The organism is Caulobacter sp. BK020 (genome assembly GCF_004342605.1).
Classification (GTDB): domain Bacteria; phylum Pseudomonadota; class Alphaproteobacteria; order Caulobacterales; family Caulobacteraceae; genus Caulobacter.
The window spans coordinates 114412-164867 of record NZ_SLZL01000011.1 but is presented as its reverse complement, the minus strand read 5'-3'; the positions used below and the strand labels follow the sequence as shown (position 1 = coordinate 164867).

The following is a 50456-nucleotide window of genomic DNA, read 5'->3' as shown; positions in this document are numbered from 1 at the left end:
AAAGCTCCTGGTCGCTCTCAACGCCGCCTTCAGAGACAAAGCCAGCTTCCTGTCCCAGCCCCTCCTCATCGTGGAAAAACACAGTTGCTGAGGTGTGAGGCGAAGCCGAGCCTCGAAGGACGCAGGGGATCAAACCAGCGCCGCCCGATGGGCCTCCAGGAAGGCGGCGACCGAGACCGGCGCCTGGCCGGTCAGCGTCTCGACCACGTCGGTGACGATGGCGTGCTGGCCCTCGGCGGCCGCGACGTCGAAATCGACCAGCACCGCGACGAGCGAGGGCGGCAGGCCCGCGCCCGCCAGGCCCTGGCACAGGGCGTCGGCTGGCAGGGCGTGGTGCGTCACCGGCTTGCCCGAAAGCTTCGCATAGAGGGCGGCCACCTCGTCCTGGGTGACGGCGGCGGGCCCGGAAACGTCGAGGATCCGGCGGCCTTCGCCCTGGCGCAGCGCGGCGGCGTCGGTGCGGGCGCAATCCTCGCGGCTGACATAGGCCCGGCCGGCGCCGGCGGTGGCCGAATAGAGCGCACCGCTGGCCACGGCCTGGCCAGCGCCCATCAGCAGGATTTCCGCATAGATGTTGTGGCGCAGGATGGTCCAGCCTGGGATGGCGCTGGCGGCCACGGCCTGCTCGGTCCAGAAGTGGTCGTCGATCACCCCGCCGCCCTCCTGGGGCCGCGCGCCCGGCGCGGAGGTGTAGACCAGGTGGTTGACGCCGGCGTCCTGCGCCGCCGCGATCGCCGCGCGGTGCTGGGCGATGCGGCGGCCGGGGACGTCCAGGCTGTCGGTGCTGACCAGCAGCAGGCGGTCGACGCCGGCGAAGGCGGCGGCCAGCGAGGCCGGGTCGTTGAAATCGACGCGGCGGGTCTCCACGCCCCGGGCCGCGAGATCCGCCAGTTTGGACGGGTCGCGGCTGGCGGCGATCAGGTTCGGGGTTCCGGTCTCGAGCAGCAGCTCGACCACGCGGCGACCCAGCTGGCCGCCGGCGCCGGTGACCAGCAGACGGGGAGGGGTGGCGCTCATCGGATTGTCCTTTTGCAGTGGTCTCGAAATGAGACCACGTGTAGATGTGAGACCGTGGCCTCGCCGTAAAGACGGCAGTTTCGCGGGAGATAGGCAGCTTGAGGGAACTACCCAAGACGGCGAACCGGTCGGCCGGCGAAGTCCTGTCGGCCTCGTTCCAGGCCTGGGTCGGCAAGGAACTGAGCGTCCACGCCTGCCCGGTGCGCGACGTCATCGATCACCTGGGCGACAAGTGGAGCACCCTGCTGCTGATCGCCCTGGCGGGCGGGCCGCTGCGGTTCGGGGCCTTGCGTCGCGCCGTGCCCGACATCTCCCAGCGCATGCTGACCCAGACACTGCGCGACCTGCAGCGCGACGGCCTGATCGAGCGCCAGGTGTTTCCGACCAAGCCGCCCAGCGTCGAATACAGCCTCTCGCCCCTGGGAACCTCGCTGCTTGAGCCCCTGGCCCAGCTGGTCGGCTGGGCCGAGCGCCATCACGGCGAGATCCGCCAGGCCCGGGCGCGCTACGACGCGGAGGACTCGGCGGCCTGATCCGCGGCCCTGCTCGGGAAAGACGGCGTTGGGATCGGTGGCGACACAGGCTAACCACCGCCCAAAGCCATCTTTCGGAGCCTTCATGACCCTCACCATCCACCAGGCCAGCGTCCCCGTCTTCGTCCAGGGGCTGAAAGGCCTGAAGGGCGTGCTGGCCAAGGCCGCCGCCCATGTCGAGACCCGCAAGCTGGACCCCGAGGCCCTGCTGAAGGCCCGGCTGTTCCCCGACATGTTCCCGCTGCTGCGCCAGGTGCAGATCGCCACCGACTTCGCCAAGGGCTGCGCCGCGCGCCTGGCCGGCGAGGAGGTTCCGGCCTGGGACGATGTCGAGACGAGCTTCGACGACCTGATCGCCCGCGTCGAACGCGCCATCGCCTATGTGGAAAGCCTGGATCCCGCCCGCTTCGAAGGGGCCGAGGACCGCGACGTCACCCTGACCCGGCGCGGCGAGACCAGCGTGGTCAAGGGCCTGGCCTATCTGCAGACCCAGGCCCAGCCGAACTTCTTTTTCCACCTGACCACCGCCTACGCGATCCTGCGCAAGAACGGCGTCGAGATCGGCAAGCGCGACTATCTGGGCGTGGCCTGAGCCTGAAAACTCGGCCGCCCCGGCGGAAGCTCAAGGCTTCCGCCGGAACGCCCAGACCAAGGTCGCCAGGGCGGTGAACACCCCCGCGACCGCCGACAGAATGATCGGCAACTGGCTCAAAAGCTCCTTGTCCATGACCGCACCCACTGACCCGCCAACAGCGGCGGGCTACGCGCCAGAATGACTCCCGGCCACGTCGAGTCCGGACGTAGTTCGTGTTTTGTTCTATGACCAACATCTCTGCGAAGAGGATCCGTCGATCCGGTCTTCCTTCTCCCCTTGCGGGAGAAGGTGGCCTCGCGGAGCGAGGTCGGATGAGGGGTCGCGTCCTGTCCGCCGCTCGCGGTTGATCGGGTCTTCAAACCCCTCATCCGTCGGCTTCGCCGCCACCTTCTCCCGAAAGGGGAGAAGGAACGTGACTTGCGACGCCAAACCGCATCGCCACGCCATCAGCGTAAACGGCTCTTAACCCTCTTGCGGCAAAACATCCGGGTCTACGAGTGCAAGGTGACTTCTGATGGCGCGAGCGGCGCGGCGATCGAGCGTTGAACTGGTCTGGGACGCGGTGCGCTATGGCTGGGCCCAACCCTGGTCGGCCCGGTTCCGGGGCGGGGTGATCTGCGTGATCGGGGCGGGCCTCCTGTTGTCGGTCGCCACCTACAACGCCGCCGATCCCAGCCTCAACGCCGCCACCGGCCTGCCGGCCACCAACGCCCTGGGCGGGGCCGGCGCGGCCCTGGCGGACATCGTCATGCAGTCGATGGGCCTGGCCGGCTGGATGGCCGCGGCCCTGATGCTGGTATTCGGCCTGTCGCGCGTCACCCAGCCCGATCCGGCCGCCCACCGCCGCGACCTGCGGATCCGCGCCCTGGTCGGCGGCCTGGGCCTGCTGGCCCTGGCCGGCCTGCTGGCCGCGCCGCCGCGCCCCGCCGCCTGGCCGCTGGCCAAGGGCCTGGGCGGGTTCTGGGGCGACGGGGTTCTGAACCTGCTGGCCGGCGTGCTGGCCTTCGCCCGCCTGCCCGGCGCCCACCTGATCGCCGCCCTGCTGCTGGCAATCGGCGCGGCCGTGGCCCTGGGCTACGCGATCGGCGTCCGCCGCATCGATCCCGAGGCGGTCGGCGACCTGGTCCACGGCCTGATGCAGCCGCGCCAGCGCGCGCCCGAGCCGGCGCCGGTCGCCGAGCCCGCCGCCCGCCCGAAGGCTCCGCGCAAGGCCGCCGCGCCCGTCATCGAGATCGAGCCCTCCGAGGGCGCCGGGGCCGCGCCCCGCAAGACGGCCGCCAAGCCGGCCAAGGCCCCGCCGCCGCCTTCGTCGGCTCATGGCGAGGACGACGACGCCTTCGAGCCCAGCTTCGAGGTCCGCCCCCTGGCCATCGCCCAGCCCAAGGTCCCGGCCAAGTCCAACACCCGCGAGCAGCGCGAGCAGCAGAAGGCCTTCGACTTCGAGGACGAAGGCGGCTTCCAGCTGCCCGAGCTGGCCATGCTGGCCAAGCCCAAGCCGCGGTCGGCCGAATTCGACGAGGAGGCCCTGCGCCAGAACGCCCGCCTGCTGGAAAGCGTGCTGGCCGAGTTCGGCGTGCGCGGCCAGATCGACCAGATCCGCCCCGGCCCGGTGGTCACCATGTACGAGCTGGTGCCGGCCGCCGGCACCAAGACCGCCCGGGTCGTGGCTCTGGCCGACGACATCGCCCGCTCGATGAGCGTGATCTCCTGCCGGGTGGCCGTGGCCCAGGGCCGCAACGCCATCGGTATCGAGATGCCCAATTCGCGGCGCGAGACGGTCTATCTGCGCGACCTCCTGTCATCGTCCGACTACGACAAGGCCAGCCACATCCTGCCCATGGCCCTGGGCGAGACCATCGGCGGCGACACCTACATCGCCGACCTGGCCAAGATGCCCCACCTGCTGATCGCCGGCACCACCGGCTCGGGCAAGTCGGTCGGCGTCAACGCCATGATCCTGTCGATCCTCTACAAGCTGCCGCCCGAGAAGTGCCGCTTCATCATGATCGACCCGAAGATGCTGGAGCTTTCCGTCTATGACGGCATCCCGCACCTGCTGGCCCCGGTGGTCACCGATCCCAAGAAGGCGGTCGTCGCCCTGAAGTGGACCGTGCGCGAGATGGAGGACCGCTATCGGCGGATGTCGAAGATCGGCGTGCGCAACATCGGCGGCTTCAACGAGAAGGCCGTCGAGGCCCAGGAGAAGGGCGAGCACTTCGAGCGCACCGTTCAGACCGGCTTCGACGACGCCGGCCGGCCGATCTACGAGACCGAGAAGATCCGCCCCGAGCCGATGCCCTATCTGGTGGTGGTGATCGACGAGGTCGCCGACCTGATGATGGTGGCCGGCAAGGACATCGAAGGCGCCGTCCAGCGCCTGGCCCAGATGGCCCGCGCCGCCGGCATCCACCTGATCATGGCCACCCAGCGCCCGTCGGTCGACGTGATCACCGGCACGATCAAGGCCAACTTCCCGACCCGGATCAGCTTCCAGGTCACCAGCAAGATCGACGCCCGCACCATCTTGGGCGAGCAGGGGGCCGAGCAGCTGCTGGGCCAGGGCGACATGCTGTACATGGCCGGCGGCGGCCGCATCACCCGCCTGCACGGCCCGTTCGTCAGCGACGGCGAGGTCGAGGCGGTGGCCAAGTTCCTGCGCGACCAGGGCATCCCCAACTACCTGGAGGAAGTCACGGCCGGCGGCGACGAGGAGCAGGAGGAGGCCATCGAGGGCGCCTTCGCCGGCGAGGGCGGCGGCAACGACCTCTACGACCACGCCGTGGCCGTGGTCACCCGCGACCGCAAGGCCTCGACCAGCTACATCCAGCGCCGCCTGCAGATCGGCTACAACCGCGCCGCCTCGCTGATGGAGCGGATGGAGAAGGAGGGCGTGGTCGGCGCCGCCAACCACGCCGGCAAGCGCGAGATCCTGGCCCCGCCACCGCCGCCGATGTAGGCGCTTGCTGCTGCTGGGGATAGGCGCAGGCCGCCTGTCCCCGACCGCAACCTCGGCCGTCCGGCCGCGTTTCTCTCCGCTCCAACCTGAACGGCGCTTCATCGGAGCGCCGGAAAATGGTCCCGCGGCGGCCTTTCGCTCGTCGCACGGGCAGGGCAAAGGTTGGGCCTAGCTTGGGAGATCGCATGACCGACGCCACCTCGACCCGCCGTCTCGTCCTGGCCGCCGGCCTGGCCGCCGCCGTGGGCGGTCCGGTCCTCGCCGCGCCGAAGCCGCCGGCCCCCGTGCTGACGGCCGAGGAACAGGCCCTGGTCGACAAGGCCACGGCCTATATCCAGACCCTGGGCTCGGCCAAGGGGCGCTTCGTCCAGACCGACGCGCGCGGAACCCAGACCCAGGGGACCTTCTACCTTCAGCGCCCCGGCAAGGCCCGTTTCGCCTATGACGGCCCGGCCGGCCTGCTGGTGGTCAGCAACGGCAGCAGCGTCAACATCTTCGACAGCCGCCTGAAGACCTTCGAGAGCTATCCGCTGAGCCGCACGCCGCTGAACCTGCTGCTGGCGCGCGAGGTGCGGCTGGACCGCGGGGTGGTCATCACCGGGGTGCGCAAGCTGGCGGACGGCTTCACGATCACCGCCGTCGACGCCAAGCGCCAGACCCTGGGCCGCATCGCCCTGAATTTCAGCAACGCCCCGGCCCTGACCGGCTGGACCGTCACCGACGTCAAGGGCGGGGAGACCCGCGTGCGGCTGGTCGACTTCGAGAACACCGCCGGCCTCGACCCGAAGTTGTTCGTCCTTACCGATCCGCGCCGCCGGGTCGGCAAGCCCTAGTTGCACAAGGCGGCGCCGACGCAGGCCGAATGCGACAATTTCACAACATGCAAGTTGTTAACGCGATTGTACTTGACTTAGATTCTCGCCGTGGCAGATTTAACACGCATGGCGAGGAGCGCCCGACCCGCTCTTCGCAACCGTGCCGGACCTATCCCCTCCCGGCGGCGGCATGAGAGACCCGACTTTCGCCCAGGCGCTCCTAGCGTCTGGGCGTTTTTCGTTGGCCCAGGCCTCCCCACGCTCTAGAGGAGCCGCATGCGCCTCCGTATCGCCACCTGGAACGTCAATTCCGTCCGCCTGCGCGCCGAACAGGCCGCCCGTTTCGTCGACGAGCAGGCCCCCGATGTGCTGTGCATGCAGGAGATCAAGTGCCAGGAGGGCGAATTCCCCCGCGAGGCCTTCGTCGCCATGGGCCTGCCGCACATCAAGATCATGGGCCAGAAGGGCTGGCACGGGGTGGCCATCGCCTCGCGCCTGCCGCTGGACGACGCCCCGGCCCTCAACGCCTGCCGCGAGGGCCACGCCCGCTGCGTGTCGGCCAAGGTCGCCGGTGTCGAGATCCACAACTTCTATATCCCGGCCGGCGGCGACGTGCCCGATCGCGCGGTGAACCCCAAGTTCGACCACAAGCTGGACTTCTACGAGACCCTGACCGCCGAGATGAGAAAGCGCGACCCCAAGGCGCCGCTGATCCTGACCGGCGACCTGAACGTCGCCCCGGGCGAGAACGACGTCTGGAGCCATCGGCAGATGTCCAAGATCGTCAGCCACACGCCGATTGAGCTGGAAGCCTTCGCCGGTCTGATGGGCGCGATGGACTTTCTGGACCTGCCGCGCCTGGCTGTGCCCGAGCCGGAAAAGCTGTTTTCCTGGTGGAGCTACCGCGCCGCCGACTTCCGCAAGTCCAACCGCGGCCTGCGTCTGGACCACATCCTGGCCAGCCCCGGCCTGCGCGACGCGGCCATCATCGACGGCAAGGTGTCGTCCAAGGTCCACGACACGGTGCGCGAATGGGAACGCCCCAGCGACCACGCCCCGGTGACGGCGGACTTGCGGGTTTAGCGCCGGCGGGGCTTGGGCCGCGCCGCGCGGTTTCGCAACGATCGCCCCGGCGAACCCGTCAGGCCGCCAGGATCGCCCCTTGCCGACGAAGGTGCTCTCGGAACCGCTCGGCGTAGTCCTTCGCCACGGCGGCGATGACGCTGGGCCTGGCCGCCAACTTCGCCCGCCAGGCCGAGACGCGCGGAAGGTCCTCGAAGATCGGCCGCGACACCTTGGGGTCAAGGATGTCGAAGTACCGGAAGAGCGGTGCGAACACCGCATCGACCATCGAGAAGGCGGCCCCCCGGAAGTAGGGCCCCGACTCCATCACCGACTCCAGGCGCTGGAGTTTGCCCCGGAACGCCCGCTGCCTTGCATCGGCGGTCGGCTGATCGGCGGCGTTGAGGAACTGCCAGGCGTCGGCCAAGGCTTGCGTGGCGAACTCGATCCAGGCCCGCTGCTGCGCGCGCGCCAGCGCATCGTCCGGATACAGGGCCGCGCCGCCCTGCGTCTCCTCGAGATATTCGCAGATCGCCGTGCTTTCGAAGAGTATGGCGGCCTCCCCGTCGGCCTGGCGGACCTTGAGCAGCGGAACCTTGCCGGTCGGCGACAGCGCCAGGAACCAGTCGGGCTTGGCCGAAAGGTCGATGTCGATCCGGTCGAACGGAACCGCCTTTTCCAAAAGGACGATCGCGGCGCGCTGGACGAACGGGCAAAGCGGGTGGCTGACGAGCGTCAGGCTGGTCTCAGGCATGATGATCTCTCGGTGTGTCGGCAGGGCGGCGGGCGTGGGGCGATGCAGGGATCAGACCGCCTGGCCGCCCGACACGTCGAAGGTCGCGCCGTTCGCCCAGCCCATCTCGTCGGACAGGATGGCCGCGACGGCGCCGCCGATGTCGTCGGCCTGACCGACACGGCCCAGCGCGATGGTCTGGGCGACGAAGGCGTTCACATGCTCATCGTCGCGGACCACGCCGCCGCCGAAGTCGGTCTCGATGGCGCCCGGCGAGATCGTATTGACGCGGATCTGACGCGCGCCCAGCTCGACCGCCATGAACTTGGTCATCGTCTGGATGGCCGCCTTCGCCGCCGCGTAGAGGCCGTAGCCCGCCATGGTGACGCGGACGAAGCCCGACGAGACGTTCAGGATGCGACCGCCGTCCTCGATCAGCGGCAGCAGCTTCTGCGTCAGGAAGATCGGACCGCGCAGATGGGTGTCGATGATCGAGTCGAATTGCGCTTCGGTCGTGTCGGTCAGGAGCGCATGCAGGCCATGGCCGGCGTTGTTGACCAGATAGTCGAACCGCTCACGGCCGAACTGCGTCCTCAGGGTGTCGGCGACCGTCTCGGCGAAGGCCGGAAAGCCCGCCGAAGCACTGACGTCGAGCGCGATCATCGCGCTCTTGCCGCCTAGCGCCTCGATCTCCTGGCGCAGCGTCTCGGCCTCGGCCGCACCGCTGCGATAGGTCCCGATGACGCCGACGCCGCGCTTGGCCAGGTGAAGCGCCATGCTACGGCCAAGGCCACGGCTGGCGCCGGTGATGATTGCGATCTTGTTGGTCATGTCTGTCCCTGCGGGATGGCTTGGTTTGCAACGGAGCCGCAATGGCGGGTCTTCCGATGAGACCGAGGTAGGTCGGGTCCGCGCCGCGCACCCGCCCGATACGCTCAGCTTCTTGCCCGATTGTCTCAGTCTGTTTGGGGGACCGGGAAAATGTGCGATACGGGGGAATGACCAGTCCGTTCTTGCCCCACCTTGATCTGGCTCGACGCCACGCCGGGGTGGGGCTGACCAACACGCCTATCCCGCGCCTTGAAATCACCGTCGGCCGAGGCGGTGCGGATCGGGCCCCGTGCCTCTATCGCTCCATGGTCTGCTTCATCCTGCAGGGGTCCAAGCACGTCGCGATCAACGACCAACGCCTCAGCTACGACTCGTCCCAGTATCTCATCAGCGCCCTTGATCTGCCCGGCACTGGACAGATCGTGGACGAAGATGACCGTCGGCCCTACGTCGCCGTGTCGCTGGTCCTGGACCCGGCTCTGCTGGCCGAGGTCGCGTCGACCCTGCCGCCTGCGCGCGATCCCGAGCCGCAAGGCGTCGGCGTCGTGATCAATCCGGTGACGCCGCCGTTGCGCGACACGCTCCTGCGATTGCTGTCCCTGCTCGATCATCCAGAGGATATCCCGGTTCTGGCGCCCATGGCGGAACGGGAATTGCTTTATCGTCTCCTGCAAGGACCCCAGGGCCGGCTGCTCCGTCAGATTGCTCGGCCCGAGGGCGCACTGGCCCAGATTCGTCGCGCCGTCGGCTGGATCAGGGACAACTGCAACAAGCGCCTGCGCATCGAGGCGTTGTGCGACGCCAGCGGCATGAGCCGCGCCAGCTTTCACCGGCATTTTCTGGCGCTGACCGGTCTCAGCCCGATTCAGTATCAGAAGCAGCTGCGGCTTCAGGAGGCGCGACAGCTGCTGCTTGCCGGCGACCACAACGCATCCAATGTCGCCTTCGCCGTCGGCTACGAGAGCGCCTCGCAGTTCAGTCGCGAATACGCCCGCCAGTTCGGCGCGCCGCCGATGCGCGACGTTCGGAACATCTGGCGGGCGATCGATAGCTCCGCGCCGGGTTGAGGAAAGCTCGCGCACCCGATTGCGAGGACGCGCACTCGCGGCAAGGCGTGGGATCGTTTGCAGGGCGTCTCGCGTGAGTGCGTGTCCCCTCCTTGATCCGCTGAGTTCGGCCTTGAACCCCATTCAGGACGAACGATCCAGCGCCGTGGACGACGTGGGGGACACGCACTCACCCCGATCGCTGGGGATCATCGGCTTCGGCCTTGCCGTGAGTGCGCGTCCCCGGCGTTTATCCTCGGCCTATCCGGGGTGAACCCCAGCAAAATCAACGCCCTGAACTTTCTCGACCCCAATCCATCCTCACCCCTCCAGACCGCCCTTATCCTGATCCTACCTCGTCGCAGGGAAAGGGCGCATGGCCAGCGACCGATGCGGCGGCGGGGGGCGATCGAGCGGGGTCCTTTTCCGGCTTCGGCTGGAGAGAGACTTAAACAGAGGGCGAGGGACGTAAGCTCGCCCATCGGGATCTTCATGCTGGGAAGGTCCCGCCCGTCGTGGGGTTCGCTCCGGTCCTCTTAAAACGGCTCACTCCCGCCTCTGATACATGCGGTGCACAGATCCAGAGGAACCACCGGGTGGGGTGAAGGGCGGAAAAGGCCCGCGCGCCCCGGCCTTGCGGATAACGGTCGCGCGGAGCGCCTGGCTTCGTCGAAACGGTAACTACTCAAACAACTCCGGACGATGTCCGGGCGCTCCGCGACCCTTTCCATCCACTCAGCGAGTGATCGCGTGAGAATGAGAAGCCGTGCCGGTGATCACCTGCCCCCGTGGGGAGCACCCGAGAGGAGCAGAGCTCTACCCCTCGACCCCGACCCCGACGCCGAACTGGATCCAGACGGCCTTGTCCTTGAGGTTCTTGCGCACGAACGCCGCATGGATCTCGCGCTCTTCCTCGGTCGAGCGCGGGGCCAGCGGCCGGGGCCTCGTGCCGTACGATCCGGCGCGGGCGGCCGAGACGGCGGTGGCGGCGACCACCTGGGTCAGCTCCAGCGCCCGTTCCTTGCCGCCTTGCAGCTCGAGATAGACCTCGGCCAGCAGGTGGGCGTCGATCAGGGCCCCGTGCTTGTCGCGGCTATCCAGGCTGATCTTGAAGCGTTTGCACAGCGCGTCGAGCGAGTTGTACATGCCCGGGAAGCGCTTCTTGGCCATGGCCAGGGTGTCGACCCAGCGGCTCTCGGGCACCGGCGCGCGGCCGCACTTCTCCAGCTCGAAATTGACGAACTGCCGGTCGAACGCGGCGTTGTGGGCGATCACCGGGCTGTCGCCGACGAACTCCAGAAAGCGATCGGCGATCTCGTGGAACTTGGGCTTGCCGGTCAGGAAAGCCGACGACAGGCCGTGCACCTTCTCGGCCTCGGCCGGCATGTCGCGCAGGGGATCGCAATATTCGTGGAACGACCGGCCCGTGGGCATGAAGTCGACCACCTCGATGCAGCCGATTTCGACCAGGCGATCGCCGGTCTTGGGGTCGAAGCCGGTGGTTTCGGTATCGAGGATGATTTCCCGCGCCATCGCGGTTTAATGGGCCTGTTCGCCGCCGCCTTCAAGCGGGGCCGAGGCGCGCAGGCGAGCCAGGATGTCGCGGACCTGGTCGCGGGCGGCGTCCAGGCCCTGGCCGGTGTCGACCACGAAATCGGCCCGGGCCCGCTTTTCGGCGTCCGGCGTCTGGCGGGCGAGAATGGCCTCGAACTTGGCCGGATCCATGCCAGGCCGCGCCAGCACCCGCTGGCGCTGGATGTCGGCGGGCGCGGAAACCACCACCACCTTGTCGACCTTCGTCTCCCCGCCGGTCTCGTAGAGCAGGGGGATGTCGAGCACGACGATCTCGGCGCCCTGGGCCTGGGCGTCCTCGAAGAAGCCGATGCGGTGGGCTCCGACCAGCGGATGGACGATCGATTCCAGCACCGCCAGGGCTTCGGAATCGCCCATCACCGCCGCGCTGAGCCGGGCGCGGTCGATGGCGCCGTCGACCACCACGCCGGGAAAGGCCGCCTCGACCGGCGCGACCGCCGCCCCGCCGCTGGCGTAAAGCGCATGGACGGCGGCGTCGGAATCGTAGACCGGCACGCCCTCGGCGACGAACATCTGGGCCGTTGTCGACTTGCCCATGCCGATCGAGCCGGTCAGGCCGACGACGATCACGAGGCCGCCTCGCCCAGCTGGGCCAGGGCCAGGGCGCGGACGTCGACCCCGGCTGGCGGCGCGACGCCGAAGAAGGCCTCGAAGCTGGGAACCGCCTGGCGCAGCAGCATTTCCAGCCCGTCCACCGTCCGGCGACCCGTCGCCTCGGCGCGCCGCAGGAACTGGGTGCGCAGCGGCTTGTACACCATGTCGACCACCACCGCCGTCGGCGGGGTCAGCTCCAGCCGCGCCGCCGGGCCCGGACCGCCGCCCAGGCCGAGCGAGGTGGCGTTGATCACCAGGCCGGCCTCCCCGAGCAAAGCGTCGAGCTGGTCGTCCGAGGCGGCCTCGACCACGCCGCCGATCGAAGTGGCGATGGTCTGGGCCCGGGCGAAGGTGCGGTTGACGATGCTGACACGCGGGGCTCCGGCCAGGGCCAGGGCGGCGGCCGCGCCCCGGGCCGCGCCGCCCGCGCCCAGGATCACCACCGGCGAGGCCGACAGGTCGAAACCCGGGGCCTGGACGGCGATGGCGTCCAGCAGGCCGGGGCCGTCGGTGTTGTCGGCGGTGATCGCGCCGTCGGCCTCGAACACCAGCAGGTTGGCGGCGCCAGCCAGCCTGGCCAGGTCGCTGCAGCGGTCGGCGCAGGCCAGGGCCTGCTCCTTGAACGGGATGGTGACGTTGAGGCCGCGGATCGCACCGCCGCGCAGGCCGTCGACGAAGGTCTCGAAGCGATCCTCGGCCGGGGCGAACGGCACGTATGCGGCGTTCAGCCCGGCCGCGGCGATCCAGGCGTTGTGGATCACCGGACTCATCGAATGGCGGATCGGCTGGCCGCAGACGCCGGCGACGACGGCCGCGCCGGTGACCTTGCCAGAAGCGACGCTCATGCCTGGAGGGCTCCATGCAGACGAAGGAAATCAAGCAGGCCGACGATCGGCAGGCCCAGGATGGCGAAATAGTCGCCGTCGATGCGGTCGAACATCTGCACGCCCTCGCCCTCGAGGAAGTAGCAGCCGACGGAGGACAGGATGTCGGAGGCGTTGCGGGCCAGATAGCTTTCGAGCCAGGCGTCGCTGAATGGGCGGACCGACAGCCTGGTGGTCTCGACCACGCGCCAGATCGGTTGGCCGTCGCGGGCCACGACCACGGCCGAGTGCAGTTTGTGGACCTTGCCGCGCAGCTGAAGCAACCGCTCACGGGCGCCCTCGACGGTGCCGACCTTGTCGAACAGGGCGCCGTCCAGCTCCAGCGTCTGGTCCGAACCGATCACCAGGCCAGGGCGCTTGGTCGAGACCTTGAACGCCTTCAGCTCGGCCAGGGCGTCGGCCACTTCGCGCGGCGCGGCGCCCTCGGCCAGCAGGCCGGCCTTGGCGGCGTCCTCGTCGACGCCCGAGCCGACCGCCTCGAAGGCGACGCCGGCGTTGCGCAGGATCGCCTGGCGGGCCGCGCTCTTGGACGCCAGAGTGACGAGGGGAGGCGATGAGCCGGTCATCCCAGCACCTCGACCTGGCCGCGGCCGCCGGACAGCAGGTTGATGATCGCCGCCGCGGTCTCCTCGACCGAGCGGCGGGTAACGTCGATGATCGGCCAGCCCTGGCGCTCGAACAGCCGGCGGGCGGCGATGATCTCCTGCCGGACCGCGTCGGTGTCGATATAGTCGCTCTCGCGGTTCTCCTTCAGCGACAGCAGGCGGTTGCGGCGGATCTGGATCAGCCGCTCGGGCGAGGTCATCAGGCCGACGATCAGGGTGTTCTTCAGGGTGAACAGCTCGTCGGGCGGCGGCCGTCCGGGCACCAGCGGCACATTGGCGGCCCGCACGCCGCGGTGGGCCAGGTAGATGCAGGTCGGGGTCTTGGAGGTGCGCGACACGCCCACCAGGATCACATCGGCCTGGGTCAGATCCTGGCCGCCCTGGCCATCGTCGTGGGCGATGGCGTAGTCCAGCGCCTCGATGCGGTCGAAATAGTCGTTGTTCAGCGCGTGCTGGGCGCCGACCCGGGTGGAGATCCGCGCGCCCAGATAGCGCGACATGGCGCTGACCACCGGGTCCAGGGCGGCGATGCACGGCATCTCCAGCCGCCGGCAGCCTTCCTCCAGCGCCGCGCGCAGATTGGCGTCGATGATCGTGTGCATGACCACGCCCGGCGCGCCGGCGATCTCCTCCAGCGCCCGGTCGAGCTGGCGGGTGGACCGCACCAGGGCGTAGATATGCTCGATCGGCAGGATGTCGGTGAACCGGGCGCAGACGGCCCGGGCCATGGCGTTCAGGGTCTCGCCCGTCGAGTCCGACACCAGGTGGATATGGAAGTAGGTGGCGAACCGCGGCGCGGTCCTTTCGCCCTCAGGCGCGGCAGCTTCCTGTGGATCATCCGTTAACGGTTGCTTAACCACTGGCCTGGCCCCTGGGGATGAGCGGGGGTGAATCCCGGCTCGTTACGGTGCGTCGAACTGCCCCTGTGTTAAACGGTCGCGTTGATCGCGGACAATCCCCAGTCTCGGATCGTCTTCACAGCCCGTGAGAATCCGATTCCCCCAAACCGGGGATGAGCGAACGCTCATGGTTACGGCGCCGTTCACCATCTTAACGTTTCGTTAGGAATTTCGAAGCGCTAGCAGCCTATCCCCAAAGTTCACAGGCCCGCGCACACATGTGGGTCGAGCTTGGATGGTTTTGTGACGGGCAGGTGACAGGCAGCGTCGCGAACGGGTTTTCCCCGTTAGGCACTTGCTCACCATCTCCTACAATCTTCCTTAAAATCTTCTTAAAGAAAGAAGGAAGAAGGGAAGAAGGCCTCCGGGGAGATACGGGCTTGAGCCCACGGGCCTGACGGGATTTAAGGCCTGACATGACGACGTCCCAAATGCCCAAGCTCCTTTCTGTTCTCGATGGCGCGAGGACCGAGCGTCCGCCCGTGTGGTTCATGCGGCAGGCGGGGCGCTACCTGCCGGAATATCGGGCCGTCCGGGCCACCGAGCCGACCTTCATCGACTTCTGCCTGAATCCGGAAAAGGCCGCCGAGGTGACCCTGCAGCCGATGCGACGGTTTCCTTATGACGCGGCCATTGTGTTCGCCGACATCCTGCTGATCCCTCAGGCCCTCGGCCAAAAGGTCTGGTTCGAGGCGGGCGAGGGACCCAAGCTAGGCGAGCTGCCGTCCATCGAGTCCATGCGGGAGCTGACGGATCAGGCCGGCCAGGCGCTGGGCGCGGTCGGCGAGACGCTCAGCCGCGTGCGTTCAGCCCTGGAGCCCGAGCGGACCTTGATCGGCTTCGCCGGCGCCCCCTGGACCGTGGCGACCTACATGATCGAGGGCGGCTCCAGCGACCGTTCCGGCGCGCGGACCTTCGCCTACCAGCACGCCGACCAGCTGGACGCCCTGATCCAGGTGCTGGTCGACGCCACCATCGACTACCTGGCCATGCAGGTCACCTCGGGCGCCCAGGTGCTGAAGCTGTTCGAGAGCTGGGCCGAGGGCCTGTCCGAGCCGCTGTTCGACCGGCTGGTGACCAAGCCGCACACGGCCATTGTCGAGGGCTTGCGGGCTCGGGGCGTGACGACGCCGGTGATCGGCTTCCCACGCGGGGCTGGAACCCTGGTCGAGACCTATGCCAGGACCGCGCCGGTCCAGGGGGTGGCGCTGGACACCCAGGCCTCCGCGGCCTTGGGCCAAACGATCCAGAAGACCAAGGCCATCCAGGGCGCGCTGGATCCGCTGCTGTTGCGGGCCGGCGGCGACGCCCTGCTGGTCCGGGTCGACCAGCTTCTGGAACAGTGGGGCCAGGGTCCCTACATCTTCAACCTGGGTCACGGCATCCTGCCCGACACGCCGATCGCCCATGTCGAGGCGGTGCTGGCCCGGGTCACCGGAAAGTGACCAGCCTGACGGACAAGAGGCGCAAGGTCGCTGTCGTCCTGTTCAACCTCGGCGGGCCCGACGGGCCGGACGCCGTGCGGCCGTTCCTGTTCAACCTGTTCCGCGATCCGGCGATCATCGGCCTTCCGGCGGTGGCGCGCTATCCGATCGCCGCCCTCATCGCCGGGACTCGCGCCAAGCTGGCCAGGCAGAACTACGCCCTGATGGGCGGCGGCTCGCCCCTGCTGCCGGAGACTGAGAAGCAGGCGAGGGCGCTCGAGGCGGATCTCGCCGTCCGGTTTCCCGACTCCGCCGTGCGCTGCTTCATCGCCATGCGCTACTGGAAGCCGTTGACCGAAGAGACCGCCGGGGCCGTCAAGGCCTTCGCGCCGGACGAGGTGGTGCTGTTGCCGCTCTATCCGCAATATTCGTCGACCACGACCGGCTCGTCGCTGAAGGCCTGGACGCGAGGCTATCGCAACGGTCCGGGCCGGGTCTCGACAGTCTGCTGCTATCCGGTGGACGAGGATCTGGTTCAGGCGCATGCCGACCTGATCCAGGCCGCCTACGACAAGGCCGGACGCCCTGGTCCGGCGCGCCTGCTGTTCTCGGCCCACGGCCTGCCGGAAAAGGTGATCCTGGCCGGCGATCCCTACCAAAGCCAGGTCGAGGCCACGGCCGCGGCGGTGGCCGCTAGGCTGGGTGAAGGCTGGGACTGGCGGGTGACCTACCAGAGCCGGGTCGGACCGATGAAATGGATCGGCCCGTCGACCGAGGACGAGATCCGCGCCGCCAGCCAGCAGGGCCTGGCCCTGCTGGTGACGCCGATCGCCTTCGTCTCCGAGCACATCGAGACCCTGGTCGAGCTGGACCACGAGTATCGGGAAGTCGCGGTCAAGGCGGGATGCCCGGCCTATGTCCGCGTCCCCGCTTTGGGCGTCGCCCCCGATTTCATCCGAGGCCTGGGCCGCGCCGTCGAGGCGGCTATCGGCGCGCCCGACCGGATCGTCACGACCTGCGCCTGGCGCTGCGGTGGCGATCGCACCCAATGTCCAAACACCCAGGGAGCGTGCGCATGATGGATTTCCTGGCCGGTCATTTCGACCTGATCCGCGGCCTGCACATCATCTTCGTCATGGCTTGGATCGCCGGGATGCTGATCCTGCCGCGCCTGTTCATCTATCACATGAAGGCCGAGCCGGGGTCAGAGATGGACGCGACGTTCAAGCTGGCCGAACTGCGAACCCTGAGGATCATCATCAATCCCGCCATGATCCTGGCCCTGCTGATGGGCTTGCTGCTGGCGATGATCGACACCCAGCGGCTGGGACCGGACTTCTACCTGAAGCCCTGGGCGCTGACCAAGATCGCCGCCCTGCTGTTCCTGTTCGGCTGGCATGGCTTCGTCTCCAAGGCCCGCCGCCAGTTCGCCGCGGGGACCAACACCCGCTCGGAGAAATTCTGGCGGATGACCAATGAGCTGCCCTTCCTGGCGGCCATCGTTATCGTGCTGTCGGTGACGACCAAGTTCCTGGGACACTGAGCCGGCTCGGCTTGACCCGCGGAGCCGCTTGTGGTTCCCATCCGGGAGATAGGTCGCTTGGCGGCCTGTTCCCGCCTCCTACGGACCGGCGCTCGTCCTGACGCGCCCCCGGAGCTCTGGCTTCGAAGGTCTGTCCCCCGATCGATACGCGCCGTCGTCATGGCGCGACCCGCTCGCCGCTTCGTCGCGACGAGTCCGTTCTAGAACCAAGGCCCGGCTCGCGCCTTCGCGGGCCGAGCGACGTTGAGTGTCACCATGACCGACCAAACCGAAAACCAACCTGGCCTAGAGCTGGAACCCGTCGTCGACACGACGGTCGAGCCGGCCGCCGAAACCCCATCCGCCGACGATGCCGGCGACGACGATTCCGAGATCAGCGCCGCCGTGGCCGCCATGGGCCTGACGCGGATGTCGCTGCAGGAGCTGAAGGAAAAGTCGCCCGCCGACCTGCTGGCCTTCGCCGAGACCTTCGAGGTCGAGAACGCCAACTCCATGCGCAAGCAGGACATGATGTTCGCGATCCTGAAGACCCTCGCCGAGGAAGGCGTGGAGATCTTCGGCTCGGGCACCATGGAAGTGGTGCAGGACGGCTTCGGCTTCCTGCGCTCGCCGGAAGCCAACTATCTTCCGGGTCCGGATGATATCTACGTGTCGCCGTCGCAGATTCGCAAGTTCGGCCTGCGCACCGGCGACAGCGTCGAGGGCGCCATCCGTTCGCCGCGGGAAGGCGAACGCTACTTCGCCCTGACCAGTGTCTCGAAGATCAATTTCGAGAGCCCGGACAACGTCCGCCACAAGGTCCACTTCGACAACCTGACGCCGCTCTATCCCGAGGAGCGGCTGCACATGGAACTGCCCGACCCGACCATCAAGGATCGTTCGGGCCGGGTGATCGACATCGTCGCCCCGCTGGGCAAGGGTCAGCGTTGCCTGATCGTCGCCCCGCCGCGGGTGGGCAAGACCGTGATGCTGCAGAACATCGCCAAGTCGATCGAGACCAACCACCCCGAATGCTACCTGATCGTCCTGCTGATCGATGAGCGTCCGGAAGAAGTCACCGACATGCAGCGCACGGTGAAGGGCGAGGTCATCGCCTCGACCTTCGACGAGCCGGCGACCCGCCACGTGCAGGTGGCCGAGATGGTCATCGAGAAGGCCAAGCGCCTTGTCGAGCACAAGCGCGACGTCGTCATCCTGCTGGACTCGGTCACCCGCCTGGGCCGCGCCTACAACACCACCGTCCCGTCATCGGGCAAGGTGCTGACCGGCGGTGTCGACGCCAACGCCCTGCAGCGTCCCAAGCGCTTCTTCGGCGCGGCGCGCAACGTGGAGGAGGGCGGCTCGCTGTCGATCATCGCCACCGCCCTGATCGACACCGGCAGCCGGATGGACGAAGTGATCTTCGAAGAGTTCAAGGGCACCGGCAACTCGGAGATCGTCCTGGACCGCAAGGTCGCCGACAAGCGCATCTTCCCGGCCATCGACGTGCTGAAGTCCGGCACCCGCAAGGAAGAGCTGATCACCCCGCGCGACCAGCTGCAGAAGACCTACGTCCTGCGCCGCATTCTCAACCCGATGGGCGCCTCGGACGCCATCGAGTTCCTGCTGGAGAAGATGCGCCAGTCGAAGACCAACGGCGATTTCTTCCAGTCGATGAACACTTAAGCTTGATGTTTCACGTGAAACACGAAGGGCGGCCGGTGCGGATCGGCCGCCCTTTTTTGTGATCCTCCCTCTCTGGGAGAGGGTGTCGGCGCAGCCGACGGAGGGGGCCTCCCGGCCCGTCTACGGGATCAACAGTGTCGCCCCCGTCGTCCGCCGCCCCTCCAGCGCCTCGTGCGCCGCCCGGGCCTCGGCCAACGGGAAGGTCTGCCCGACCTCGATCTTGATCGCCCCCGACTCCAGAACCGCGAACAGCGCCGCCGCGCTTTCGTCCAGTTCGGCGGTCGTGCCGATATAGTCGAACAGGCGCGGCCGGGTCAGGAACAGCGACCTGGCGCTCAGATCCAGCGGCGCGATCGGCGGAACAGGGCCCGAAGCGTTGCCGAACGTCGCCAAGACGCCACGCCGTCCCAGGCTCTTGAGGCTGGCCTCGAAGGTATCCTTGCCGACCCCGTCATAGACCACGGCCACGCCCTGGCCGCCGGTGATCTCGGCCACCCGGGCCGCGACGTCCTCCTCGCCATAGAGGATGACCTGGTGGGCGCCGTGCTGGCGGGCGAGGGCGGCCTTGGCCTCCGACCCGACCGTGGCGATCACGGTCGCACCCAGGGTCTTGGCCCATTGGACCAGGATCGATCCGACGCCGCCGGCCGCCGCATGGATCAGCACGGTCTGACCCGGCTCGACCTTGTGACAGCGGCGGACCAGGAACTCGGCGGTCATGCCCTTGAGCAGCACCGCCGCGGCGGTCTCAAGGCTGACCTGGTCGGGAACCTTCACGGCTCGGTCGGCCGGGACCACGGCCGCTTCGGCATAGGCGCCGAGCGTGCCGTTATAGGCGACGCGGTCCCCTGTCTGGAATCGGGTGACGCCGTCGCCCAACGCTTCGACCATGCCCGCGGCTTCCAGCCCCAGGACGGCCGGCATCTTCAGCGGGTAGAGGCCGGTGCGGTGGTAGGTGTCAATGAAGTTCAGGCCGACGGCCTGGTGGCGGACCAGGATCTGGCCCGGGCCCGGCCTAGGGACGGGAAGGTCGATGGCCTCGAGCACCTCGGGGCTCCCGGCGCGTACGGCTTGTATGGCCAGCATGGCGGTCAGCCCAGGTTGGACTTGAAGAAGGCCAGGCTGCGGGCGTTGGCCTTACCGGCGTCGGCCGCGTCGTAATGCGCGCCGCCCACCCGGGCGAAGGCGTGGTCGCGGCCAGGATAGGTGTGGACCTCGATCTGAGGGTGCTCCTTAAGCGCGTCGAGGATGACCTTCTGGGCTTCCTTGGGGACGAACTGGTCTTCCTCGGCGATGTGCATCAGCAGCGGCCGGGCCAGTTTCTCGGCCTCGGCCACATGCTTCTCGGTTCCGACACCGTAGTAGGAGATGCTGGCGTCGGCGTCCGTGCGAGTGGCGGTCAGAAAGGCCAGCAGGCCGCCCAGGCAGTAGCCGACCGCGCCGACCTTGCCGTTGACGCCGGGCAGCTCGCGAACGGCGGCGATGGTCGCCGCGATGTCCGAGACGCCGGCGTCGACATCGAAGGCGTTATAGAGTTCGAAGGCCTTCTTCCATTCGGCGTCGCTCTGGTCGGTGATGTCGATCCCGGGCTCGATACGCCAGAACAGGTCGGGGCAAACGGCGATGAAGCCCTGGGCGGCCAGGTCATCGCAGATGTCGCGCATCACCTTGTTGACGCCGAAAATCTCCTGGATCACGACGACGGCGGGCGCCGGGGTCGAGGACGGGCGGGCCACATAGGCGGAGAAGGCGCCGTCGGGAGTGGTGATCGTGAGGGTCTCGGACATGGGGCTCTCCGTGTCGCTGGCGGGATCGTTCAGCGTCGATGGGACTTTCGACCGAAGCGCTCTAACGTGCGCCGATGCGGTCAGGGCATAACAATATCGTGCCCCCGTGACAGGGAACCCCAGATCATGAAGATGACCATCGAGATTGACTGCACGCCGGTGGAGGCTCGCGCCTTCCTGGGCCTGCCGGATGTGAGCGCTCTGAATGAGCATCTGGTCAAGGAGATGCAGGACCGGATGTCCTCCAACATGGCCATGCTCGCGCCCGAGGAGCTGATGAAGAATTGGATGGCGTTTGGAGCCGGGGCTCAGGATCAGTTCCGCAAGCTGATGACGGCGGCGGCCGGCGCGGCGGTCGGCGGCATGGGCGGCAAGACCGAATGAACGACACGATCTACGCCCCGGCCACCGGGGCGGGCAGGGCGGCCGTGGCGGTGGTGCGGGTCTCGGGACCTTGCGCCGCTGACGCCGTGCGGGCTCTGGCCGGCGATCTGCCCAAGCCGCGGCGCGCGGCTTTGCGTCGGCTGGTCCGAGACGAGGTAGCGCTCGACGAAGCCCTGGTGCTCTGGTTCCCGGGTCCGGCCAGCTATACCGGGGAAGACGCGGCCGAGTTTCACGTGCACGGCGGTAGGGCCGTGGTCGAGGGGGTGCTTGACGCCCTCGCGGCGAAAGGCCTGCGCCTGGCCGAGCCCGGGGAGTTCACGCGACGCGCCTTCGAGAACGGCAAGCTGGATCTGACCCAGGCCGAGGGCGTGGCCGATCTGATCGACGCCGAGACTGACGCCCAGCGCCGGCAAGCCCTCGGCCAGCTGGGCGGCGCGCTCAGCCAGCGCTACGACGCTTGGCGCGGCTTGCTGGTGCAGGCCCTGGCCATGCTGGAGGCGGCGGTCGACTTTCCCGACGAGGAGCTTCCAGAGGACGTTGCGGCTCGCGCCCGGCCGGGCCTAGAGGCCCTGGAGGCGGAGATCGCAGCCGCCCTGGTTGAAGCCTCACGCGGTCGAAGGGTGCGCGACGGCTTTCGCGTCGCCCTGATTGGCGCGCCGAACGCCGGCAAGAGCACGCTGTTGAACGCCCTGGCGGAGCGCGACGCGGCGATCGTGACGTCCACGCCAGGCACTACGCGCGACATTATCGAGGTCGCCCTGACTCTGGGGGGCTACAAAACGCTGCTGGCCGATACTGCGGGGCTGCGGGAAACCGAGGACGCCATCGAGGCCGAGGGCGTACGCCGCGCGCGCGCCTGGGCCGCCGAGGCGGACCTGCGGTTATGGGTGATCGACGCAGCGATGTTCCACGTGAAACAGGCGGACGAAGCATCGGCCATCCTTCCCGGCGACTGGGCGGTGATCAACAAGATCGACCTGGTCGATGCTTACCGTCTGGAAGAGCTGCGGGCGGAGTTCGGGGCGCGCGGCCTGAAGGTGATCGAGCTCGCCGCCCGCAAGCCCGGCGGCGCGGAGCCGGCGAGGAGGGCCTTGACCGCCCACGTGGTTGACGCGCTGTCGGGGGCGGAGTTCCCCGCCGCGACCCGCATTCGCCATGCGGAAAGCCTGAGCGAAGCACAGTCCTATCTGCAGCGCGCCCTGTCCGACGTGAGTCTTGAGGTTGAACTCGCGGCTGAGGACGTCCGGTTGGCCGCGCGTGCATTGTCGCGGATCACCGGGCGGATCGATCCGGAGGACGTGCTGGATCGTGTTTTTTCAAGCTTCTGCATCGGCAAATGATGTTCCACGTGAAACATCGTCTTGAATCATCCACAGGCTGATCACAGATGTCTCGGCGGTGTTTCACGTGAAACACTCGGGACCGACTCGCCGATCCGGGAGGTTCCACGTATAAGGTCGATCACGCCCCCGCCGCGACGGGGGCGTTCGCATTGAGGCGCGTCTTGTCCAATACCTGGGATGTCATTGTCATCGGCGGCGGCCATGCCGGCTGCGAGGCGGCGGCCGCGTCGGCCCGCGCCGGAGCGTGTACCCTGCTGCTGACCCACAAGCGCGAGACCGTCGGCGAGATGTCGTGCAACCCCGCCATTGGCGGCCTGGGCAAGGGTCACCTGGTCCGTGAAATCGACGCCCTGGACGGCCTGATGGGCCGGATCGGCGACAAGGCCGGCATCCAGTATCGCCTGCTGAACCGCTCGAAGGGCCCCGCCGTGCGCGGCCCGCGGTCGCAGATCGACCGCAAGCTCTATCGCCAGGCCATGCAGGCCGAACTGTTCGCCTATCCGAACCTCGACGTGATCGCCGCCGCGGCCGAGGACCTGATCGTCGAGGGCGGCGTCGTGGCCGGCGTGATCGACGGGGAGGGGGGCGCCTATCGGGCTTCACGCGTAGTCCTGACCACCGGCACGTTTCTGAAGGGCGTCATCCACCAGGGCGAGACCCGCATCCCAGCCGGCCGGGTCGGCGAGGCGCCGTCGATCGGCCTGTCGGACCGGCTCTACGCGTTGGGCTTCGACATGGGCCGCCTGAAGACTGGCACCCCGGCGCGGCTGGACGGGCGGACCATCGCCTGGGATCGCCTGGAGATGCAGGCCGCCGACGAGCAGCCCGAGCCGTTCTCGTTCCTGACGTCGCACGTGGACGTGCCGCAGATTCAATGCGGCATCACCTACACCACGGCGGAGACCCACAGGATCATCGCCGAGCGCCTGGGCGAGTCGGCGGTCTACGGTGGCCACGCCACGGGAATCGGCCCGCGCTACTGCCCCTCGATCGAGGACAAGGTCGTTCGCTTCGCCGACAAGACCAGCCATCAGGTGTTCCTGGAGCCGGAGGGCCTGGACGACCCCACCGTCTATCCGAACGGGGTCTCGACCTCGGTCTCGGCCGAAACCCAGCTGCTGTTCCTGCGCACCATGCCCGGCCTCGAGAACGTCGAGGTCATCCGGTACGGCTATGCGATCGAGTATGACTATGTCGACCCGCGCGAGCTCTACCCGACTCTGGAGGCCAAGCGCTTGCCGGGGCTCTACCTGGCCGGCCAGATCAATGGCACGACGGGATATGAGGAAGCCGGCGCCCAGGGCCTGATGGCGGGGCTCAATGCGGCCCTGGCCGCGCAGGGCAGGGAGCCCGCCGTGTTCGCCCGCGACGAGGCCTATATCGGGGTGATGATCGACGACCTGGTCACCCGGGGGGTCACCGAACCCTATCGCATGTTCACAAGCCGGGCCGAGTTCCGTTTGATCCTGCGGGCCGACAACGCCGACCAGCGCCTGACCGACAAGGGCCTGGCCCTGGGCGTCGTGGGTCCTGTCCGGGCCGAGGCCTGGGCGGCCAAGAAGGCCGAGCTGGACGCCGTGCGCGCCTTTGCGCGTTCGGTCACCCTCACCCCGGCCGAGGCCAACCGGGCCGGCTTCAAGGTCAATCACGACGGTCAGCGCCGCGACGTCCTGGCCATGCTCGCCTTGCCCGATGTCACCCTGGAGCGGCTGGCGTCGGTCTGGCCCGAGATTTCCACGTGGAGCGCGGTGGCCCGTGAGCAGATCGAGATCGAAGCGGCCTATGCCGGCTATCTCGATCGCCAGCGCAATGACGCCGAGGCCTTCCGCAAGGAAGAGGACCTACGCCTGCCGGCCGACCTGGACTACGGCCTGGTCGGCAGCCTGTCGAACGAGGTGCGCGAGAAGCTGACGCGGGTGAAGCCGCTGACCCTGGGCCAGGCGGCCCGGATCGAGGGCGTGACGCCCGGCGCCCTGACCGCGCTGCTGGCCCATGTCCGCCGGTCGAAGGCCGCCTGATGTCCGCGCTAAAGTCCTTGGGCGCCGAGCCCCTGGTCATCGAGGAGCTGGATCCGGTGGACGCCGCCGCCTTCCAGCGGCTGACCTGTTGTTCGGATACGCAGCTGGCCGACCTGACGCGGTTCCAGGCCCTGCTGGCCGAGTGGAACGAAGTGATGAACCTGGTAGGGCCAGCGACGATCGCTACCTATTGGAACCGTCACGCCTGGGACAGCGCCCAGCTTCTGGCGCTTGCCCCTGAAGCCAAGGTCTGGGCCGACCTGGGCGCCGGCGCCGGCCTGCCGGGCATTGTGCTGGCGATCCTGCTTAAGGACACGCCCGGCGCCAAGGTTCATCTGGTCGAGAGCATGGCCAAGCGCTGCCGCTTCCTGCGCGTGGTGGCCGACGAGCTGGTCCTGCCGGTCGAGATCCACAACGCCCGCGCCGAGGACCTGGACCTGAAGGTCGACGTCGTCACCGCCCGGGCCTGCGCGCCGATGGTCAGACTGCTGGGCTATGCCCAGCCCTACCTGAAGCGTGGTGCGACCGCTTGGTTCCTGAAGGGACAAGATGTCGCGTCCGAACTGGCGGAAGCCGCCACATATTGGAAGTTCGAGTCCGACCTGCGGCCATCCCGGAGCGACCCGCGGGGCCAGATCGTGCAAGTGAAGGGGCTTAAGAGTGTCCGCAAAGTCTGACCAACCGCTGCGCGTTCTCGCCATCGCCAATCAGAAGGGCGGGGTAGGCAAGACCACGACGGCGATCAATCTGGGCACGGCCCTGGCCGCCTGCGGCGAGCGCGTGCTGCTGATCGACGCCGATCCGCAGGGCAACTGCTCGACGGGGCTGGGCATCACCCGCCTGCAGCGCCGTACTACCCTGTACGACGTCCTGATGGGCGAGGCACCGGTGGTCGACGCCGCGGTCAAAACCGAGCTGCCGGGGCTGGACGTGATCCCGGCCGACGCCGACCTGTCGGGCGTCGAGATCGAGCTGGGCCAGCAGGCGCGGCGTTCCTACCGCCTGCGCGACGCGCTGGAGCCGCTTCGCGCCAGCGGCCCCTACACCTATGTGCTGATCGACTGCCCGCCGTCGCTGAACGTGCTGACCGTCAACGCCATGACCGCGGCCGACGCGGTGTTCGTGCCGCTGCAGTGTGAGTTCTTCGCCCTGGAAGGCCTGACCCAGCTGATGCGGACCATCGAGCGGGTGCGCGGCAGCCTCAATCCCAAGCTCGAGATCCAGGGCGTGGTGCTGACGATGTACGATCGCCGCAACAGCCTGTCGGACCAGGTGGCGCGGGATGTCCGGGACCACTTCGGCGACAAGGTGTATGACGCGGTCATACCGCGCAACGTCCGGGTGTCGGAGGCGCCGTCGTTCGGTAAGCCCGTGCTGCTCTACGACCTCAAATGCGCGGGCAGCCAGGCCTATCTGCGGCTGGCGCGCGAGGTGATCAGCCGTGAGAAGTCGCGACTATCCCAGGCAGCGTGAGCGCGGCCTGAGGATAACCAGCCAAGTCATTGTCAAAGTTGAGTGTTGAGCGCGTGAAGGAGTCGGTCGTGGCAGGAGAGCCGGGGATGTCTGAAGGTCGTCGTGGGTTGGGTCGCGGCCTTTCCGCCTTGCTCGGCGAGGTCGATTCCGCTCCTGCCCAGGCGCCCGGCGACGCCAGCACCGGCTCGCGGGAAGCCCCAATCGAGCTGATCCGCCGTAATCCCGACCAGCCTCGCCGGTCGTTCCGCGAGGAGGACCTGGTAGAACTTTCCGACTCGATCCGGGAGAAGGGCGTCCTGCAGCCGATCCTGGTGCGACCGGCGCCGGGGGCCGCTGGCGAGTACCAGATCGTCGCTGGCGAGCGTCGCTGGCGCGCCGCCCAGCGCGCCGGCCTCAAGACCCTGCCGATCATGGTCCGCGAGCTGGACGACCTGGCGGTGCTGGAAATCGGCATCATCGAGAACGTCCAGCGCGCCGACCTGAACGCCATCGAAGAGGCGCTGAGCTACAAGGTGCTGATCGAGAAGTTCGGCCAGACCCAGGAGCTGATCGCCCAGACGGTGGGCAAGAGCCGCAGCCACGTGGCCAATACCCTGCGGCTGTTGGCCCTACCGGATTCGGTCCAGGGCTATGTGACTTCCGGTGAGATGACCGCCGGCCATGCCCGGGCGATCGCCACGGCGGCCGACCCGGCGGCGTTGGCGCGTGAAGTCATCGACAAGGGCCTGTCGGTCCGCGACACCGAGGCCCTGGCCCGCCGCACGCCGAACGCGGCCGGCGAGGTGCGGGCCAAGTCGAGCGGCGGCCGGCCGCCGAAATCCAAGGACACCGACACCCAATCCCTCGAAGCCGACCTGTCGTCGCTGCTGGGTCTGGACGTCGAGATCGACGACCGCGGCGGAGCCGGCGCCCTGACCATCCGCTACGCCACGCTCGAACAGCTGGACGACCTCTGCAACCGACTGACCCGCGGGGCGTGAGGCTTCGCAGGAGGGTCCTCTGTGGCGCGCGGAGGAGGGCCTGGCCGTAGTCCTGCCGGCCGAATTCGCGACGGGACGCGGTCTGGGTCGGCGAAATCTAGGTTAAGCCTCTGACCTAGAAGAAGAAACTTCGTTTTTGGGTCGTAATTCGGACGGTCTTGGCGGCCTTGATTTCCACAGCCTATCGCCGGCGCGGCCCAGATATTTTTTGACAAAGGAGCCGACTCAAGGCCCGCGGTGGCCAGTAGAGCTGGGGCGCTTCGATGAGAGGCGCCCTAGGTTTGCGGGGCCAAGCCCAACCACCGACGGACCGTCCGCAGGATCGAGAAGCCCGTCGGCCTGGCCGTCGGCCGGCTCGCGATCGCGACCGGCGGACCGGAGTTCGATCCGGCGCGGACCCCCGGAATCGCCGTGGCGTCGACGACGGATCGACCGAACGACCCGGCGGCCTCGAAGGCGCCCTTCACCCGGAACGCCCGGTGACCGGGCCAATCATCGCCGTCGCGTGGGACGAAGGGGCCGCCCGGTTTCTCGAAAAGCTGAAGGTCGCTCTGCGGCGCCTCGCACTCCGAACAATGATTCGCCCAGTAGGCGCTCCGGGTCGCCTGGCTGAAGGCGCGCCGATAGCGTGGGGTCCGCATGATCGCCTGGGCCGCGATCGAGGAGGGAAGGGTGTCGATGTGGAAGGCGAAGCGCCAGCCCTCGCCGCCGCCCCAATGGCCCTGGCCGTCGGGGTCGTCCTCCCAGACGCTGAAGTCCTCGAAGCCGGGGGCCATCAGGAAGCCGGCGACGACCGTGTCCTTCTCGCAACGCCAGCACCGATGGGGCGCGGTGACCACATAGGTCTCAAGGGACCGGAGGTTCAGTCCCGGAACGCCGGGATCCTGCTCCGGAAACCAGCGCCGGAAGGGCAGGAGGTCCATGCCGTCTGGAACATACCAGCAGCGTCGCGAAGGCTCCCAGCGCGCGCCCAGGGCCTCGGCCTGGTTCCTCTCAGCGTAGGGCACGTTAAGGTCCATGACGCCTCGTACTGGGTCTCCAACGCCTAGGATAGACCAAGCGCGGGGATTCCAAAGCTTGGCCGCGCGCTACAGCCCCAGCCGCCGCGCCTTGCCGGCGATCTGCAGGGCCAGGCGTTCGGAAATCAACTGGTCGGGCGAGCCGGAGGTCTTGCACGCCTTGTCGGCCGCCAGGATCTCGGCCTGGACCAGCAGCAGCTGATCCAGGGTCCAGGCCCGGGCCTGGCGCAGGAACTCGCGCTCGCTCTTCCAGAACACGCCAGAAGCCTTGGCCGCGGCCGCCAGGTCGACACCGTTCTTGTGCAGGGTCAGGGTGCGGCGCAGGCGGCCCAGGTGGTAGCCCATGGCCCGCACGGCGGCGGGGCCGCCCTCTCCCTCGGCGGCGGCGCGGCGCAGCCCGGCCTGGGCGGGGCCGACCCGGCCGCCAAACGCGTCGACGGCGGCGTCGCCCAGCGAGGCCTCGGGCTCGACGCCCAGGAAGTCGGTCAGGTCGGCCGGCGTGGCCACCACGCCGCTGCCAGGGCCCAGATAGAGGGCCAGGCGCTCGACCTCGGCCCGGGCCACGCCGCGCTCCTTGGGCAGGCGCGAGACGAACAGGTCCAGGGCCTCGCCGTTCAGGCTGACCTTGTCCTTGGCCAGGGTCTCCCGCGCCAGACGCGCCAGGTCGCCGGCCTCATCCTCGTAGCAGGGGATCACCGCCGCGCCGACGGCCTTTTCGGCGACCTTGCGCAGGGTGGAGTCGCGGCCCAGGGCGCCTGCCTCGATCAGAAAGAAGGCGTCGGGGTTCAGCTGGCCCTCGACGTGCCGGGCCAAGGCCTCGGCGGCCTGCTTGTCGGGTCCGCTCTTTTCGCCGGTCAGGCGCAGGCGCACCAGGCGACGGCCGCCCATCATCGACAAGGCCGACAGCTCGTCCTCGAGCTTCCCCGCCTGGCTATCCAGGTCGCTTTCGGTCAGCTGGGCGGTGTCGAACGGGTCGTCCGGACGCTCGAACAACCGCTTGGCCAGCTGGTCGGCGCGGTCGCGGACCACGCCGCGGTCGCGGCCATAGATGACCACGGCGCGAACGTCGGCGGCCGGATCCCGCAGGAAGCGTTCGACGTCCGGCCGTTTCGACAGGATCATGCCGGGACCTTAAGCCTTGGCCTTGCCCGCCAGCCAGGTGGCCAGGTCCAGCTGAATCCGGCGGGCCAGTTCGGTGGCGGCGCGTTCCTGGCTGTCCTGCTGGGCGGCGATCGAGGCATAGGGCTGGTCGGCCGAATCATAGGTCACCGCCGCACTGGTCGTGCCCGCCCGCACCTGCTGCCCGGTCTTGGCGTCCAGCAGCCGCCATTTGGCCGTCAGGCTCAGCTCGTAGCGGTTGGCGACATTGTCGACGCGGACGCCGCGCGCATAACGCTTTTCCTCGATCGTGTAGACTAGGCGGTGCGACGGCAGCAGGTTGACGTTTCGCGCGAAGGCGTCGTCAAGCTTCTCGCGCAGCAGGTAGCCGGCGCGACCGTCGGCCGCGACCACCTCGATGGCGCTGAGCCCCTTGGTGACCGACTGGGCGCCGTATAGGGGCGTGAAACCGCAGGACGACAGGGCGAGGGTCGCCACGGCCAGGAAGGCGGCGGGAACAGTCTTGGAGAGCGGAAAGCGCTTCATGGATCAGCCGGCCACGATGTTGACGATACGGTCTTTCACCACGATCACCTTGCGAACGGTCAAGCCCTCAAGGTGGGCCATGACGGCGGCGTCCGCCAGAGCGATTTTCTCGACCTCGGCCTCGGCCGTGCCGGCTTTGACCTTGATCTCGCCGCGGCGCTTGCCATTGATCTGGATCGGCAGCACGCGCTCGTCATCGGCGGCCAGGGCGGGGTCGGCCTTGGGCCAGGGCGCATCGACGACCATGCCGGCCTTGCCCAGATGGGCCCAGGCTTCCTCGGCCAGGTGAGGGGTGAAGGGCGAGATCAGGCGCGCCAGGATCTCCAGGGCCTCGGCGCGGGCCGCCAGGACGCCTTGCGACGCGCCTTCGGCCGGCGCGGCCTTCAGCATGTTCAGGAACTCGTACAGGCGCGCCACGCCGCTGTTGAAGCGGAAACCTTCAATCGAGTCGGTGACGAAGCCGATCAGCCGGTGAGCGCCCTTGCGCAGGGCCAGGGCCGCCGCATCGGCGTCGTCATGGACGAAGTCGCCGGCCGGCTGGCTCTCGAACTCGTTCCAGACCCGGTGGGTGAAGCGCCAGGAGCCCTCGACGCCGCTGTTGGTCCACTGCACGTCACGTTCGGGCGGGCTGTCGCTCATCACGAACAGCCGCGCGGCGTCGACGCCATAGGCTTCGAAGATGTCCTCGGGGGCGACGACGTTCTTCTTGGATTTCGACATCTTCTCGATGTCGCCGATGATGATCGGCTCGCCGGTGGCGGCGTGCTTGGCCGAGCGGGCGTTACCCTCCACCGAGACGACCACGTCCGAGGGTTCGACCCATTCGCCAGCGGCGTTCTTGTAGGCCTCGTGGGTGACCATGCCCTGGGTGAACAGGCCGGCGAACGGCTCCTCCACCGAGACCAGGCCCTCGTCCTTCAGGGCGCGGGTGATGAAGCGGGCGTACAGCAGGTGCAGAACCGCGTGCTCGACGCCGCCGATATACTGGTCGACCGGCATCCAGTGGTCGGCGGCGGTCTTGCTGATCGGCTCGGCGGCGGTCGGGTCGGTGAAGCGGGCGAAGTACCAGGAGCTGTCGACAAAGGTGTCCAGCGTGTCGGTCTCGCGCTCGGCCTTGCCGCCGCAGCTGGGGCAGGTGGTGTGGCGCCACGTCGGATGGCGCAGCAGTGGGTTGCCCGGCTTGTCGAAAGCTACGTCGTCCGGCAGCACAACGGGCAGCTGGTCCTCCGGCACGCCCACGGGGCCGCAGGCCTCGCAATGGATGACCGGGATCGGGCAGCCCCAGTAGCGCTGGCGCGAGACGCCCCAGTCGCGCAGGCGATAGACGGTGGCCCCCTGGCCCTGGCCCATGGCCTCGATGCGGTGCACCGCCTCGGTCTTGGCCGCCTCGATGTCCAGCCCGTCCAGGAACTGGGAATTGAAGATGGCGCCGGGGCCGACATAGGCCTCCTTACCAACCTGGTAGGTCGCGGCGTCCTCGCCCGGCGGCAGGACCACCGGCTTGACCGGCAGGTCGTACTTGCGGGCGAAGTCCAGGTCGCGCTGGTCGTGGGCCGGGCAGGCGAAGATCGCGCCCGTGCCGTAGTCCATCAGGATGAAGTTGGCGATCCAGACTGGCAGGGTCTGGGTCGGGTCCAGCGGATGGACCACGCGCAGGCCGGTGTCGCGGCCCAGCTTCTCGGCGCCCTCGATGTCGGCTTCCGAGGTGCCGCCCTTGCGGCATTCGGCGACGAAGGCGGCCACGGCCGGGTCGGCCGCCCCCAGCTGCTCGGCCAGCGGATGCTCCGGGGCGATCCCCACGAAGCTTGCGCCGAACAGGGTGTCGGGACGGGTGGTGTAGACCTCCAGGCCGCCCTCATGGCCGGCCGGAGCCGAACCGTCGAACTTGAACGTGAACCGCAAGCCCTTGGACCGGCCGATCCAGTTCTCCTGCATGATCCGGACCTTCTCGGGCCAGCGATCCAGGGTCTTCAGGCCATCGATCAGGGCGTCGGCATAGTCGGTGATGCGCAGGAACCACTGGGTCAGCTTGCGCTTCTCCACGGTCGCGCCCGAGCGCCAGCCCTTGCCGTCGATCACCTGCTCGTTGGCCAGGACGGTCATGTCGACCGGGTCCCAGTTGACCGAGGCTTCCTTGCGATAGACCAGGCCGCGCTTCAGCAGCCGCAGGAACCAGGCCTGCTGCTTGCCGTAATAGTCCGGGTCGCAGGTGGCGAATTCTCGCGACCAGTCGACCGACAGGCCCAGGGCCTTCAGCTGCTCGCGCATGGCGGCGATGTTGTCGTAGGTCCAGCCCTTGGGGTGGACGCCGCGCTCCATGGCGGCGTTCTCGGCCGGCATGCCGAAGGCGTCCCAGCCCATCGGATGCAGGACATTGAAGCCCTGGGCGCGCTTGTAGCGGGCCACCACGTCACCCATGGCGTAGTTGCGCACATGGCCCATGTGAATGCGCCCCGACGGGTAGGGGAACATCTCGAGCACATAGTACTTCGGGCGCGCGTCGGGGGTGATCGGCGTCAGGAAGGTGTTGGCGTTCGCCCAGGCGGCGCGCCACTTCGGCTCGGTGTCTTTGGGGTTGTAGCGGGCCATGAAACCAGACTGTTGGGAACGGAAACGCACGCCTCGGGCGCGGTCCGCGGAAGTCTTAAGCGGTTTCGGCCCTGGCGCGCTTCTCTAAAGTACGAACGGGAGCCATTTGTCGCGCGGACAAATGGGCTCCCGCGAAGAACCCGGGTTAAGACCCTAGTTCTTGATGTTGGAAAGTCGAAGCTGACGGGCGCGGGTCAGGATGGCGTTCTCGATGTCGGTCGCCGTCTGGTCTGTGGCCGCCGTGTCCGTCCAGCCGCCGCCGGCGTCCTTGACCTGCTTGAAGATCGTGACGTTCAGTCCGTCGGCGCGCAGGCGGGTGTCCAGGATGTAGACGGTCGCCTTGAAGCGCTCGTCCGGCTTTTCCGGATTGGTGTACCAGTCGGTGACGATCACGCCGCCGTAGGGGTCGGCCGAGGCCAGGGGCATGAAGGCCAGGGTGTCGAGGCTGGCGCGCCACAGGAAGCCGTTGACGCCGATCGCGCCGGCCTGGGGCGCCGACTTGCCGCCGCCGCGCCCCTTGAACAGGTTGAAACCCGGTTCGTTGTCCTGGGTGGTGAACTGGCCGCCGCCCTTGTTGCCGCCACAGGCCGACACACCGGTCAGAACGGTCAGCGCCAGAACGCCAGCGGCGACGCCGCGCAACACCGACCCACGCTCAAACGCCATAGTACCTCGCTCCAATGTCTCGCCGACGCGTTCGCGCATCCTTGACGCGCATCTGTGGCGCGCCCCCGCAGCCGGAAGCCGGTCTATAGCATGGCCGCGCTGCGTCAAAACAGGAATCGCGTGGCAGGACCGCCACAGGCGCCGCTTGAATCGACTCCTGCGACGTCTTGCGTAATCCAAGCGCGGTTGACCGCGTTGTATCGAAACCTTTAATCGATATTGAGGGACCCCGCTCCTATATAGGGTTTGACTCTATCGAGGTTCGGGTTGGGGATTGGGTTCGAGTAACATGTTCGCCGCACGGTATGTCATGGCAGGGGCCGCCACGCTGATCCTCCTGGGATCGGCCTCGGGCGTCTATGCCCAGAGCAAGCCGCGTACGACCACGCCTGACTTCGCCGTCAAGAGCGACTTCAGCAACCCTGCCCCGATCGCGCCGTTCAATCCGCAGCAAGGCCCGAAGAAGTCCCTGAAGTGGGACGACAAGAAGGGCAAGTGGGGCCTCAAGCTCGATCTCGACCAGCCCGTGGGCCGCGAGATGGAGGCGCGAGACGTCCAGGCCGGCGCCTATTACAGCGTCACCCCGTCGATCCGCGTCGGCGGCGCGGTGGCCCTGGGCGAGCAGAACCCCGCCCTGGCCGCCCGCAAGAACGAGATCCAGGAACCCGCCCCGCGGGTGAAGCTGGAAACCGCGTTCAAGTTCTAGGCCGCGCTCAGCGCCTCCACCGCGGCGATCCCGACAATCCCTATGTCCAGCAGCCCGGCGACGGTGCCCGCCCGCACGCCGCCCAGCGCATAAACTGGCCCCTCCACGGTTTCCACGATCCATTTCAGACCCTCCAGACCCAGCGGCGCGCCCGCCGAGGAGCTGCGGCTGGGAAAGATCGGCGAGACGATCACGGCGTCCGCGCCAGCAGCCGCGCCGGTGCGGGCCGCGTCGAGGCCGTGAGCGGCGACCGTGATCAGCCAGTCCGGATGGGACTCGCGCAGATCGGGCAGGGCCGAGGCCAGCCGCTCGGGCAGGTGAAGACCGTCGGCCTCCACCGCCAGGGCCAGGACCGGGTCGGCGCCGACCAGCAGCGGCAAACCCCTGCGCCGGGTGATCTCGCGCAGTCGACGACCCTGGATGGCGGCGTCCGGCGCCCCGAACGCCCGGAACACCACGGCCGCGCCGGCGGGAAGGCGCTCGGCGGCCCGTTCGGGATCGGGCGTCCGCGCGGGATCGGTGAAGAACAGCAGGTTCGGCAGCGGCTTTCCGCGCACCAGCCATGGGCGAAGGCGCGCCGCCGTTCTAGACAGGGCGTCCATCTCGTCGATCGCGTGTTCGAAACCCATGCTCCCGGAAGTCCTCTCCGCCTACGCCTCTATCCAGCGCCGCATCCAGGCCGCCGCCCTGGCCGCCGGCCGGCCGGCCGACGCGGTCGCCCTGGTGGCGGTGTCCAAGCTGCAGCCCTGGGACCATATCGCGCCTGTTCTCGACGCGGGCCAGCGGGTGTTTGGCGAAAATCGCGTTCAGGAAGCCTTGGGCCGCTGGAGCGAACGCCGGTCCGAAGTCGAACTGCGTTTGATCGGCCCCTTGCAGAGCAACAAGGCCCGCGACGCAGTAGCGTTCTTCGACGTGATCGAAAGCCTGGACCGCGAAAAGCTGGCCCGGGCGCTGGCCGACGAAATCCAGGCCCAGGGCCGGGCGCCGCGTCTGTTCGTCCAGGTCAACACCGGCCAGGAGCCGCAGAAGGCCGGGATAGGACCGGATCAGGCCGACGGCTTCATCGCCCTGTGCCGCAGCCTGGACTTGCCCGTGGAGGGGCTGATGTGCATTCCCCCGGCCGAAGGCGACCCCGCCCCGCATTTCCGGCTGCTGGCCGAGATCGCGGCCCGCAACGGGCTTTCCAGGCTGTCCATGGGCATGAGCGACGACTTCGAGACCGCCATCGCCTGCGGCGCCACCTCGGTGCGGGTGGGGTCGGCCTTGTTCGGAAGCCGGGCCTAATCCTCGGCGATCTCGACCGCGTCGCCGGGCCGGGCCGCCGCCAGCAGGGCCTCGACGTCCGCCCGGGCCAGGGCCACGCAGCCCTCCGTGCCCGGATAGCCGTCACGCGCCAGATGCAGGAAGATCGCCGAGCCCAGGCCCGCGACCGGCGGGTCGTCGTTGTGGCCCAGCACCAGCACCAGGTCGTAGACAGGGTCGTCGCGCCACAGCCGTTCGGCGCTGGCGGGGTAGGGCAGCTTGACGGGGCGGTTGTAGGCCGGGTCGCCCGGCGCGTCGCACCAGCCGTCATCCGGCGCGACCGGCCTGGCGTCCAGCGCGGTGGCTGGGCCGTCCGGATAGACGTCGGGTCGGTAGAGCACGAGACGGATTGGCCAGACGCCCGCCGGACTGCGGTTGTCGCCCTCGCGCTTGTCGGTGGCGGCGACGACGCCGGCCTTGCCCAAGGCGGCGCGCGCGGAGCCCCCGTCCCAGTCGATCCGGCCGTCCCAGGGGCTGGATCCGTCGGGGCGGGCGCGAAAGATCGTCAAGACGGGGTCTCCAGGGACGTTGCGGCGCGGCGAGCGAGAACCGCCCTTGGCGCCGGGGGCCGCAGCGGTGCATGTTCGCGGCTATGGCGCAACGCAAAACCCTTCTCCTGGTCGACGACGACGATGATCTGCGCGGGGCTCTGGCCGAGCAGCTCGCCCTCCACGAGGAGTTCGCGGTCGCCGAGGCGCCCACGGCCGGCGAAGGCGTGCGGATGGCCCGGGACCTCAAGCCAGACCTGGTCCTGCTGGACGTCGACCTGCCCGACATGGACGGCCGCGAGGCCTGTCGCCTGATGCGCAAGAACGGCGTCACCGCGCCGGTGATCATGCTGACGGCGGCGGCCAGCGACAGCGACACCATCCTGGGCCTGGAGTCGGGCGCCAACGACTATGTGACCAAGCCCTTCCGCTTCGGCGTGCTGCTGGCCCGCATCCGCGCCCAGCTTCGCAGCTACGAGGCGTCGGAAGACGCCCTGTTCCGGATCGGACCCTATGAGTTCCGGCCATCGGCCAAGCTGCTGATCGACGAGAAGCAGAAGAAGGTCCGGCTGACCGAGAAGGAAACCAACATCCTGAAGTACCTCTATCGCGCCGGCTCCAAGCCGGTGTCGCGCGAGGAGCTGCTGACCGAGGTCTGGGGCTACAACGCCGGCGTCACCACCCACACGCTGGAGACCCACGTCTACCGCCTGCGCCAGAAAATCGAGCCGGATCCGGCCGTGGCGCGGATTCTGATCACGGAGATGGGCGGCTACCGATTGCAGCCCTGATGAGCAAGGTTGGGGACAGGCGCATGCGCCTGTCCCCAGACCCAGCCAAAGAAAAAGCCCCGGCCGCTCGAAACGGCCGGGGCTTTTCAATTCAGCGCTCTGGCTCTGGCCGTGATCAGGCGTTGCCGACCACCACGCCCTCGGCCTGGGCCTTGCGGGCGGCGTAGACGCCGGCGAAGTCGATCGGGTCGATCAGGAACGGCGGGAAGCCGCCTTCGGTGGTGACGTCCGAGATCAGGCGGCGGGCGTAGGGGAACAGGAAGCGCGGGCACTCGATCAGCAGCACCGGCTCCAGCTGGTCTTCCGGCACGCCGGCGATGTGGAACAGGCCGCCGTACATCACCTCGACGTGGAACACCGGCTGCTCGTCGCGCGTCGCGCGGGCCGACAGCTTCAGATCCACCTCGAACAGGCCGTCCGGACGACCGCGGGCGTTCATCTCGACGCCCATGTCGATGGCCGGCGGCGCGCCGCCGGCGCGCAGGGAGTCGGGGGCATGCGGGCTCTCGAACGAGAAGTCGCGCACGAACTGGGCGATGATGCGGATGCCGGTTTCGCCGGGCGCGCCGTCTTCGGAAGCGGCGGGCGGAGCGGCGGTGGTGTCGGTCATGAGCGATAAATCCGTATTCGGCGTCGAAATGGGCCGCTAGGAGAGAGCCGGGCTGCTAACACGGGGGCGGCTGGCGCGCAACGCCAGGCGCCTGACGCGCGAGCCCGTTATGGCCTATATAGGTACGGACCGGGGGCCTAGGCCGAATGAGCGGAAGATATCGTGTTTGAATGGATTATCCTGGCGGCCCTGGCCGCGGTCGTCCTCTACCAGCTCTACGCCACCCTTGGGCGCCGGGTTGGACGCCAGCCCGAAGACGCGCCGGCGGTGGTTCCCGCCAACGCGCCGCAGCGTGACCTGAAGGCTCCCGAAGCGCCGCCGGAAGCCCTGTCGGGCATCGCCGCCCTGCGGGCGCGCCAGACCGACTTCGACGTCGGCCATTTCCTCGGCGGCGCGCGCCAGGCCTATGAGATGATCGTCAAGGCCTTCGCCGCGGGCGACCGCGAAACGCTGCGGCCGCTGCTGTCGGCGGAGGTCATGACCAATTTCGAGACCGCCATCGCCGCCCGCGAGGCCCAGAACCGCACCGAGACGGCCGAATTCCTGGTCACGCCGCGCACCGACCTGGACTCCGTGACTGTCGAGGGCGACGCCGCCAAGGCGGTGGTCCGCATCCTGGCCGAGATCCGCACCCGCTCGACCAGCGCCGAGGGCGAAGCGGTCGACGATCGCCGCACCGCCGACCTGTGGACCTTCCAGCGCGATCTGAAGAGCCGCAACCCGAACTGGACCCTGGTCCGCGTCGACGTCGCGGAGGCGTGATGCCGCGTCAGGTCCTGGTCGTCGCCTTCGCCTTGCTGGCGCTGGCGGCCTGTACGACCGCGCCGGTCCGGCCGGCGGGTCCCGTCACGCCGGGGACGACCCCGCCGCTGGTCACGCACACCGCTCCTGCGACGCCCGTGTCGTTCAGCGATCTGGCCGGCTGGGCGCAGGAAGACCATCTGGGCGCCCTGGACGCCTTCCGCCAGGGCTGCGGCGCGGCCAAGGATCCGGCCCTGGCCGAGGTTTGCCGCAAGGCCCGGGCCGAGCCGGCCTGGAACGACGATGACGCCCGCCGCTTCCTGGAAGCCAATTTCCGTCCCGAGGCCATCCCCGGCCAAGGCCTGCTGACCGCCTATTTCGCGCCGGAATACGAGGCGCGCATGTCGCGTTCGGCCGAGTTCAGCGCCCCGATGCGCGGCAAGCCGGCCGACCTGGTCACCCTGGACCTGGCCCAGTTCGATCCGGGCCTCGTCGGCAAGAAGGTGGCCGGCGAGATCGAGGGCGGCCAGGTGCTGCCCTATCCCGACCGGGCGGCCATCGAGGCCATGCCGGAGTCCCGTCCCCTGGCCTGGATGCGGCCGGAGGACCTGTTCTTCCTGCAGATCCAGGGCTCGGGCGTGCTGGTCCTGCCCGACGGCCGGCGGGTGCGCGCGGCGTTCGCGGCCCATAACGGCCGGCCGTTCGTCGGCATCGCCACGCCCATGCGCGACCGCGGCCTGCTGCCCGACGACAACACGTCCGGCGACGCGATCCGCGCCTGGCTGGCCGACCATCGCGGACCCGAGGCCGACGCGATCATGCGGCTGAACCCGCGCTACGTGTTCTTCCAGACCCTGCCGGACGACGGCAAGCAGGCGGTGGGCGCGGCGGGCGTGCCGCTGCCGCCCGGCCGCGCGATCGCCGTGGATCCCGGCAAGCACGCGATGGGCGAGCTGTTCTGGCTGGACGCCAGTGCGCCGAAACTGGCGGGCGCCTTCCCGACCTATCGCCGCTTGGCGGTGGCCCTGGACGTCGGCGGCGCGATCAAGGGCGACGTGCGGGCCGATCTCTACACCGGCACGGGCCCGGCGGCCGGGGCGGAAGCCGGCCGCGTGCGCCACGACCTGCGGCTCTATCGCCTGGTTCCCCGAGTTCGATCAGGGGGGGGCTAAGGCGGTGAAGCGCCCCCCGCGCCACGACGAAATGCGCCTGTGGGGCATGGTCACGGCCACGGTCAAGGCCAAGCCGACCCGCAAGGCGGCGGGCTGGACGCCCAAGGCCGAGAAGTCGCTGGTCCAACCGACCAGCCTGCAGCCGATCGCTCCGCTGCTGGTCGATCCCACGACCACCAAGCCGGTGGAGACAAAGCGCGCGCCGGGTCCGCTGGAGGGCATCGAGCCCAACCGCCGCCGCAAGATCGTCCGCGAGCAGGCGCCGCTGGACGCCCGCCTCGACCTGCATGGCCTGGACCAGGACCGCGCCCGGCCGGTGCTGGAGGCCTTCCTGCGCCGCGCATGGGAGGACGGCCACCGCGCGGCCCTGGTGGTCACCGGCAAGGGCAAGCTGGGGGTCGGCGTCCTGCGGGCGCGCACACCCGAATGGCTGGCCGACCCGGCCCTGCGCGACATCGTCGCCGGGGTGTCGCCGGCCGACAAGCGCCATGGCGGCGACGGGGCGCTGTACGTGGCCCTGAAGCGGCGACCGCCGAAGATCTGACCCGGCATCGCCGCGGGTTCGCCAAAATCTCGGCGTCAAGCTTCACCGGTTCCGGAGAGGCGACATGGACATCGAAATCGGCGCCGAGGCCAAGGACAAGCGCCTCAACCGGCAGGTGGCGATCACGGTGGTCGTCCTGTCGATCTTCATGGGCCTGTGCGGCGTCAAGGACGGCAACATCGTCCAGGCCATGCAGCAGGCCCAGTCGGACGGCGTCGACGCCTGGAACGAGTACCAGGCCACCAAGACCAAGCTGCACATCGATGAAACGGCCGTGACCCAGGCGCGGCTGCTGGCGCTGTCGGGCGGCGAGGCGACGCGCGCCGCCGCGACCGTCGAAGCCGCCCGGCTGGAGGCCGAGATCGGCAAGTACAGGGCCGAGATCCCGTCGCTCAAGGCCAGGGCCGAGGGCTATGCCGGCCAGTACGACGCGCTGAACGTCCATGACGACCAGTTCGACGCCTCCGACGCCCTGATCTCCATCGCCGTCTCGATCGCGGCGGTGGCGGCGCTGGTCGAGACGCCGGCGGCGCTGTGGGCGTCCTGGGCGTTCGGCGCGCTGGGCGTGGTGATGGGCCTGGCCGGCTTCCTGGGCTGGAGCCTGCACTCGGCCTGGCTCGGCAAGCTGCTGGGCTAGAGCAAATCGCGCGACATAGGAATCGCACGACTTGCTCTAGATTTTTGTTTTCGCATCGCTTTTGCGGAAAACCGGCATCCACTTTTCCGCGCGATGCTCTAGGACTTCCGCGAAGCCTTCTCGGCGAGGCCTGACGTGCCTTCGCGGGCCGCCAGCTTCTCGGCCACCGCATCCAGAGACACGCCCGAGGCGGCCATCAGGGCCAGCCAGTGGTACAGCAGGTCGGCGCTCTCGGCCGCCAGGGCGTCCGGTCCCCCTCGCTCAGAATTCAAGGCCACGGCGGCGATCACCGTCTCGACGGCTTCCTCGCCCAGCTTCTTGGCGGCCAGGGTCGGGTCGTTCAGCAGTTTGGCGGTGTAGGAGGTCGCCGGGTCGCCGCCCTTGCGGGTCTCGATCGTCGTCGCCAGGCGCTCCAGGACCTCGAACAGCGTGCGCGTTTGAGCGTCCATCAGGCGGCCCCCCTCAGGTCGTCCAGGCGCACGGGAATGCCGGCCTGGGCCATGGCCCGCTTGGCCTCGCCGACGCTGATCTCGCCGAAGTGGAAGATCGAGGCGGCCAGCACGGCGGCGGCGTGGCCGTCGCGGGCGGCTTCCACTAGGTGGTCGGTGTTGCCGGCTCCGCCCGAGGCGATCACCGGTACGGTCACCGCGCCGGTCACGGCCTTCAGCAGCGGGATATCGTAGCCGATCTTGGCCCCGTCGCGGTCCATCGAGGTCAGCAGGATCTCGCCCGCCCCGCGCTCGACGACCTTGGCGGCCCAGTCGACCACGTCGATGCCGGTGTCCTTGCGGCCGCCATAGGTCCAGACATTCCAGCCCGAGCCGTCCGCGCGGGCCTTGGCGTCGATGGCCACCACCACGCACTGAGCGCCGAAGGCGTCGGCCCCGGCCGCGACCAGGTCGGGATTCTCGACGGCGGCGGTGTTGACCGAGACCTTGTCGGCGCCGGCCAGCAGCAGGCGGCGCATGTCCGACACCTGGCGTACGCCGCCCCCGACCGACACCGGCATGAAGCAGACTTCGGCCGTGCGGGCGATCACGTCGAGGATCAGGCCGCGGCCTTCGCTGGAGGCGGTGATGTCCAGGAACATCAGCTCGTCGGCTCCGGCCGCGTCATAGGCGCGGGCTTGCTCCACCGGGTCGCCGGCGTCGCGCAGGGCCACGAAATTGACCCCCTTGACCACCCGGCCGTCCTTGACGTCCAGGCAAGGAATGATCCGGGTCTTCAGCATCAGGCGGCCGCTATGGTCAGGGCTTCGGCCGGCTTGATCGTGCCGGCGTAGAGCGAGCGGCCCAGGATGGCGCCGGCGATCTCGACGCCCGGACGGGCCTTCAGCCGCTCGATGTCGGCCACCGAGGCGACGCCGCCCGAGGCGATGACCGGGATCGAGACGGCGTCGGCCAGTTCGCCCACGCCCTCGACATTGACGCCGGTCAGGGCGCCGTCGCGGCTGATGTCGGTGACGATCAGCGCGGCCACGCCCACATCCTCGAAGCGCTTGCCCAGGGTGATGGCGTCCAGGTCCGACAGGCCCGTCCAGCCGTCGACCGCCACCTTGCCGTCGCGCACGTCGACGGCCACGGCGATCTGTTCGGGCCACAGGCGGGCGGCCTTGCGGACCAGGTCGGGGTCGTGGACCGCGACCGTGCCCAGGATCACGCGGGAGACGCCGGCCTCGATCCAGGCCTCGACGCCCGCCAGGGTGCGGATGCCGCCGCCCAGCTGCACTGGGATCGAGATGGCTTCCAGGATCGACTGCACGGCGGCGGTGTTGACCGACTTGCCCTCGATGGCGCCGTTCAAGTCGACCACATGCAGCCACGAGAAGCCGTCCTTGACGAACCGCTCGGCCTGGTCGGCGGGGCTGGTGTTGAACACCGTGGCCTTGTCCATGTCGCCGTGCAGCAAGCGCACGCACTGGCCGTCCTTCAGGTCGATGGCGGGATAGAGGATCATGGGCGCCATTCCAGGAAGTTGGCGAGCAGGGCGAGCCCCGCGGCTTGGGATTTTTCGGGGTGGAACTGTACGCCCGCGACATTGCCCTTGGCCACAGCGGCCGTGAACGGGCCGCCGTGATCGGTCGTGGCCAGCACGTCGGCCGGATCGGCCGGGGTCAGGGCGAAGGAGTTGGCGTAGTACATGTGGGCGCCGGTCTCGACGCCCCTGAACAGGGCGTGGTCGCGGGCGAAGGCGATCGCGTTCCAGCCCATGTGCGGAATGGTCAGGGCCGGATCGTTCGGCGTCAGCTTCTTCACCTGGCCCTGGATCCAGTCGAGGCCCGGCGTGACGCCGAACTCCAGGCCCTCGGTGGCCAGCAGCTGGTGGCCGACGCAGATGCCCAGAAACGGCGCGCCCCGGCCGTGAACGGCCTGGTTCATGGCCTCGTAGACGCCCGAGGCGTCCAGACCCGCGCGGCATGAGGCGAAGGCCCCGACGCCGGGCAGCACGACCCGGTCGGCGGCGGCCACGATCCCGGCCTCGGCGGTGACCACGATGTCGGCGTCGACGCCGTGGCGGCGGGCCGCCTCGCGCAGGGCCTTCTCGGCCGAGCGCAGGTTGCCCGACCCGTAATCGATCAGGGCGACGGTCTGCATGAAATCAGTTTCCTACAGCACGCCCTTGGTGGAAGGGGCATGGCCGCCGGTCTTGGGGTCGATCTCGACCGCCTGACGCAGCGCCCGGGCCAGGGCCTTGAACCCGCTCTCGGCGACGTGGTGGGTGTTGTCGCCGTAGAGGGTCTCCAGGTGCACGCACGCCCCGCAGTTCATGGCGAACGCGTGGTGGAACTCCTTGAACAGCTCGGTGTCCATCTCGCCGACCTTGGGCCGCTTGAAGTCGACCTTCCAGATCAGGTAGGGCCGGTTGGACAGGTCGATGGCGCAGCGCGTCAGGGTCTCGTCCATCGGGATATAGGCGTGGCCGAACCGACGGATCCCCTTGAAGCCGTCCAGCGCCTTGTGGATCGCCTGGCCCAGCACGATGCCGGTGTCCTCGACCGTGTGGTGCATGTCGATGTGCAGGTCGCCCTTGGTTTCGACCTTCAGGTCGAAGCCGCCATGGCGCGCGAAGCTCTCCAGCATGTGGTCGTAGAACCCGATGCCGGTGGAGATCGTCGAGGCGCCGGTCCCGTCGAGATCGATCCAGACCCGGATCTGGGTCTCCTTCGTCTCGCGGACCACTTCAGCGGTGCGGGCCATGGGCTTCCTTAGAGTCCGTTCTTCACGGCCAGCTCGCGCAGGGAAACCTGCGGACGCGGACCGTAGTGGTCGATCACCTCGGCGGCGGCCAGGCTGCCCAGCTGGCCGCAGACCGGCAGCGGGCGGCCTTGGCTGAGGCCGTAGAGGAAACCTGCGGCGTATTGGTCGCCAGCGCCGGTCGTGTCCACGACTTTTTCCACCGGATAGGCCGAGATTTCGTGCAAGGCTCCTCCGGAGGCGACGATCGAGCCTTTTTCGCCGCGGGTGATCGCGGCGATCTCGACGCGCTCGGCCAGGGCCTTGACGGCGGCGTCGAAGTCGGTGGTCTCGAACAGCGAGCAGATCTCGTCCTCGTTGGCGAAGACCACGTCGCACTGGGTCTCGATGAAACCCAGCAGGGCGCCGCGGTGGCGGTCGACCATGAAACTGTCGCTCAGCGTCATCGAGATCTTGCGGCCCGCGCCGTGGCTGAGCGCGGCGGCCTTGGCGAAGGCGCGGCGCGCTTCGGGCGGGTCGAACAGATAGCCTTCCAGATAGGAGTATTGGGCGGCCTCGATGATCGCCGGATCGACATCGGCCGGGTTCAGCTCGACGCAGGCGCCCAGATAGGTCGACATGGTGCGCTGGGCGTCGGCGGTGACGTTGATCAGGCTCTGGGCCGTGGCTGGGCCTTCGGCCAGGGGCGGCGTGGTGAAGTCGCAGCCGATGGCCTTCATGTCGTGGCGGAACACATTGCCCAGCTGGTCGTCGGCGACCTTGCCGATGAAGGCGACCTTGCCGCCGAAGCTGGCGACGCCGGCGGCGGTGTTGGCGGCCGAACCACCCGAGGCCTCGATGCCGGCGGCCATCACTTCGTACAGGCTGGCGGCGCGGGCTGGGTCGATCAGGGCCATCGAGCCCTTCACCAGGCCCTCCCGCTCCAGGAAGGCGTCGTCGCACTGGGCGATGACATCGACGATGGCGTTGCCGATGGCGGCGACGTCGTAGAGAGCGGTCATGAAAGGTCTTTTCCGGATAGCGTGACGCGCGCGGAGTAGCGGATCGGGGGCCGCAAGGCAACGCGAGCCTTGCTCCCGGGGTCGCGGCGTTCTACCGCCAGGGGCATGACCCTAGCCTTGACCGACGTCCTGATCCTGACCCCCGCGCCGGATGAGCCGCGCTTCGCCGGTAGCTGGTCGCCGTTGTTCGAGCGTCTGGCCGCGCCGCTACGCGCCCGGGGCCTGAGCGTGCAGGCCGCCAGCTGGGTCGACGCCGACACAAACGACGCCCGCCTGGTGCTGCCGCTGCTCAGCTGGGGCTACCACCTGCGGGCCGGCGAATGGTTCGCCCGGCTGAACGCCCTGGAAGCGGCCGGCGCGCGCCTGGCCAATCCGGCCCCGGTGCTGCGCTGGAACACCACCAAGACCTATCTCGCCGACCTGGCGTCCAGGGGCGCGCCGGTGGTGCCCACCCACGCGGTCGACCGGCTGACGATGGAGGCGCTGGACCACGCTCGCGACGCGTTCGGCGTCGACGTGCTGGTGACCAAGCCGCAGATCTCCGGCGGCTCGCAGGACACGGTGAAGCTGCGCCACGCCGACGGTCTGGCCGGCTGCACGGCGGGCCCGGCCTTGATCCAGCCGTTCCTGCCGGCTGTCGGCGAGGAGGGCGAGCTGTCGCTGTTCTATTTCGACGGCGTGTTCAGCCACGCGGTGACCAAGGTGGCGGTGGCCGGCGATTTCCGCGTTCAGCCGCAGTTCGGCGGCCAGGTCAGCGGCGTCGCGCCCGAGCCGGAGGCGCTGCACGCCGCGGAGATGGTCCTGGCGGCGGCCGGCGCGCCCCTGACCTACGCCCGGGTCGACCTGATCCGCGGGCTGGACGGGACGCCGCAGCTGATGGAGCTGGAGGTCATCGAACCGGACCTGTTCCTGGAGCACGCCCACGACGACGGGGCGGCGTTCGCGACGGCGGTCATGGGCGCGCTGTAGCTCGCTCGCTTGCCCGCACCTGACCGCTACGCGGTCTGTCCGCCCCCGGAGGGGGCGGAGCCTCAAGTGCTAGCGTTCTTCCCCCTCCGGGTGAAGACGGCCGAAGGCCAGTAGGGGGCAAATGGTTGGCCGCCTAAGCCCCCAGAAACAGCTCCCGGGACGGACACAGGTCCGCGATCCGGCAGATCTCGCACTTGGGCTTTCGGGCCACGCACACATAGCGTCCGTGCAGGATCAGCCAGTGGTGGGCGCGGGTCTTGAAGCGGTCGGGAACCACCCGCATCAGGTCGTCCTCGACCGCGTCGGGTGTCTTGCCGGCTGACAGCTTCAGGCGGTGGGAGACGCGGAACACATGGGTGTCCACCGCGATGGCCGGTTCGATGTCCAGCTCGTTCAGCACCACGCTGGCGGTCTTGCGGCCCACGCCAGGCAGGCTTTCCAGCGCCGCGCGGTTCAGGGGCACCTTGCCGCCGTACTGCTCGACCAGGATGCGGGCGGCGGCGATCACGTTCTTGGCCTTGGTCCGATAGAGGCCGATCGAGGCGATATAGGGGACCAATCCCTCTTCCCCCAGTTCCAGCATCTTGGCGGCGCTGTCGACCTTGGCGAACAGCGGGCCGGTGGCCTTGTTGACCTGGATGTCGGTGGCCTGGGCCGACAGGGCCACGGCGGTGACCAGGGTGTAGGGATTGGAGTAGTGCAGTTCGGTCTTCGGGTGGTCCTCCAGGCTCTCGAACCGCGAGAACAGCACCTCGACCCGTTCGCGCTCGGCGGGCGAGACACGTTTGGCGGCGGGACGTTTCCTGGTCAGGGGCTTGCGAGCGGGGGAGGCCATGGGCGGCGACCATGCCGTGATGCGCCGGGTTCGCCAAGCCGGGGTCTCGCCAGGCCCCTCCGCCAGGCCTAAACCAGCGTCATGGCCCTGCCGCTCTACATGGACGCCGTGATCAAGCCCAACCGGTCGATGAGCCGGCGCGGGCTGCATGTCGTGTTGGGCGTGATGATCGCCTTCAACCTGATGGTCGCGGTGTTCCTGCTGGTGCTGGGCGCGCCGCCGGTCTTGCCGTTCCTGGGGCTGGACGTCCTGGCGGTATGGCTGGCCCTGCGCGCCAGCTTCCGGGCCGCCGAGCGGGCCGAACGGATCCGGGTCACGGCCGAGGCGGTGACGGTGAGCCGCGAGGACGAAAAGGGCGCCCGGGTGGTCTGGACCTCGCCGACCGCCTTTACCCGGGTGGGCGTCGACCAGCCGGGCGAGCACGAGACGCGGGTGCGGCTGATGATGTCGCGCAAGCGCCTGACCCTGGGCCGGGCGTTGAGCCCGCCCGAGCGCGTCGACTTCGCCCGGGCGCTGGAGCGGGCGATCTTGGAGGCTCGGTCCGAACGGTATGGCTGAGCGGCCGTCCTGATCCTTCGACAAGCTCAGGATGAGGACGACTGATGCGGCGGTTCAGTAGAACCTCATCCTGAGCCTGTCGAAGGACGAGGTTCGTACCCGAGAGCCGCAAGAACCGGGCGGACGAGCGTCGGCTGCCGCATTATCTTCTCCCCATGGCTCTGGATATCTCCCCCTCGCAAGCCTTCGCCCACCTGACCGAGCGGTCGGCCGACTACGACCGCATGGCCAAGGCCCTGGCCTGGCTGGCCGACCGCTGGCAGGAGCGGCCGTCGCTGGACGAGGCCGCCCAGGCCGTCGGCCTGTCGCCGTTCCACTTCCAGCGGGTGTTCAGCCGCTGGGCCGGGGTCAGTCCCAAGACCTTCGTCGCCGCCATCGCCCACGCCGAGGCCCGGCGATCGCTGGAGGAGGGGGCCAGCGTGCTCGACGCGGCCTATGACGCCGGCCTGTCGGGTCCCTCGCGCCTGCACGACCTGTTCATCGCCCAGGAGGCGGTCACCCCCGGCGACGTGCGCCGGCGCGGGGAGGGGATCAGCCTGGCCTGGGGCTGGGCGCCCACGCCGTACGGCAGGGGCCTGTTCGTCATGGCCCCGCGCGGCCTGGCGGGCCTGGCCTTCTCCGACGGCGACGACGAGGCGACGTTCGACGACATGTACCGGCGCTTTCCGGCCGCCGACTGGCGCCGCGACGACGAGGCGGCGGTCCGCACCGCCATCCACGCCTTCGCCGGCGGCGAGCAACCCCTGCCGGTGGTGCTGATCGGCTCGCCGTTCAACGTCCAGGTCTGGAAGGCCCTGCTGCGTATCCCGCCGGGCCGGACCAGCACCTATGGCGAGATCGCCGCCTGGGCCGGCAGTCCGCGCGCCTACCAGGCGACCGGCGGGGCGATCGGGGCCAATCCGATCTCGCTGCTGATCCCCTGCCACCGCGCCATCGCCAAGGACGGTCGGCTAACCGGCTACCACTGGGGCCTGGGGCGCAAGGCGGCGATGCTGGGCCTGGAGGCGGTGCAGGCCGGCGCCCGGCTTCCGGGCGGGAACGTCAGCGTCTAGTCTCGGACAGTGGCCGGTTTGGCCGTCGTCTCGGGGAACATGAGCATGACCGCCTCGATCAAGGCTTCGGCCAAGGCCTATGAGGCGTGGCTGGCCACGGCCCTGGGCGGCGACCTGGTCGAGGCCGACCTGTCCGAGAAGCATAAGAAGATGCGGGACGGCCCGTTCCCGTTCCTGCGGGCGACCTATTGGCGCTGGGCCGAGACCGTCCTGGAGGCCTGTCCCGACCTGGCCTCGGCGCCGTCGGTCCTGTCGATCGGCGACACCCATGTCGAGAACTTCGGTTGCTGGCGCGACGCCGAGGGGCGGCTGGTGTGGGGCGTCAACGACTTCGACGAGGCGGCCGTCATGCCCTGGCCGCTGGACCTGGTGCGCCTGGCCGCCAGCGCCCTGCTGGCCAACAAGGACGAGGCGGCCGGCGCACGGGAGATCTGCGACGCGGTCCTCAAGGGCTACGCCGCCGGCCTGGCCGCGCCGCAGCCGTTCATCCTGGAGCGCGACCACAAGTGGCTGCGCAAGGCGGTGGTGCTGCCCGAGTCCGACCGCGCCGCCTATTGGGCCAGGTTCGCCGCGCCGCCATCGCGGCCGATCCCGCCGCGTTATCGCTCGGCCTTGGCTGCGGCCTTGCCAGATCCCGCCGCGGCTTTCGAGACCTTCCCGCGCACGGCCGGGGTCGGCAGCCTGGGCCGGCCGCGGTTCGTGGCCCGGGCTGATTGGCGAGGCGGGCCGGTGCTGCGCGAGGTCAAGGCGGTGGTCGTCCCGGCCTGGACGCTGCGCCATGGGGGCGATCCGTCGATCCGGGCAGGCGAGGTCGCCGGAGGTCGGCTCCGGGCCGTCGATCCGCACTACCGCGTCGCCGACGGCCTGGTCGTCCGCCGCCTGTCGCCCAACAGCCGCAAGATCGAGGCGAAGGACTCGATCGACGACCTGCTGTCGCCGGACATGCTGGTCGCGATGGGCCGGGAGATCGCCAACTGCCATGCAGGGGACGCTGATCGCGCGCCGGCCCTGTCGGCGCATCTGCGGAGCCTGCCACCCGACTGGCTGCGCGACCATGCCAAGGCGATGGCGCGCCAGGTCGAGGCGGATCAGGCGGCCTTCGATTAGAGCGGATCGGCGTCCGTGCGTGGTCCAGATCCTTCGACAAGCTCAGGATGAGGACCATTGCGCAGGCTTGGGCGACAGAAAACCTCATCCTGAGCTTGTCGAAGGACGAGGTTTTCGGCTCGCAGACGGGGCTCGGCCCTACAGGATGAACCGGCTCAGGTCGGCGTTGCCCGCCAGGGCGCCGATCCTGTCGTTCACATAGGCGGCGTCGACCGTCACGGTCTCGCCGGAACGGTCGGCGGCCGTGAAGCTGATGTCCTCGACCACCTTTTCCAGGATGGTCTGCAGGCGGCGGGCGCCGATGTTCTCGACCGAGGCGTTGACCGCCACGGCGGCGTCGGCGACGGCGTCGATGGCCTCGTCGCTGAACGCCAGGGTCACCCCTTCCGTCAGCATCAGGGCCTGGTGCTGGCGGATCAGGTTGGCTTCCGGCTCGGTCAGGATGCGGCGCAGGTCGTCGCGGCTGAGGCCCTTCAGCTCCACGCGGATCGGCAGACGACCCTGCAGCTCGGGCAGTAGGTCCGACGGCTTGGCTACGTGGAAGGCGCCCGAGGCGATGAACAGGATATGGTCGGTCTTCACGGGGCCGTACTTGGTCGAGACCGTCGTGCCCTCGATCAGGGGCAGCAGGTCGCGCTGCACCCCCTCGCGGCTGACGTCGGCCCCGCCGCGCTGGCTGGAGGAGGCGACCTTGTCGATCTCGTCCAGGAAGACGATGCCGTGGTTCTCGGCCAGCTCCAGCGCCTCCTGGGTCAGGGCCTCCTGGTCCAGCAGCTTGTCGCTTTCCTCGGCGATCAGCGGGGCCCAGGCGCCCGTGACGGTGGTCTTGTGGGTCTTGGTGCGGCCGCCGCCGAACGACTTCATCATCTCCGACAGGTTCAGCACCGACGCGCCCGGCTGGCCGGGGATCTCGAACAGGCCGCCGCCGCCGGTGTCGGCCAGCTGCAGCTCGACCTCCTTGTCGTCCAGCTCGCCGGCCCGCAGCTTCTTGCGGAAGCTGTCGCGGGCGGCGGTCGAGCCGGGACCGGTCAGGGCGTCGAGGATGCGCTCCTCGGCGGCCGCCTCGGCCTTGGCCTTGACCCCGGCCCGGCGCTTGTCGCGGACCATGGCCAGGGCGCTTTCCACCAGGTCGCGGACGATCTGGTCGACGTCGCGGCCGACATAGCCGACCTCGGTGAACTTGGTGGCCTCGACCTTCAGGAACGGGGCTTGGGCCAGCTTGGCCAGCCGGCGGGCGATCTCGGTCTTGCCGACGCCGGTAGGGCCGATCAGCAGGATGTTCTTGGGCGTGACCTCGTCGCGCAGGTCGGCCGGCACCCGGCGACGACGCCAGCGATTGCGCAGGGCCACGGCGACGGCCTTCTTGGCCTCGGTATGGCCGACGATGTAGCGGTCCAGTTCGGAGACGATTTCGCGGGGGGAGAATTCGGTCATGTGTCCGTGTTCAAGGTCTCGAAGATCAGGCGCCACCCTTCGGGGCGCCTTTGCCAGACATGCATATAGTGCGTGTTGATGGGGGTGTCAGACGGATCGGTCCAGCGGGCCGTTCCGTGGGTCCAGACGAAGTCGCCGCCCGCCGAGGCGCCGCCGCCCCGCAGGGTCAACGCCATGCGCCCGGGACGCGCATCGACGCGCTCGGCCAGGGCGTCGGGGGCGAGGCTCTCGGTCCCCTCGGGCCCTGTCAGCCAGGCGTCGGCGGCCAGGGTTGCGCGGTAGGCGCCGGGCGCATTGTCTTCGGCGGCCTTGGCCAGCGCCGTCTCGGCTTGGCGAATGGCTTCGAAGGCGTCCGCCGGCGACTTAGCGCCCGTCTTGGCGACCGGGCCCCGCAGGGCCGGGGTGTCCTGGCCCGGCGCCTTGCCCGCGTCAGCCTCCGCGCCGCCGTCGTAGATCCACTTCCACTGGCCGTCCGGACCCTTGCGCCAGATCGTGGCGTAGTAGCCGCCGCGCTTGCCGTTGATCGCGGAGGGGCCGACCGACAGGCCCAGGTCGCCGGACCGGGCGATCACCACCTTCTGCGGCCACCATTCCAGACGGACGGCCTTGCTGGACGG

54 protein-coding genes (1 of these 54 running past the window's edge) are annotated in these 50456 nt (G+C 68.9%); 27 read left to right on the top strand and 27 right to left on the bottom strand.

Going from position 1 to position 50456, the window contains the following annotated elements; translation table 11 throughout:
- Window positions 1-129 precede the first annotated feature (129 nt).
- On the bottom strand, window positions 130-1017 hold the full coding sequence (locus EV278_RS15435) for an NAD(P)H-binding protein (RefSeq protein WP_132093192.1): 888 nt from the start codon (window positions 1015-1017) through the stop codon (window positions 130-132).
- 98 nt (window positions 1018-1115) lie between these two features.
- On the opposite strand from EV278_RS15435, the gene EV278_RS15430 reads away from it, so the two are divergent.
- The 5 genes from EV278_RS15430 (at window position 1116) to EV278_RS15405 (ending at window position 6999) form a co-directional block, all read left to right on the top strand.
- A complete protein-coding gene (locus tag EV278_RS15430; protein ID WP_132093189.1) occupies window positions 1116-1550 on the top strand; it encodes a helix-turn-helix domain-containing protein in 435 nt (144 codons plus the stop codon).
- Window positions 1551-1635: 85 nt separating this feature from the next.
- On the top strand, window positions 1636-2142 hold the full coding sequence (locus EV278_RS15425; RefSeq protein WP_132093186.1) for a DUF1993 family protein: 507 nt from the start codon (window positions 1636-1638) through the stop codon (window positions 2140-2142).
- A gap of 517 nt (window positions 2143-2659) precedes the next feature.
- A complete protein-coding gene (locus EV278_RS15415) occupies window positions 2660-5101 on the top strand; it encodes a DNA translocase FtsK (RefSeq protein WP_132093183.1) in 2442 nt (813 codons plus the stop codon).
- Between the two features lie 185 nt (window positions 5102-5286).
- Window positions 5287-5934: an outer-membrane lipoprotein carrier protein LolA gene (locus EV278_RS15410; RefSeq protein WP_132093180.1), complete on the top strand. Its 648-nt coding sequence runs from the start codon at window positions 5287-5289 to the stop codon at window positions 5932-5934.
- Window positions 5935-6192: 258 nt separating this feature from the next.
- On the top strand, window positions 6193-6999 hold the full coding sequence (locus EV278_RS15405; protein ID WP_132093177.1) for an exodeoxyribonuclease III: 807 nt from the start codon (window positions 6193-6195) through the stop codon (window positions 6997-6999).
- Between the two features lie 58 nt (window positions 7000-7057).
- Here the strand turns inward: EV278_RS15405 and EV278_RS15400 are convergent, their stop codons facing one another.
- The gene (locus tag EV278_RS15400) at window positions 7058-7732 is read right to left on the bottom strand and encodes a glutathione S-transferase family protein (protein ID WP_132093174.1); all 675 of its coding nucleotides are present in this window, start codon (window positions 7730-7732) and stop codon (window positions 7058-7060) included.
- A 51-nt stretch (window positions 7733-7783) separates the two neighbouring features.
- On the bottom strand, window positions 7784-8542 hold the full coding sequence (locus EV278_RS15395) for an SDR family oxidoreductase (RefSeq protein WP_132093171.1): 759 nt from the start codon (window positions 8540-8542) through the stop codon (window positions 7784-7786).
- Between the two features lie 167 nt (window positions 8543-8709).
- On the opposite strand from EV278_RS15395, the gene EV278_RS15390 reads away from it, so the two are divergent.
- Window positions 8710-9609 carry an AraC family transcriptional regulator gene (locus EV278_RS15390; RefSeq protein ID WP_132093168.1) on the top strand — a complete coding sequence of 300 codons (900 nt, stop codon included), beginning with the start codon at window positions 8710-8712 and terminating at the stop codon, window positions 9607-9609.
- A gap of 795 nt (window positions 9610-10404) precedes the next feature.
- Here the strand turns inward: EV278_RS15390 and dnaQ are convergent.
- Genes dnaQ through EV278_RS15365 form a run of 5 tightly spaced genes read right to left on the bottom strand, consistent with a single transcriptional unit; the run spans window position 10405 to window position 14124 of the window.
- Window positions 10405-11121, bottom strand: a complete 717-nt coding sequence (gene dnaQ, locus EV278_RS15385; RefSeq protein WP_132093165.1) for a DNA polymerase III subunit epsilon — start codon at window positions 11119-11121, stop codon at window positions 10405-10407.
- A 6-nt stretch (window positions 11122-11127) separates the two neighbouring features.
- Entirely contained in the window at window positions 11128-11751 is a 624-nt protein-coding gene (gene coaE, locus EV278_RS15380; RefSeq protein ID WP_132093162.1) for a dephospho-CoA kinase, read from the bottom strand.
- Window positions 11748-12620, bottom strand: a complete 873-nt coding sequence (aroE, locus tag EV278_RS15375) for a shikimate dehydrogenase (protein ID WP_132093159.1) — start codon at window positions 12618-12620, stop codon at window positions 11748-11750. The genes coaE and aroE overlap by 4 nt, the downstream gene beginning before the upstream one ends.
- A complete protein-coding gene (locus EV278_RS15370; protein ID WP_132093156.1) occupies window positions 12617-13225 on the bottom strand; it encodes a Maf family protein in 609 nt (202 codons plus the stop codon). Before EV278_RS15370 ends, aroE begins: the two co-directional genes overlap by 4 nt.
- Window positions 13222-14124, bottom strand: coding sequence for a pyruvate, water dikinase regulatory protein (locus tag EV278_RS15365; RefSeq protein ID WP_132093153.1), 903 nt, complete (start codon window positions 14122-14124; stop codon window positions 13222-13224). Before EV278_RS15365 ends, EV278_RS15370 begins: the two co-directional genes overlap by 4 nt.
- 455 nt (window positions 14125-14579) lie before the next feature.
- On the opposite strand from EV278_RS15365, the gene hemE reads away from it, so the two are divergent.
- From hemE to rho, 4 genes are all read left to right on the top strand, one after another.
- Complete coding sequence (hemE, locus tag EV278_RS15360) at window positions 14580-15608, top strand: uroporphyrinogen decarboxylase (protein ID WP_132093150.1); 1029 nt, start codon at window positions 14580-14582, stop codon at window positions 15606-15608.
- Between the two features lie 5 nt (window positions 15609-15613).
- The gene (gene hemH / locus EV278_RS15355; RefSeq protein ID WP_132093216.1) at window positions 15614-16666 is read left to right on the top strand and encodes a ferrochelatase; all 1053 of its coding nucleotides are present in this window, start codon (window positions 15614-15616) and stop codon (window positions 16664-16666) included.
- The gene (locus EV278_RS15350; RefSeq protein ID WP_132093148.1) at window positions 16663-17130 is read left to right on the top strand and encodes a CopD family protein; all 468 of its coding nucleotides are present in this window, start codon (window positions 16663-16665) and stop codon (window positions 17128-17130) included. The genes hemH and EV278_RS15350 overlap by 4 nt, the downstream gene beginning before the upstream one ends.
- A gap of 255 nt (window positions 17131-17385) precedes the next feature.
- Window positions 17386-18795, top strand: a complete 1410-nt coding sequence (gene rho / locus EV278_RS15345) for a transcription termination factor Rho (RefSeq protein ID WP_132093145.1) — start codon at window positions 17386-17388, stop codon at window positions 18793-18795.
- A 120-nt stretch (window positions 18796-18915) separates the two neighbouring features.
- On the opposite strand, the gene EV278_RS15340 is transcribed toward rho, so the two are convergent.
- Both EV278_RS15340 and EV278_RS15335 read right to left on the bottom strand, forming a co-directional pair.
- Complete coding sequence (locus EV278_RS15340; RefSeq protein ID WP_132093142.1) at window positions 18916-19881, bottom strand: quinone oxidoreductase; 966 nt, start codon at window positions 19879-19881, stop codon at window positions 18916-18918.
- A gap of 5 nt (window positions 19882-19886) precedes the next feature.
- Window positions 19887-20582 (bottom strand): dienelactone hydrolase family protein, encoded by a 696-nt coding sequence (locus EV278_RS15335; RefSeq protein ID WP_132093139.1) that lies wholly within the window; start codon window positions 20580-20582, stop codon window positions 19887-19889.
- 126 nt (window positions 20583-20708) lie between these two features.
- On the opposite strand from EV278_RS15335, the gene EV278_RS15330 reads away from it, so the two are divergent.
- The 6 genes from EV278_RS15330 (at window position 20709) to EV278_RS15305 (ending at window position 26780) form a co-directional block, all read left to right on the top strand.
- Window positions 20709-20966, top strand: a complete 258-nt coding sequence (locus EV278_RS15330) for a DUF6489 family protein (RefSeq protein ID WP_028039629.1) — start codon at window positions 20709-20711, stop codon at window positions 20964-20966.
- The gene (mnmE, locus tag EV278_RS15325; protein WP_132093136.1) at window positions 20963-22306 is read left to right on the top strand and encodes a tRNA uridine-5-carboxymethylaminomethyl(34) synthesis GTPase MnmE; all 1344 of its coding nucleotides are present in this window, start codon (window positions 20963-20965) and stop codon (window positions 22304-22306) included. The genes EV278_RS15330 and mnmE overlap by 4 nt, the downstream gene beginning before the upstream one ends.
- A 164-nt stretch (window positions 22307-22470) precedes the next feature.
- Window positions 22471-24327, top strand: a complete 1857-nt coding sequence (gene mnmG, locus EV278_RS15320; RefSeq protein ID WP_132093133.1) for a tRNA uridine-5-carboxymethylaminomethyl(34) synthesis enzyme MnmG — start codon at window positions 22471-22473, stop codon at window positions 24325-24327.
- The gene (rsmG, locus tag EV278_RS15315; RefSeq protein WP_132093130.1) at window positions 24327-25004 is read left to right on the top strand and encodes a 16S rRNA (guanine(527)-N(7))-methyltransferase RsmG; all 678 of its coding nucleotides are present in this window, start codon (window positions 24327-24329) and stop codon (window positions 25002-25004) included. The genes mnmG and rsmG overlap by 1 nt, the downstream gene beginning before the upstream one ends.
- A complete protein-coding gene (locus EV278_RS15310) occupies window positions 24988-25800 on the top strand; it encodes a ParA family protein (RefSeq protein WP_132093127.1) in 813 nt (270 codons plus the stop codon). Before rsmG ends, EV278_RS15310 begins: the two co-directional genes overlap by 17 nt.
- 86 nt (window positions 25801-25886) lie before the next feature.
- Window positions 25887-26780 carry a ParB/RepB/Spo0J family partition protein gene (locus EV278_RS15305; RefSeq protein WP_132093124.1) on the top strand — a complete coding sequence of 298 codons (894 nt, stop codon included), beginning with the start codon at window positions 25887-25889 and terminating at the stop codon, window positions 26778-26780.
- A gap of 275 nt (window positions 26781-27055) precedes the next feature.
- Here EV278_RS15305 and EV278_RS15300 read toward each other — a convergent pair whose 3' ends face one another.
- The 5 genes from EV278_RS15300 to EV278_RS15280 form a co-directional block, all read right to left on the bottom strand.
- A complete protein-coding gene (locus tag EV278_RS15300) occupies window positions 27056-27787 on the bottom strand; it encodes a DUF5710 domain-containing protein (RefSeq protein WP_132093121.1) in 732 nt (243 codons plus the stop codon).
- Window positions 27788-27868: 81 nt separating this feature from the next.
- Window positions 27869-28921, bottom strand: coding sequence for a DNA polymerase III subunit delta (holA, locus tag EV278_RS15295; protein ID WP_132093118.1), 1053 nt, complete (start codon window positions 28919-28921; stop codon window positions 27869-27871).
- A gap of 9 nt (window positions 28922-28930) precedes the next feature.
- Window positions 28931-29443 carry an LPS assembly lipoprotein LptE gene (gene lptE, locus EV278_RS15290; RefSeq protein ID WP_132093115.1) on the bottom strand — a complete coding sequence of 171 codons (513 nt, stop codon included), beginning with the start codon at window positions 29441-29443 and terminating at the stop codon, window positions 28931-28933.
- Between the two features lie 3 nt (window positions 29444-29446).
- A complete protein-coding gene (gene leuS / locus EV278_RS15285; protein WP_132093112.1) occupies window positions 29447-32032 on the bottom strand; it encodes a leucine--tRNA ligase in 2586 nt (861 codons plus the stop codon).
- 153 nt (window positions 32033-32185) lie between these two features.
- Window positions 32186-32713, bottom strand: coding sequence for a DUF3576 domain-containing protein (locus EV278_RS15280; protein WP_132093213.1), 528 nt, complete (start codon window positions 32711-32713; stop codon window positions 32186-32188).
- Between the two features lie 274 nt (window positions 32714-32987).
- On the opposite strand from EV278_RS15280, the gene EV278_RS15275 reads away from it, so the two are divergent.
- Entirely contained in the window at window positions 32988-33404 is a 417-nt protein-coding gene (locus EV278_RS15275) for an NtrZ family periplasmic regulatory protein (protein WP_132093109.1), read from the top strand.
- Here EV278_RS15275 and EV278_RS15270 read toward each other — a convergent pair.
- The gene (locus tag EV278_RS15270; RefSeq protein ID WP_132093106.1) at window positions 33401-34033 is read right to left on the bottom strand and encodes a thiamine phosphate synthase; all 633 of its coding nucleotides are present in this window, start codon (window positions 34031-34033) and stop codon (window positions 33401-33403) included. The two genes, EV278_RS15275 and EV278_RS15270, sit on opposite strands and share 4 nt — an antisense overlap.
- Between EV278_RS15270 and EV278_RS15265 the strand changes: the two genes are divergently transcribed.
- Window positions 34032-34688 (top strand): YggS family pyridoxal phosphate-dependent enzyme, encoded by a 657-nt coding sequence (locus EV278_RS15265; RefSeq protein ID WP_132093103.1) that lies wholly within the window; start codon window positions 34032-34034, stop codon window positions 34686-34688. The two genes, EV278_RS15270 and EV278_RS15265, sit on opposite strands and share 2 nt — an antisense overlap.
- Here the strand turns inward: EV278_RS15265 and EV278_RS15260 are convergent.
- Window positions 34685-35164 carry a L,D-transpeptidase family protein gene (locus tag EV278_RS15260; RefSeq protein ID WP_132093210.1) on the bottom strand — a complete coding sequence of 160 codons (480 nt, stop codon included), beginning with the start codon at window positions 35162-35164 and terminating at the stop codon, window positions 34685-34687. The genes EV278_RS15265 and EV278_RS15260 overlap by 4 nt on opposite strands.
- A 134-nt stretch (window positions 35165-35298) precedes the next feature.
- Between EV278_RS15260 and EV278_RS15255 the strand changes: the two genes are divergently transcribed.
- Window positions 35299-35985 carry a response regulator transcription factor gene (locus tag EV278_RS15255; RefSeq protein ID WP_165916658.1) on the top strand — a complete coding sequence of 229 codons (687 nt, stop codon included), beginning with the start codon at window positions 35299-35301 and terminating at the stop codon, window positions 35983-35985.
- 115 nt (window positions 35986-36100) lie between these two features.
- Here EV278_RS15255 and secB read toward each other — a convergent pair whose 3' ends face one another.
- A complete protein-coding gene (gene secB / locus EV278_RS15250) occupies window positions 36101-36595 on the bottom strand; it encodes a protein-export chaperone SecB (RefSeq protein WP_132093100.1) in 495 nt (164 codons plus the stop codon).
- 162 nt (window positions 36596-36757) lie between these two features.
- On the opposite strand from secB, the gene timA reads away from it, so the two are divergent.
- The 4 genes from timA (at window position 36758) to EV278_RS15230 (ending at window position 39689) form a co-directional block, all read left to right on the top strand.
- The gene (timA, locus tag EV278_RS15245; protein ID WP_132093097.1) at window positions 36758-37357 is read left to right on the top strand and encodes a TIM44-related membrane protein TimA; all 600 of its coding nucleotides are present in this window, start codon (window positions 36758-36760) and stop codon (window positions 37355-37357) included.
- Window positions 37357-38508, top strand: coding sequence for an MltA domain-containing protein (locus tag EV278_RS15240; protein WP_132093094.1), 1152 nt, complete (start codon window positions 37357-37359; stop codon window positions 38506-38508). Before timA ends, EV278_RS15240 begins: the two co-directional genes overlap by 1 nt.
- A gap of 4 nt (window positions 38509-38512) precedes the next feature.
- The gene (locus tag EV278_RS15235) at window positions 38513-39052 is read left to right on the top strand and encodes a Smr/MutS family protein (RefSeq protein ID WP_132093091.1); all 540 of its coding nucleotides are present in this window, start codon (window positions 38513-38515) and stop codon (window positions 39050-39052) included.
- A gap of 64 nt (window positions 39053-39116) precedes the next feature.
- Window positions 39117-39689, top strand: a complete 573-nt coding sequence (locus EV278_RS15230; RefSeq protein ID WP_132093088.1) for a DUF4337 domain-containing protein — start codon at window positions 39117-39119, stop codon at window positions 39687-39689.
- Between the two features lie 98 nt (window positions 39690-39787).
- Here the strand turns inward: EV278_RS15230 and EV278_RS15225 are convergent, their stop codons facing one another.
- The 6 genes from EV278_RS15225 to EV278_RS15200 are packed head-to-tail and all read right to left on the bottom strand — an operon-like array spanning window position 39788 to window position 43884.
- Entirely contained in the window at window positions 39788-40138 is a 351-nt protein-coding gene (locus tag EV278_RS15225) for a phosphoribosyl-ATP diphosphatase (protein WP_132093085.1), read from the bottom strand.
- Window positions 40138-40920, bottom strand: coding sequence for an imidazole glycerol phosphate synthase subunit HisF (hisF, locus tag EV278_RS15220; RefSeq protein WP_132093082.1), 783 nt, complete (start codon window positions 40918-40920; stop codon window positions 40138-40140). The genes EV278_RS15225 and hisF overlap by 1 nt, the downstream gene beginning before the upstream one ends.
- Entirely contained in the window at window positions 40920-41654 is a 735-nt protein-coding gene (gene hisA, locus EV278_RS15215) for a 1-(5-phosphoribosyl)-5-[(5-phosphoribosylamino)methylideneamino]imidazole-4-carboxamide isomerase (RefSeq protein WP_165916657.1), read from the bottom strand. Before hisA ends, hisF begins: the two co-directional genes overlap by 1 nt.
- Entirely contained in the window at window positions 41642-42283 is a 642-nt protein-coding gene (gene hisH, locus EV278_RS15210; protein WP_132093076.1) for an imidazole glycerol phosphate synthase subunit HisH, read from the bottom strand. Before hisH ends, hisA begins: the two co-directional genes overlap by 13 nt.
- A gap of 12 nt (window positions 42284-42295) precedes the next feature.
- Window positions 42296-42886, bottom strand: coding sequence for an imidazoleglycerol-phosphate dehydratase HisB (gene hisB / locus EV278_RS15205; RefSeq protein WP_019848747.1), 591 nt, complete (start codon window positions 42884-42886; stop codon window positions 42296-42298).
- A gap of 8 nt (window positions 42887-42894) precedes the next feature.
- Window positions 42895-43884 (bottom strand): adenosine kinase, encoded by a 990-nt coding sequence (locus tag EV278_RS15200; protein WP_132093073.1) that lies wholly within the window; start codon window positions 43882-43884, stop codon window positions 42895-42897.
- A 117-nt stretch (window positions 43885-44001) separates the two neighbouring features.
- Here EV278_RS15200 and EV278_RS15195 point away from each other — a divergent pair, with 117 nt between their 5' ends.
- Window positions 44002-44853, top strand: coding sequence for a transporter (locus tag EV278_RS15195; RefSeq protein WP_132093070.1), 852 nt, complete (start codon window positions 44002-44004; stop codon window positions 44851-44853).
- Between the two features lie 133 nt (window positions 44854-44986).
- Here the strand turns inward: EV278_RS15195 and nth are convergent, their stop codons facing one another.
- The gene (nth, locus tag EV278_RS15190) at window positions 44987-45688 is read right to left on the bottom strand and encodes an endonuclease III (RefSeq protein ID WP_132093067.1); all 702 of its coding nucleotides are present in this window, start codon (window positions 45686-45688) and stop codon (window positions 44987-44989) included.
- Between the two features lie 81 nt (window positions 45689-45769).
- Between nth and EV278_RS15185 the strand changes: the two genes are divergently transcribed.
- The 3 genes from EV278_RS15185 to EV278_RS15175 all read left to right on the top strand — a co-directional run bounded on the left by EV278_RS15185 (window position 45770) and on the right by EV278_RS15175 (window position 48405).
- Complete coding sequence (locus tag EV278_RS15185; RefSeq protein WP_132093064.1) at window positions 45770-46246, top strand: DUF2244 domain-containing protein; 477 nt, start codon at window positions 45770-45772, stop codon at window positions 46244-46246.
- A gap of 155 nt (window positions 46247-46401) precedes the next feature.
- Entirely contained in the window at window positions 46402-47298 is an 897-nt protein-coding gene (locus EV278_RS15180) for a methylated-DNA--[protein]-cysteine S-methyltransferase (protein WP_132093061.1), read from the top strand.
- A gap of 45 nt (window positions 47299-47343) precedes the next feature.
- Window positions 47344-48405 (top strand): DUF2252 family protein, encoded by a 1062-nt coding sequence (locus EV278_RS15175; RefSeq protein WP_132093059.1) that lies wholly within the window; start codon window positions 47344-47346, stop codon window positions 48403-48405.
- Window positions 48406-48543: 138 nt separating this feature from the next.
- Here the strand turns inward: EV278_RS15175 and hslU are convergent, their stop codons facing one another.
- Together hslU and EV278_RS15165 are read right to left on the bottom strand one after the other, a co-directional pair.
- Complete coding sequence (gene hslU / locus EV278_RS15170) at window positions 48544-49839, bottom strand: ATP-dependent protease ATPase subunit HslU (protein WP_132093056.1); 1296 nt, start codon at window positions 49837-49839, stop codon at window positions 48544-48546.
- Window positions 49836-50456, bottom strand: the 3' portion of a protein-coding gene (locus EV278_RS15165) for a nuclear transport factor 2 family protein (protein ID WP_132093053.1). 216 nt of this gene lie beyond the right edge of the window; the window shows 621 of its 837 coding nt (coding positions 217-837); the start codon falls outside the window, past its right edge; the stop codon is at window positions 49836-49838. The genes hslU and EV278_RS15165 overlap by 4 nt, the downstream gene beginning before the upstream one ends.

Excerpts from the sequence above, each read along its gene's own strand:
- EV278_RS15435 (WP_132093192.1), bottom strand. The coding sequence starts at position 1,017 with ATGAGCGCCACCCCTCCCCGTCTGCTGGTCACCGGCGCCGGCGGCCAG.
- EV278_RS15425 (WP_132093186.1), top strand. The coding sequence starts at position 1,636 with ATGACCCTCACCATCCACCAGGCCAGCGTCCCCGTCTTCGTCCAGGGG.
- EV278_RS15415 (WP_132093183.1), top strand. The coding sequence starts at position 2,660 with ATGGCGCGAGCGGCGCGGCGATCGAGCGTTGAACTGGTCTGGGACGCG.
- EV278_RS15410 (WP_132093180.1), top strand. The coding sequence starts at position 5,287 with ATGACCGACGCCACCTCGACCCGCCGTCTCGTCCTGGCCGCCGGCCTG.
- EV278_RS15405 (WP_132093177.1), top strand. The coding sequence starts at position 6,193 with ATGCGCCTCCGTATCGCCACCTGGAACGTCAATTCCGTCCGCCTGCGC.
- EV278_RS15400 (WP_132093174.1), bottom strand. The coding sequence starts at position 7,732 with ATGCCTGAGACCAGCCTGACGCTCGTCAGCCACCCGCTTTGCCCGTTC.
- EV278_RS15395 (WP_132093171.1), bottom strand. The coding sequence starts at position 8,542 with ATGACCAACAAGATCGCAATCATCACCGGCGCCAGCCGTGGCCTTGGC.
- EV278_RS15390 (WP_132093168.1), top strand. The coding sequence starts at position 8,710 with ATGACCAGTCCGTTCTTGCCCCACCTTGATCTGGCTCGACGCCACGCC.
- dnaQ (WP_132093165.1), bottom strand. The coding sequence starts at position 11,121 with ATGGCGCGGGAAATCATCCTCGATACCGAAACCACCGGCTTCGACCCC.
- aroE (WP_132093159.1), bottom strand. The coding sequence starts at position 12,620 with ATGAGCGTCGCTTCTGGCAAGGTCACCGGCGCGGCCGTCGTCGCCGGC.
- EV278_RS15370 (WP_132093156.1), bottom strand. The coding sequence starts at position 13,225 with ATGACCGGCTCATCGCCTCCCCTCGTCACTCTGGCGTCCAAGAGCGCG.
- hemE (WP_132093150.1), top strand. The coding sequence starts at position 14,580 with ATGACGACGTCCCAAATGCCCAAGCTCCTTTCTGTTCTCGATGGCGCG.
- EV278_RS15350 (WP_132093148.1), top strand. The coding sequence starts at position 16,663 with ATGATGGATTTCCTGGCCGGTCATTTCGACCTGATCCGCGGCCTGCAC.
- rho (WP_132093145.1), top strand. The coding sequence starts at position 17,386 with ATGACCGACCAAACCGAAAACCAACCTGGCCTAGAGCTGGAACCCGTC.
- EV278_RS15340 (WP_132093142.1), bottom strand. The coding sequence starts at position 19,881 with ATGCTGGCCATACAAGCCGTACGCGCCGGGAGCCCCGAGGTGCTCGAG.
- EV278_RS15335 (WP_132093139.1), bottom strand. The coding sequence starts at position 20,582 with ATGTCCGAGACCCTCACGATCACCACTCCCGACGGCGCCTTCTCCGCC.
- EV278_RS15330 (WP_028039629.1), top strand. The coding sequence starts at position 20,709 with ATGAAGATGACCATCGAGATTGACTGCACGCCGGTGGAGGCTCGCGCC.
- mnmE (WP_132093136.1), top strand. The coding sequence starts at position 20,963 with ATGAACGACACGATCTACGCCCCGGCCACCGGGGCGGGCAGGGCGGCC.
- rsmG (WP_132093130.1), top strand. The coding sequence starts at position 24,327 with ATGTCCGCGCTAAAGTCCTTGGGCGCCGAGCCCCTGGTCATCGAGGAG.
- EV278_RS15305 (WP_132093124.1), top strand. The coding sequence starts at position 25,887 with ATGTCTGAAGGTCGTCGTGGGTTGGGTCGCGGCCTTTCCGCCTTGCTC.
- holA (WP_132093118.1), bottom strand. The coding sequence starts at position 28,921 with ATGATCCTGTCGAAACGGCCGGACGTCGAACGCTTCCTGCGGGATCCG.
- lptE (WP_132093115.1), bottom strand. The coding sequence starts at position 29,443 with ATGAAGCGCTTTCCGCTCTCCAAGACTGTTCCCGCCGCCTTCCTGGCC.
- leuS (WP_132093112.1), bottom strand. The coding sequence starts at position 32,032 with ATGGCCCGCTACAACCCCAAAGACACCGAGCCGAAGTGGCGCGCCGCC.
- EV278_RS15275 (WP_132093109.1), top strand. The coding sequence starts at position 32,988 with ATGTTCGCCGCACGGTATGTCATGGCAGGGGCCGCCACGCTGATCCTC.
- EV278_RS15265 (WP_132093103.1), top strand. The coding sequence starts at position 34,032 with ATGCTCCCGGAAGTCCTCTCCGCCTACGCCTCTATCCAGCGCCGCATC.
- EV278_RS15270 (WP_132093106.1), bottom strand. The coding sequence starts at position 34,033 with ATGGGTTTCGAACACGCGATCGACGAGATGGACGCCCTGTCTAGAACG.
- EV278_RS15255 (WP_165916658.1), top strand. The coding sequence starts at position 35,299 with ATGGCGCAACGCAAAACCCTTCTCCTGGTCGACGACGACGATGATCTG.
- secB (WP_132093100.1), bottom strand. The coding sequence starts at position 36,595 with ATGACCGACACCACCGCCGCTCCGCCCGCCGCTTCCGAAGACGGCGCG.
- EV278_RS15240 (WP_132093094.1), top strand. The coding sequence starts at position 37,357 with ATGCCGCGTCAGGTCCTGGTCGTCGCCTTCGCCTTGCTGGCGCTGGCG.
- EV278_RS15230 (WP_132093088.1), top strand. The coding sequence starts at position 39,117 with ATGGACATCGAAATCGGCGCCGAGGCCAAGGACAAGCGCCTCAACCGG.
- EV278_RS15225 (WP_132093085.1), bottom strand. The coding sequence starts at position 40,138 with ATGGACGCTCAAACGCGCACGCTGTTCGAGGTCCTGGAGCGCCTGGCG.
- hisF (WP_132093082.1), bottom strand. The coding sequence starts at position 40,920 with ATGCTGAAGACCCGGATCATTCCTTGCCTGGACGTCAAGGACGGCCGG.
- hisA (WP_165916657.1), bottom strand. The coding sequence starts at position 41,654 with ATGGCGCCCATGATCCTCTATCCCGCCATCGACCTGAAGGACGGCCAG.
- hisH (WP_132093076.1), bottom strand. The coding sequence starts at position 42,283 with ATGCAGACCGTCGCCCTGATCGATTACGGGTCGGGCAACCTGCGCTCG.
- hisB (WP_019848747.1), bottom strand. The coding sequence starts at position 42,886 with ATGGCCCGCACCGCTGAAGTGGTCCGCGAGACGAAGGAGACCCAGATC.
- EV278_RS15200 (WP_132093073.1), bottom strand. The coding sequence starts at position 43,884 with ATGACCGCTCTCTACGACGTCGCCGCCATCGGCAACGCCATCGTCGAT.
- nth (WP_132093067.1), bottom strand. The coding sequence starts at position 45,688 with ATGGCCTCCCCCGCTCGCAAGCCCCTGACCAGGAAACGTCCCGCCGCC.
- EV278_RS15185 (WP_132093064.1), top strand. The coding sequence starts at position 45,770 with ATGGCCCTGCCGCTCTACATGGACGCCGTGATCAAGCCCAACCGGTCG.
- EV278_RS15180 (WP_132093061.1), top strand. The coding sequence starts at position 46,402 with ATGGCTCTGGATATCTCCCCCTCGCAAGCCTTCGCCCACCTGACCGAG.
- EV278_RS15175 (WP_132093059.1), top strand. The coding sequence starts at position 47,344 with ATGACCGCCTCGATCAAGGCTTCGGCCAAGGCCTATGAGGCGTGGCTG.
- hslU (WP_132093056.1), bottom strand. The coding sequence starts at position 49,839 with ATGACCGAATTCTCCCCCCGCGAAATCGTCTCCGAACTGGACCGCTAC.